At 56.9% G+C, this 57,671-nt stretch carries 39 protein-coding genes and 12 pseudogenes (1 of these 51 only partly in view); 24 read left to right on the top strand and 27 right to left on the bottom strand.

Annotation, left to right across the window (positions count from 1 at the left end):
• From AC3WUT_RS27095 to AC3WUT_RS27085, 3 genes are all read right to left on the bottom strand, one after another.
• On the bottom strand, nt 1-103 hold the start of the coding sequence (locus AC3WUT_RS27095; RefSeq protein WP_492350160.1) for a sensor domain-containing diguanylate cyclase. The gene continues 920 nt to the left of window position 1, outside the view; the window shows 103 of its 1,023 coding nt (coding positions 1-103); it begins with the start codon at nt 101-103; its stop codon lies off the left edge, out of view.
• A 394-nt stretch (nt 104-497) separates the two neighbouring features.
• Nucleotides 498-1,553: a DMT family transporter gene (locus AC3WUT_RS27090; RefSeq protein WP_492350169.1), complete on the bottom strand. Its 1,056-nt coding sequence runs from the start codon at nt 1,551-1,553 to the stop codon at nt 498-500.
• 190 nt (nt 1,554-1,743) lie between these two features.
• Nucleotides 1,744-2,859 (bottom strand): chromate transporter, encoded by a 1,116-nt coding sequence (locus tag AC3WUT_RS27085; RefSeq protein ID WP_492350168.1) that lies wholly within the window; start codon nt 2,857-2,859, stop codon nt 1,744-1,746.
• 472 nt (nt 2,860-3,331) lie between these two features.
• Here AC3WUT_RS27085 and AC3WUT_RS27080 point away from each other — a divergent pair, with 472 nt between their 5' ends.
• From AC3WUT_RS27080 to AC3WUT_RS27065, 4 genes are all read left to right on the top strand, one after another.
• Nucleotides 3,332-4,033 carry a hypothetical protein gene (locus tag AC3WUT_RS27080; RefSeq protein ID WP_492350159.1) on the top strand — a complete coding sequence of 234 codons (702 nt, stop codon included), beginning with the start codon at nt 3,332-3,334 and terminating at the stop codon, nt 4,031-4,033.
• Between the two features lie 10 nt (nt 4,034-4,043).
• Nucleotides 4,044-4,424: a hypothetical protein gene (locus tag AC3WUT_RS27075; protein WP_492350158.1), complete on the top strand. Its 381-nt coding sequence runs from the start codon at nt 4,044-4,046 to the stop codon at nt 4,422-4,424.
• A gap of 824 nt (nt 4,425-5,248) precedes the next feature.
• Nucleotides 5,249-6,430 (top strand): hypothetical protein, encoded by a 1,182-nt coding sequence (locus tag AC3WUT_RS27070; protein ID WP_492350157.1) that lies wholly within the window; start codon nt 5,249-5,251, stop codon nt 6,428-6,430.
• Nucleotides 6,430-7,245 (top strand): GSU2403 family nucleotidyltransferase fold protein, encoded by an 816-nt coding sequence (locus tag AC3WUT_RS27065; protein WP_492350156.1) that lies wholly within the window; start codon nt 6,430-6,432, stop codon nt 7,243-7,245. Before AC3WUT_RS27070 ends, AC3WUT_RS27065 begins: the two co-directional genes overlap by 1 nt.
• Before the next feature lie 254 nt (nt 7,246-7,499).
• Here AC3WUT_RS27065 and AC3WUT_RS27060 read toward each other — a convergent pair whose 3' ends face one another.
• The 4 genes from AC3WUT_RS27060 to AC3WUT_RS27045 form a co-directional block, all read right to left on the bottom strand.
• Nucleotides 7,500-8,180, bottom strand: coding sequence for a hypothetical protein (locus AC3WUT_RS27060; RefSeq protein ID WP_492350155.1), 681 nt, complete (start codon nt 8,178-8,180; stop codon nt 7,500-7,502).
• A gap of 1,086 nt (nt 8,181-9,266) precedes the next feature.
• Nucleotides 9,267-9,920: a hypothetical protein gene (locus tag AC3WUT_RS27055; RefSeq protein WP_492350154.1), complete on the bottom strand. Its 654-nt coding sequence runs from the start codon at nt 9,918-9,920 to the stop codon at nt 9,267-9,269.
• A 1,129-nt stretch (nt 9,921-11,049) separates the two neighbouring features.
• Nucleotides 11,050-11,340: a hypothetical protein gene (locus AC3WUT_RS27050; RefSeq protein WP_492350153.1), complete on the bottom strand. Its 291-nt coding sequence runs from the start codon at nt 11,338-11,340 to the stop codon at nt 11,050-11,052.
• A gap of 63 nt (nt 11,341-11,403) precedes the next feature.
• On the bottom strand, nt 11,404-11,907 hold the full coding sequence (locus AC3WUT_RS27045; RefSeq protein ID WP_492350152.1) for a hypothetical protein: 504 nt from the start codon (nt 11,905-11,907) through the stop codon (nt 11,404-11,406).
• A 65-nt stretch (nt 11,908-11,972) separates the two neighbouring features.
• On the opposite strand from AC3WUT_RS27045, the gene AC3WUT_RS27040 reads away from it, so the two are divergent.
• Complete coding sequence (locus AC3WUT_RS27040) at nt 11,973-12,302, top strand: helix-turn-helix domain-containing protein (RefSeq protein ID WP_492350151.1); 330 nt, start codon at nt 11,973-11,975, stop codon at nt 12,300-12,302.
• A 2,071-nt stretch (nt 12,303-14,373) separates the two neighbouring features.
• Here AC3WUT_RS27040 and AC3WUT_RS27035 read toward each other — a convergent pair.
• From AC3WUT_RS27035 to AC3WUT_RS27025, 3 genes and pseudogenes are all read right to left on the bottom strand, one after another.
• Nucleotides 14,374-14,579, bottom strand: a pseudogene (locus AC3WUT_RS27035) (3-oxoadipate CoA-transferase); the annotation flags it as partial.
• Between the two features lie 547 nt (nt 14,580-15,126).
• Nucleotides 15,127-16,131: a ParB/RepB/Spo0J family partition protein gene (locus tag AC3WUT_RS27030; RefSeq protein WP_492350150.1), complete on the bottom strand. Its 1,005-nt coding sequence runs from the start codon at nt 16,129-16,131 to the stop codon at nt 15,127-15,129.
• Nucleotides 16,132-16,220: 89 nt separating this feature from the next.
• A complete protein-coding gene (locus AC3WUT_RS27025; RefSeq protein WP_492350149.1) occupies nt 16,221-17,435 on the bottom strand; it encodes an AAA family ATPase in 1,215 nt (404 codons plus the stop codon).
• 654 nt (nt 17,436-18,089) lie between these two features.
• On the opposite strand from AC3WUT_RS27025, the gene AC3WUT_RS27020 reads away from it, so the two are divergent.
• A complete protein-coding gene (locus AC3WUT_RS27020; protein ID WP_492350148.1) occupies nt 18,090-19,505 on the top strand; it encodes a replication initiation protein in 1,416 nt (471 codons plus the stop codon).
• Between the two features lie 635 nt (nt 19,506-20,140).
• Here AC3WUT_RS27020 and AC3WUT_RS27015 read toward each other — a convergent pair.
• Nucleotides 20,141-20,461 (bottom strand): hypothetical protein, encoded by a 321-nt coding sequence (locus AC3WUT_RS27015; RefSeq protein WP_492350147.1) that lies wholly within the window; start codon nt 20,459-20,461, stop codon nt 20,141-20,143.
• A complete protein-coding gene (locus AC3WUT_RS27010; protein ID WP_492350146.1) occupies nt 20,458-21,396 on the bottom strand; it encodes an integrase domain-containing protein in 939 nt (312 codons plus the stop codon). Before AC3WUT_RS27010 ends, AC3WUT_RS27015 begins: the two co-directional genes overlap by 4 nt.
• Before the next feature lie 1,487 nt (nt 21,397-22,883).
• On the opposite strand from AC3WUT_RS27010, the gene AC3WUT_RS27005 reads away from it, so the two are divergent.
• The 3 genes from AC3WUT_RS27005 (at nt 22,884) to AC3WUT_RS26995 (ending at nt 25,493) form a co-directional block, all read left to right on the top strand.
• On the top strand, nt 22,884-23,573 hold the full coding sequence (locus AC3WUT_RS27005; RefSeq protein ID WP_492350145.1) for a YkgJ family cysteine cluster protein: 690 nt from the start codon (nt 22,884-22,886) through the stop codon (nt 23,571-23,573).
• Between the two features lie 263 nt (nt 23,574-23,836).
• Nucleotides 23,837-24,130: an H-NS histone family protein gene (locus AC3WUT_RS27000; RefSeq protein WP_492350144.1), complete on the top strand. Its 294-nt coding sequence runs from the start codon at nt 23,837-23,839 to the stop codon at nt 24,128-24,130.
• 325 nt (nt 24,131-24,455) lie between these two features.
• Nucleotides 24,456-25,493, top strand: a complete 1,038-nt coding sequence (locus tag AC3WUT_RS26995) for a site-specific integrase (RefSeq protein WP_492350143.1) — start codon at nt 24,456-24,458, stop codon at nt 25,491-25,493.
• 86 nt (nt 25,494-25,579) lie between these two features.
• Here AC3WUT_RS26995 and AC3WUT_RS26990 read toward each other — a convergent pair whose 3' ends face one another.
• Complete coding sequence (locus tag AC3WUT_RS26990) at nt 25,580-26,059, bottom strand: helix-turn-helix domain-containing protein (protein ID WP_492350142.1); 480 nt, start codon at nt 26,057-26,059, stop codon at nt 25,580-25,582.
• Between the two features lie 128 nt (nt 26,060-26,187).
• Nucleotides 26,188-26,538, bottom strand: a complete 351-nt coding sequence (locus AC3WUT_RS26985; protein WP_492350141.1) for an HU family DNA-binding protein — start codon at nt 26,536-26,538, stop codon at nt 26,188-26,190.
• 211 nt (nt 26,539-26,749) lie between these two features.
• Here AC3WUT_RS26985 and AC3WUT_RS26980 point away from each other — a divergent pair, with 211 nt between their 5' ends.
• Nucleotides 26,750-27,085 (top strand): H-NS histone family protein, encoded by a 336-nt coding sequence (locus tag AC3WUT_RS26980; protein ID WP_492350140.1) that lies wholly within the window; start codon nt 26,750-26,752, stop codon nt 27,083-27,085.
• A 164-nt stretch (nt 27,086-27,249) separates the two neighbouring features.
• On the opposite strand, the gene AC3WUT_RS26975 is transcribed toward AC3WUT_RS26980, so the two are convergent.
• The 3 genes and pseudogenes from AC3WUT_RS26975 to AC3WUT_RS26965 form a co-directional block, all read right to left on the bottom strand.
• Nucleotides 27,250-29,805 (bottom strand): site-specific integrase, encoded by a 2,556-nt coding sequence (locus tag AC3WUT_RS26975; protein WP_492350139.1) that lies wholly within the window; start codon nt 29,803-29,805, stop codon nt 27,250-27,252.
• Nucleotides 29,806-29,998: 193 nt separating this feature from the next.
• Nucleotides 29,999-30,175 (bottom strand): annotated as a pseudogene (locus AC3WUT_RS26970) (IS110 family transposase); the annotation flags it as partial.
• A 518-nt stretch (nt 30,176-30,693) separates the two neighbouring features.
• On the bottom strand, nt 30,694-31,593 hold the full coding sequence (locus AC3WUT_RS26965; protein ID WP_492350138.1) for a LysR family transcriptional regulator: 900 nt from the start codon (nt 31,591-31,593) through the stop codon (nt 30,694-30,696).
• Between the two features lie 127 nt (nt 31,594-31,720).
• On the opposite strand from AC3WUT_RS26965, the gene AC3WUT_RS26960 reads away from it, so the two are divergent.
• Together AC3WUT_RS26960 and AC3WUT_RS26955 are read left to right on the top strand one after the other, a co-directional pair.
• Nucleotides 31,721-32,275 (top strand): GNAT family N-acetyltransferase, encoded by a 555-nt coding sequence (locus AC3WUT_RS26960; RefSeq protein ID WP_492350137.1) that lies wholly within the window; start codon nt 31,721-31,723, stop codon nt 32,273-32,275.
• Complete coding sequence (locus AC3WUT_RS26955; protein WP_492350136.1) at nt 32,272-33,486, top strand: branched-chain amino acid ABC transporter permease; 1,215 nt, start codon at nt 32,272-32,274, stop codon at nt 33,484-33,486. Before AC3WUT_RS26960 ends, AC3WUT_RS26955 begins: the two co-directional genes overlap by 4 nt.
• Nucleotides 33,487-33,676: 190 nt before the next feature.
• On the opposite strand, the pseudogene AC3WUT_RS26950 reads toward AC3WUT_RS26955, so the two are convergent.
• Nucleotides 33,677-34,006, bottom strand: a pseudogene (locus AC3WUT_RS26950) (IS5/IS1182 family transposase); the annotation flags it as partial.
• Between the two features lie 391 nt (nt 34,007-34,397).
• Here AC3WUT_RS26950 and AC3WUT_RS26945 point away from each other — a divergent pair.
• Together AC3WUT_RS26945 and AC3WUT_RS26940 are read left to right on the top strand one after the other, a co-directional pair.
• Nucleotides 34,398-34,766, top strand: a pseudogene (locus AC3WUT_RS26945) (transposase); the annotation flags it as partial.
• A gap of 149 nt (nt 34,767-34,915) precedes the next feature.
• Entirely contained in the window at nt 34,916-39,103 is a 4,188-nt protein-coding gene (locus AC3WUT_RS26940) for an EAL domain-containing protein (protein ID WP_492350135.1), read from the top strand.
• Between the two features lie 11 nt (nt 39,104-39,114).
• Here AC3WUT_RS26940 and AC3WUT_RS26935 read toward each other — a convergent pair.
• Nucleotides 39,115-39,582: pseudogene (locus AC3WUT_RS26935) on the bottom strand (ATP-binding protein); the annotation flags it as partial.
• A gap of 109 nt (nt 39,583-39,691) precedes the next feature.
• On the opposite strand from AC3WUT_RS26935, the pseudogene AC3WUT_RS26930 reads away from it, so the two are divergent.
• Nucleotides 39,692-39,997: pseudogene (locus AC3WUT_RS26930) on the top strand (IS66 family transposase); the annotation flags it as partial.
• A gap of 53 nt (nt 39,998-40,050) precedes the next feature.
• On the opposite strand, the gene AC3WUT_RS26925 reads toward AC3WUT_RS26930, so the two are convergent.
• Nucleotides 40,051-42,765, bottom strand: a complete 2,715-nt coding sequence (locus AC3WUT_RS26925; protein ID WP_492350134.1) for a diguanylate cyclase domain-containing protein — start codon at nt 42,763-42,765, stop codon at nt 40,051-40,053.
• Between the two features lie 469 nt (nt 42,766-43,234).
• On the opposite strand from AC3WUT_RS26925, the pseudogene AC3WUT_RS26920 reads away from it, so the two are divergent.
• A pseudogene (locus tag AC3WUT_RS26920) lies at nt 43,235-43,995 on the top strand (IS5 family transposase).
• 219 nt (nt 43,996-44,214) lie between these two features.
• Here AC3WUT_RS26920 and AC3WUT_RS26915 read toward each other — a convergent pair.
• Nucleotides 44,215-44,515 (bottom strand): annotated as a pseudogene (locus AC3WUT_RS26915) (IS110 family transposase); the annotation flags it as partial.
• Nucleotides 44,516-44,793: 278 nt separating this feature from the next.
• A pseudogene (locus AC3WUT_RS26910) lies at nt 44,794-45,102 on the bottom strand (transposase); the annotation flags it as partial.
• A 14-nt stretch (nt 45,103-45,116) separates the two neighbouring features.
• Here AC3WUT_RS26910 and AC3WUT_RS26905 point away from each other — a divergent pair.
• Nucleotides 45,117-45,452: a S8 family serine peptidase gene (locus AC3WUT_RS26905; protein ID WP_492350133.1), complete on the top strand. Its 336-nt coding sequence runs from the start codon at nt 45,117-45,119 to the stop codon at nt 45,450-45,452.
• Nucleotides 45,453-45,954: 502 nt separating this feature from the next.
• Nucleotides 45,955-46,203, top strand: a pseudogene (locus AC3WUT_RS26900) (hypothetical protein); the annotation flags it as partial.
• Nucleotides 46,204-46,207: 4 nt separating this feature from the next.
• On the opposite strand, the gene AC3WUT_RS26895 reads toward AC3WUT_RS26900, so the two are convergent.
• The 4 genes and pseudogenes from AC3WUT_RS26895 to AC3WUT_RS26880 form a co-directional block, all read right to left on the bottom strand.
• Nucleotides 46,208-46,882 carry a class I SAM-dependent methyltransferase gene (locus AC3WUT_RS26895; RefSeq protein WP_492350132.1) on the bottom strand — a complete coding sequence of 225 codons (675 nt, stop codon included), beginning with the start codon at nt 46,880-46,882 and terminating at the stop codon, nt 46,208-46,210.
• Nucleotides 46,879-47,808 (bottom strand): NAD(P)/FAD-dependent oxidoreductase, encoded by a 930-nt coding sequence (locus tag AC3WUT_RS26890; protein WP_492350131.1) that lies wholly within the window; start codon nt 47,806-47,808, stop codon nt 46,879-46,881. Before AC3WUT_RS26890 ends, AC3WUT_RS26895 begins: the two co-directional genes overlap by 4 nt.
• A gap of 2 nt (nt 47,809-47,810) precedes the next feature.
• Nucleotides 47,811-48,254, bottom strand: a complete 444-nt coding sequence (locus tag AC3WUT_RS26885) for an Rrf2 family transcriptional regulator (protein ID WP_492350130.1) — start codon at nt 48,252-48,254, stop codon at nt 47,811-47,813.
• Nucleotides 48,255-48,634: 380 nt separating this feature from the next.
• Nucleotides 48,635-49,164 (bottom strand): annotated as a pseudogene (locus AC3WUT_RS26880) (transposase); the annotation flags it as partial.
• Nucleotides 49,165-49,334: 170 nt separating this feature from the next.
• Between AC3WUT_RS26880 and AC3WUT_RS26875 the strand changes: the two are divergent.
• Nucleotides 49,335-50,660, top strand: coding sequence for a GDSL-type esterase/lipase family protein (locus AC3WUT_RS26875; RefSeq protein WP_492350129.1), 1,326 nt, complete (start codon nt 49,335-49,337; stop codon nt 50,658-50,660).
• Between the two features lie 115 nt (nt 50,661-50,775).
• Here AC3WUT_RS26875 and AC3WUT_RS26870 read toward each other — a convergent pair whose 3' ends face one another.
• Nucleotides 50,776-51,225, bottom strand: a complete 450-nt coding sequence (locus AC3WUT_RS26870; protein WP_492350128.1) for a MarR family winged helix-turn-helix transcriptional regulator — start codon at nt 51,223-51,225, stop codon at nt 50,776-50,778.
• A gap of 66 nt (nt 51,226-51,291) precedes the next feature.
• Here AC3WUT_RS26870 and AC3WUT_RS26865 point away from each other — a divergent pair, with 66 nt between their 5' ends.
• The 5 genes and pseudogenes from AC3WUT_RS26865 to AC3WUT_RS26845 form a co-directional block, all read left to right on the top strand.
• Nucleotides 51,292-51,663: a VOC family protein gene (locus tag AC3WUT_RS26865; RefSeq protein WP_492350127.1), complete on the top strand. Its 372-nt coding sequence runs from the start codon at nt 51,292-51,294 to the stop codon at nt 51,661-51,663.
• Nucleotides 51,664-51,759: 96 nt separating this feature from the next.
• Nucleotides 51,760-52,653 carry an SDR family oxidoreductase gene (locus tag AC3WUT_RS26860; protein ID WP_492350126.1) on the top strand — a complete coding sequence of 298 codons (894 nt, stop codon included), beginning with the start codon at nt 51,760-51,762 and terminating at the stop codon, nt 52,651-52,653.
• 150 nt (nt 52,654-52,803) lie between these two features.
• Nucleotides 52,804-53,490 (top strand): annotated as a pseudogene (locus AC3WUT_RS26855) (IS3 family transposase); the annotation flags it as partial.
• Nucleotides 53,477-54,394, top strand: coding sequence for an IS110 family RNA-guided transposase (locus tag AC3WUT_RS26850; protein ID WP_492350167.1), 918 nt, complete (start codon nt 53,477-53,479; stop codon nt 54,392-54,394). The pseudogene AC3WUT_RS26855 and the gene AC3WUT_RS26850, both read left to right, overlap by 14 nt.
• 700 nt (nt 54,395-55,094) lie before the next feature.
• A partial coding sequence (locus AC3WUT_RS26845) for a DUF4347 domain-containing protein (protein ID WP_492350125.1) occupies nt 55,095-57,671 on the top strand: 2,577 nt, incomplete at its 3' end.

The following is a 57,671-nucleotide window of genomic DNA, read 5'->3' as shown; positions in this document are numbered from 1 at the left end:
ACCCACTGATGGTCTGCAACATCTCCAACAAGGGGCGCGTCAATTCCTCCAGGGATCTGGCAGATGTGACAGAGGCGACAAGCCGATCGAGAAAATCATCCATGCCGAATTATTGGCATGCCATTCCAGAAAATCTAGCAACCCACCGCAAACTGGGACCCGTCGTACGGGTTAGGCGAACGTGCCTGGGCAGGCCCCGAGATCGCAGGGTAACGAGCCACGTGCACGAGGCCTTGGTCCGTGCCTGCTACGATGACTGAGATCAGCCAATTCTGTTGAAAAACTCCCTACCTCCGTCTTGAGCGATGTTTTCGGGGGTGCCTGACCCCTTCCCGCATGTGAGATCGTCGATCCTAGGGCGATCTGAGAGGTCCATTTTTTTGCCAACGTAGGGCGCTCGGGAACTTCCGAGTTTTTCAACAGAATAAGCCAGAAGCGGTCGCTCAACGCGTTTGCAGGTAGCAGACATAGAGCAAGGCCGAACGCACGCACTCACATCAGTGACTGTGTGAATGGTGGGCATCCGGCACGTGCGCATGGCTGTGCCGCGTCGGCTCATGTCGGTGCAGGTGGCTGTGCGACCCCGTGGGCATGACCTCATGGGTGTGGTGATGGTGCCCATCGTTGTGCGCGTGCGCGTGCTCGTGCGACAGGGCTTCATGGTCATGTTCATGGTGATGTGATTCCATCAAGTGAACGGCCACCCCCAACAGCATCAGTACCCCTCCCAGCAACATGCCCCAACCGCCCGAGCGATCTCCCAACAGAAACGCGAGCGCGGCACCAATGAACGGAGCAAAGGCAAACACCGACCCCGTGCGAGCCGCCCCAAAGGCACGTTGTGCAAGCAGGTAGAAGCGCAAGCTCAAGCCATAGCCACTGCCTCCCACCGCCAGCAAACCTAGGATCGAAGCTGTTGATGGCAGTGGCTCTCCCATCAGTACCGCCAAAGCAAGCGTTGTGGCAGTGCCAAGCACTGACTTCGCCAGCACGAATTGCCCGGGATCGCGCTCAGCCAGCGCTCTTGACAAGGTGTTGTCCAGCCCCCATGCCGCCGTGGCGCCCATGACCGCCATCAACCCCCAGAACTTGCTATGGCCGCTATGCCCCTGATCCAGCACCAGCACAATCCCTCCTGCCAACAACAGGGCCACCGCAGTGGCAACTCGGCGATCCATGGTTTCCCGGTAGAGCCACCAAGCCAGCAGCGCCGTGAACAACGCCTCCAACGTCAACATCAGGGACGCCCCGGTGCCGCTCGTATGTTGTAGACCCCAGGCCAAGGCCACCGGCCCCACCGCAGCCCCCAAGAGCGCCATTGCAAGCAGGCGAGGCAGATCCGAAGGCAACAGGCGGGCCTCTCGCTCCGTCGGCTGACGCGAGAAAGCGCCGACCAGGGCGGCTCCTACGTAGAGCAGTGCAGCCGTTGTGAAGGGACCGATGCCCAGGCCCAGCCTCTGCACCAATGGGGTACTGATACCGAACAGGGTTGCGGCCAGCAGAGCCAGCATGCCGCCTTTGAGCGCAGGCATAGATTGCATTGGAGTCGTCATCGAGCACCGATTCTGCTCTGTCGTCACCCCGCTGGAGGCCAGTTGTGTGTTTCGCCTTGCGCACCTCTTGAGCCGTCAGGACTTGAAGGTGCGGTGGTGAAGTTTCGGACTGCACGATCCCGATGCCAAATGTCAGCAAGGCACACGCAAGCCAACTTGGCAAGCAATGTGTAGACGAAGCGACGCCCACTCAGGCTCCGTGCATCAGCGGGTAGACCGCCAGCCCGATCAAAGCCGCAGCCACAACGATCAACGGTTCTGGGAGCTTTTTGAATTTCCACAGGACGGCAGCCGTGGTCAGTGCCAGCAGTGCGGTCACCCAATCGGTGATGGAACGTTCCCCGATCACAATCACAGCCCCGGTGATGGCACCGATGGCCGCTGCAGTGACCCCATCCACAAAGGCAATGATGGCGGGCAGCTTGCCGTACTTCTTGAAATAGGGGGCAGGAAGCACCGTGAACAGGTAGCAGGGCAAGAAGGTGGCGAGAGCCGCCACAACGGCCCCCCAGAATCCAGAGACCAGATAGCCGATGAAGCCCGTGGTGATGACCACCGGACCCGGCGTGATCATGGCCACCGCCACCGCATCCACGAATTGGCGGTCGGTCAGCCAGTGGTAGTCCTGGACAACACCGCTGTAGAGAAAGGGAACGATGGCCAGACCGCTGCCAAACACGAAGCTGCCCGCATAGGCGAAGTAACCGCCCACCTGAGCCAGCTTGTGCCAGTCCAAAGCTTCAAGGGTGAAGAAGGCCGCAATGGGCGCGGCGATGGCCTGAAGGCCCCCGCGTCGTGCCCAAGGGGGAGGCGCACGCCAAAACCAGACCAACACACCCGCGCCCAGAAACAGCCAAACCACTTCAGACTTGGTGACCACCGTGACGCTGGCACTGATCAGAAAGATGGCCCACAAGAGTTTGTCGCGCCCGATGTTCTTGGTGGTGAGCTTGTAGGCGCTCATAGCAATGATGCCGATCACAGAGGCCCCCACGCCATAGAACACCGCCTGCATCCAGCCGATGCCACCAAATGCACTGTAGGCAGCCCCCAATGCCACGACCATCAGGAATGACGGCAGCACGAAGGCGAGTCCAACCAATGTCGCACCTGCGATTCGGAAGTGCACATAGCCCAGGTAGATGGCCAACTGCGCCGCCAGAGGTCCCGGCATCAATTGGGCCAGAGCCATGCCTTCTTTGTAGTCGCTCTCGGAGATCCAGTGCCGCTTCTCGACCAGATCCCGGTACATGTAACCGACTAGGGCCACGGGGCCACCGAAGCCCCAGGAGCCCAGGGCCAGCATGTAACGCACCAGTTCCCAGAGCGTATAGACCGGCCCCGATGTGGCGGGCGGCGGCGCCGAAGAAAGAGAAGATGTCAAGTCGAACTCCCATCTGGGTAAAGAGACCCATGAACAGGAGCAGCACTTGGGGCCAGAACAGCCCTTGGTGGCGGGGAGACCGCTCAAGTCCCCGCTGGTTGGATTTTAGGGCCATTCTGAGCAGACATGTCGCCCAACAAATCAACTCTAAAGAGTCGATTTCGAACCAGGGGACTGTCTGCAAGGCGGATTGTGATTTGTCGTCAATGGCAGCCCCAGGCACTTCGAGGCGTCATAGCAGCCTCACGCCAGCGCGTCTGTACCAAGCTCGATGCGGCTCAACGGATACACGGCGCACCGGCTGATTTGCTACTTTTTGTGTCGGGCGTCAGCACGCCGCGAGAGGTATTCGTTGAGTTCACTACCGCCCGCTTGGGCGTTTTTGGAAAGCACGATGCCTCTTCATTCTTGCCCTCCACAGTGCCCAGTGCGCCGCTCCCAGTTGGCCGCCGTGCTCTCGCCTGCAGCGCTGGCCCTGGCATCCCTTCTATACCAGCCGCTGGCCTGTAACGCCGCGCCGTTCGCCCTGTCTGGCAGCGGCCACTTCAAGCCACCAACAGCGGAGCAACTGGCGGCCTTGCCAGCCAACCTGCCATTCACCCGCTCCGACCTTGCCTCGGGCACCTGGTCGTTCCAGGCACGCTACGAAGACAGCGTGCCCGACTCCGATCCGGACGCCTACGTCGGACGCTATACGGGCGCGGTGCAGGCGTTTCGCCTGGTGGTCGGTAGCACAGCCATTGATCTGCCAGTGAGCCAGAGTGAGACCGTCGTCAGCGACGGCGGCCAAGGCTTCACCCAGCGTGAGTCCATCCGCCTGGAGGTCAAGGCCCCGGTCGCCGCTGGGCTGCTGCGCGTGGCCTGGGTGCAACTCAACCAGCAGCCAGCCGGCACTGACCTGCGGGGCACCACTGGCGTCCTGCGCAGCGATGCGATGCCGGCCGCCGCCGCTATGGCCCAGTTGACTGTTGCCAACGCGGCTGACCGATTCCTAGAACTGCGCATCGATCAGCCTGGCGCCACCAACGCAGCGCCGCTGTTCTACCTGAGCACCTCGCAGCCCAGCGTCACCTCCAGCCCGATCACTGCGCCCTGAGGAGCCCCAGATGCAGCACTCCCACACCCCCCTGTCCCGCCGTTGGCTGGCGCGCGGCGCGTTAGCCCTGGTGATTACGGCCGGACTCGTCGGCTGCGGTGGCGGCGCCGATGTCGTCGTTTCAGGCGGACCGCCTCCTGTGGATCCGCTGAACCTGGCCCTGACCCGAGTGGGTCCGCTATCGATCCAGGTGGACTGGAGCGACCATCCCGGGGTGGCCAGCTTCGATGTGCTCCGCGACGGCTACCGGCTGGCCACCGTGAATGCAACCTCCCTGATCGACAACTCGGTCTATGTCAACCAAACCTATTGCTACCAGGTGATGGGCTACGATCTACGAGGCTATCTGATCGCTGCCACCGATGCCGGATGCATCACAGTGGTGCCGTGAACAGAGTCGATTTTGAACCAGGGGACTGTCTGCAAGGCGGATTGTGATTAAGGGGCTATCCACACGGTCCGTTCCGCACTGGAGGGCAAGAGCCGGATGCACGAGGTCTTGTCGGTGACCCGATCAATAAGCCATCGGACAGGGTCCACCCGGGCTCACGCCAGTGCGATGCCACAGACTGGCGCCTCACTGCCCAATCGCCCACAGCACTGCTCGGCGAGGAAGCAATGGCAACCCATAGGTCGATTCACCGTTCCGTTGCGACTTGAACGCCCGAATCGGGATTGCACAAAATTTAAGCATCCCACACTAGGCAAGCTGCGACGGCCTTTTTGTGGAATCGCATCAGCTTTGTCCACCGCTTCTGTGGACAACTCCCGAACCAAGCTTGGTCATGCCCCATCCAAGCCAATGCGAGGAACTCCTGGCGGCAACCTGTGGCAGATTTGAATCGGACTCACTGGCGGATTTCATCGGAATACGCAGAAAACCATGGCTGTCTGATCTTCGAACGCAACGGCATTACGCCCCGAGGACGAAGCACGGCTCTCCCCTTTTGGCCATGACCACATCAACCTGCTCGGCAGGTACTCCTTCGTCGTACCAGAAGAAGTAGCGCGGGGAGTTGAGTCAATTGAGAGATCCAAGTGAAATCTAGCCGTCCGGTGACGCGGAAGGTCTGGAAATCCTTAAGTCGGTTCCCCGTTCCATTGCTACTCGAACCCCAGGAGCACCTCTCAAGTATCACGCGCGTGTTGCACATCACGCGCGCGATTGATATCATGCGCACGGTATGAATCACGCGCGTGTTATACGCAGACGCCATGCAGAATTTGAACAATGCCCGTGCAGGTGAAGCCTCGGACCGAGCCATCCGGAATGCCACGTTGAGCTACGGTCTTGTTGAGGATGCGGACATGCAAGGGGGCCTACCTGGCGGTCCGGACTTCGTGTTCAACGATGGTCGGGGGATACGGTATGTGGCGGAGGCCAAAGTCGTAAGGGATGGCCGCACCGATCGGGTGATCGCCCAGCTGAGCGTGGCCATCATTCAGGCCAGCCACTATGCCAAGACCATTCCGAACGCAGAGCCCCTGGCAATCGTCTATGTGTCCAATCTGGTCCCCTCAACAATCCGCCAAGTCAGGGATTTCGCAGACCGGTATACGGATCAAGCCAATGTGGCCATCGTGACAAGCGAAGGGGCTAGCCTGGTGAAGCTCCAAGGCACGTGGAAGCAAAACGGCATGCGGGATAGGGTGTCGGACGAAGCAAATGAACGGCACTTCCTCGGTCGAGGACAGACGACCGCGGTACCTTTCAACCCATTCTCCGACCTCAACCAGTGGATGCTGAAGGTGCTCCTTGCACCAGAAATCAGCGCTGAGCTGCTCACAGCGCCTCGGGAACCCATTTACTCAGGGGCCGATCTTGCACGCGCTGCAGGAGCGTCCCCTATGAGTGCGAACCGTCTCTTGCAATACCTCAAAAGGGAGCGGTACCTGGTGAACGGTCGCACCGGCATTACGCTGGGAAGGCGGGAGGAGTTTTTCAGCCTGTGGCGATCTGCGTCTATGGCCTCGCCTGCCGAATACAGCATGCGCTTTCTCCCTCGCGTCGCCATGAAAGAACAGCTCGCGATCTTGCTGAACGCGCTGGGCGACAATGCCTGCTTGGGGCTCTTTTCTGCGGCCGATCACCTGGGCATGGGGCATGTGAGTGGAGTGCCCCCGTACATCTACGTGCACAGGCTTCCGCTACTGGAAGCGCAGCGCCCCGAATGGAAGTTGACAGACGTGTGCAAGGCTGGTCAAGCCCCAGACTTCTTTGTCCGACGGGCCATGGCGCCCATCTCCACTTTCCGAGGCGCTGTGCAGCGCAACGGTCAGCGGTGCACGGATGTGATTCAGGTGTGGCTTGATGTGATTAACCACCCGACACGGGGTGTGGAGCAAGCCGATCACATTTACCGAACGGTTCTCCAACCGATGGTGGAGGCGCACTGATGAACGACCTCGAAGCATTCGCCAAGCTCGTCCAGGCGCTTGATCGGTGGCGCAGCCAAATGATTTTCATTGGCGGATGGGCTCACCGGCTGCATACCCTGCATCCGCATGCCCTCAAGCAGGCCTTCGAGCCTGTGTTCACGCGCGATACCGATCTGGCTTTCGACAACCGTGCACCACTGGAAGGCAACATCAAGGAAGCGCTAGAGGCCCATGGCTTCCATGAGGAGTTCTCCGGCACTTCCAAGCCCCCTGCCGCCCATTACACCCTTGGTAACGAGGAAAGCGGGTTCTACGCCGAGTTTTTAACCCCTCTTGTGGGAAGCCCGCTCAAGCGCAACGGAGAGCCTGACGCGACTGCCGCAGTGGCCGGAATCTCCGCTCACAAGATCGCGCATCTGGGCGTGCTGCTGGAGGATCCCTGGATCGTGACGGTAGGCCCAGAGGTCGGTGTGCCTCTCGACAGGCCCGTGGACCTGAAGGTGGCCAATCCTCTGTGCTTCATGGTCCAGAAGTTCCTCATCCTGAACGACCGCGCCAGGAAAAAACGACAGCAGGATCTTCTGTACGTGCATGACACCTTACTGCTCTTTGGGGACATGCTGCCCCAGCTCAAGGCCACGTGGTCCAACATCGTGAAACCGCGACTAACCGCGCGCGCGGTATCCACCGTAGAACGCGAGGTCCAACAGGCATACTCACAGGTCACCCCAGACATCCTGGCTGCAACCGCAATCCCACAGGACCGAGACCTGGATCCCGACGAGTTTCTGGCCACCTGTAAGCTGTCATTTCAGAGCATTCTGGGGAGCTGAGCCCCCTGTTGCCCTCATCAAAGGAGAAATCACAATGAACTTGAGTCAGGAGCAGATTCCTTCCTGCAGGCCATCTACATTGGGACCTACAGCTGCTCGATCCTGGTGGTGCTCGTGGGGGCACAACTCATGGTCAATGAGCGGGTGAGGCAGGGGTTCGAGCACCTCGGTGACCTGACGGGGGTTTTCAACCGCAGAGCGATCGTGCGACGGATAGGGCAGGAACATCAACGCTAGCTGGATGACGGTCAGGTCTACGCCTTGATGCTCCTAGATCTGGACTTCTTCAAGCGCATCAACGACATGCACAGTCGCATCTTCTTTTCTTTGCCATCGAGGAACTTGGCCAACCCCAATTCGGAGGGCAAGCGCCAGGAATCGCCGAGCCGCACTGGCAGGAACGAAAACGAATGCATGAGCATGAGCTGACGCGCATGCGCAACGGTTTGCCATGGTTCGACAGTCATCGGCGACGTGACCATCAAGTTCCCAACTGATCCCTCAACACCAGTCATCAGTGCCTCCTCCAAACCGATGCACAACTCGATCGCAGCCGTTGTCGCGTGCCTGGCGTAGGCCCCGGTGTGCATCGCGTCATTGCGCGCGGCCAACACGATGCCGAAGAGCGCGCGAAACGACTTGAACCTTGAGGGCAGCGCTTGCGGCAGTGCCGTCAAAACGAGCGCCCAACGTGCGTAATCGAAGATCTTCTCGCGGTAATGGCCCAATGCTGCCTGTTTGCCGTGGACCCGAAGCCCCAGCGCCTCAAGCGCAAAACAGATCTCCCCAAACCCTTCGGCATCTGCAAGGGCCGCGTAGCGCGCCGCGCGCAACCGGTCGCGGTAGTGGAGACGCTCAGGAATATACGAGAAGTCGATCCCTGGAAGCCGCTGGGATAGGACATCCGCCCTCCCCCACCTGGGCCTCAATCGCACGCCTGGGTCTCAACGATCAAGCTGCGCGCGCAGATCCTGAGCCACGGCCGCCAGGTTGCGCAATGCCTGCGCCCCCAATTTAGCCCGCCCGCGCTCCGTATGAAAAAGCCCCCGGCCCAGCACCACGAAGCGCCCCCTCCCACCCCAGACGGCCCCGCAGAAAGTCCTGCTCGGCGACATGGCGGTGCTCCTGTCGGACCGGACCCGATACTGCGCGTAGCGCTCAGGACTCGCCCCCCAGGATGGCCAAGTCGATGTCTACCATCTGGCGTTCGTCATCCACCGCCGGCACCAGCCGAGATGTTTCAAGAATGTGTTGCATCGACCGCCTGAATCCGCCACCGTACTGAGTCCTCCTACCAGGGCACGTATGCCAATCAAGCTCCGGAAGCGTGCAAGACGAACGCATCAGCCGGGATACAAGTCCAGGCCCACCTGGGCGCCAGACCTGCACACAATCGAACAGTTCAGATCGAGGGTCAGCACTTGTTCGACGGTTCTCCGTGTCGTTGAGTCTTATCCCGATTTCGGTGAAGATGACTTTACGACTACGGCACTTGCACGCCTCACACCAGCCCAACATTGGGCGGCACGGGCGCGTGCGCGCCGCGAATTCATCGCCATGTCGTTCGACCTAGCAGCCCAAACCGACAAGGAGGCACTCGCAAGTGCTCGCGCCATGGCATCGAACATGCGCAGCGGACCACCGTTGCAACATGCTCCCGCCCGATGAGTGACCTTCTTGTGGAACGCCGCAAATTCGTTATTGGGCCATTCGACGCAAGATTCTGGAGACTCGCGAGTCTAAGAGAGTCATAAATTCAGTCGGACTGAACATGACAGTGAGCATCTATTGCGGGGCGTCTGCTGAACCAGTCTGGCTGTGCCAGTAGCATGCGCAGCGTTCGTAACGAGTCTGGGACGTGTTTTTGCGCCCCTAGGACTGCACCGCGGCGCGTAGCCCTCGGGTAAGGCAGATTTCTGGACGGGTGCGGCGTTTTTTTACTCCACCCGGGGGAGGAGCACTCCAACCGCTGCGCCATCAGGAACCCATAAGCGGCAATGCTCAAGGTCGCGTGGAAACAGTCAAGAGACGGTAGTCGACTCATGACGTTGATCTTTCAACCAATCATCCCGGTCATAGACGAAGTCTGTAAACTCCTTGTTCAGCGTGGTTTGCCGAAGAATGAGTCTGCGCGCCAGGTGCGCCACTTCAGCCAATTCCTGTTCATTGCGAACTTCAAGGGGGGCCACAAGAGTCACACCCATGGCCCAGGCGAGGCGCTCCCATTTCCAAGAAGGTCGCACCTCCTGATCGATCCCATTTTTCTTCAACTGCGTCTCGATCTGCTGGAGTTTGTCGTAATGAAGACGCTGTTCCTCCGAGGGTGAACGGCTGGTGTAACTGCTCACCTTTTTGCGCTTGCCGGACTTGCCGACATGCTTGTAATTTGTAGTGCCACCTTCGAAGAGCCAGTCATCCCGGGGGCCGTCACCTGCCTCTTCCCAGGCCATGGATTTGATACGGGCCATATAGAGATCCCGTGGATGACGCCACCAAACTATGAATCTCCGTCCATTGACAATGAAGCCCACATCGTCCCAATACGACAGGCTCTCAGGCGTCATGTTCCGATAGGCGTGCGGGATGTATAGGCCGCCCTCTGACAAACGCCACGGGTGGTTGCGGTGGTACTCGCGCATGCGCCGTCCCAGCGATTCATAGTGTGGATTCTTCATGCGTGTAACAGGTTCTCAAAGTAGTTGTTGACTAGGGTACCGCACAAGGCCTGCGCACCCGTGAAAGGCATGGGCAGCGACAGTGGTCGACCCGTCTCTGAGGCCATGGGCCACGCCAACCGCCTCATCTTTGGTTTGACCGAAGGTCAGCATTGATGGCGTCTTCGCAACATGCGACCGCAAGCACCAAGTCTGAGCCAGACCGTACCGCGACTTGGTTCCCTCGGCCATCTCGTGCAATAGCCAGCTGACCAGTGCTTCGAATTTGATGCTTGAACTCAAAATCCCCTGCACCCGTCACCCAATGAAGGGCAGGTGATTCCGGCCATAGAAGCGCGCGATTTCTTTACTTCATACATCTGTAAATCCGCCTGATTGATCGCATCGATCGGGCTAATGCTCCCAGGCTCAGGCCCGGGAGGATGCGAAGATCCAAGCAGAGTTCACAGACAACGTCTTGCCCCTGATTTATGGAGGCGGGACTCCAGCGTTCGAGCAGGCATTCGGTGACTTTGAGAAGGTAGCGCTCACCCTGCTGGACACACTGCGGTAAATGGCTTACCCACTTCGCTCTGCCCCTACATAGTCAACCGAGCCTCTCGCAGGGCGTCCTGCCATTGCCTGATTTCCGCGGCGTTTTGCGGTGCACGACCGCGATACCAGGTTGCCAGCGGCACCTCCTCATTCCGGCTTTCCAAGCCGATGCCAGAAGCCCGTCAAGGTCCTTGCGCTGGCTTTTGTGGCTTACGTCCAGGCGCCTAAAAACCTGCTCGAGGTCGTTGGCAAGGCTGGTGTGAGCCGCCCAAAGAGACACGGTGGTAGCACCGCATCGCAACGGGAGCCAGCGGCACCCGTGTCCAGATTGGACCAGGGGCGTAGGCAGCACGGCCACGAACATGCTGCGAGCTTTCCCGGTAGCAGACACGGCCGACAGTCCGTTCCACCGGAAGCAGTCAGCCATAACAACGCCATGATCAGCTTCCATGAGAGAACCAGCCCCTACAAGAGGCTTATCGGGTGTCTCTCCGAGGAGCCATCGCAACTGAAGCTGGCATGCGCACACACCGAAGCATGTCCGCAATCACAATCGAGCGGATGGAGCGCCGCAGACGGAGTTCCGCGGCCACTGTCACCTGGTTGGGGCGCCCTGTGCGGCGCTGGGGTCACGCATGGCGCTCTCCAGCTTTGCAATGAGCTCGTCGGCCGCATCTGCGAGTTTGCCCACCTCGCGCGTAGCCGAGGACTTGGGGAGCCCCAGATCCAAGCCGATGGCGATCAGCTTTTCGTAGGTCACCTCGGAGAAGAAATTCGCTCCGACAATCGGTGAGGCCAGCTTCTCATTGGGCCACACCGTGTCCTGATTGCTGTAAAGCCGCGTGTGATACACCGCAGTGCACAGGAGGTCATAGAAAGGCGCCATGAATCGCCCCGGGGCGATTCAGTTGTGCTTACGCGCAAGCCTAGCCTCAAGCCGCTTGATACATCAAAAGCGCCAGACTTTGTCGTCTGGCCACGGTGCCTGTGGGACGTAGTGCATCGTGCTGATCATTGGCGAAATCAGGATGGCGGACATGCGTTGCTGATCTTCGTAATACATGTTGTGCCGAATGCCCCCGTAGCAGCGGCCACCGACCAACTCATAAATACACGGCCGTTGTTCAGGCGGTCCTTTGCCATCCGCGATGCTGACGCTCGACAATTGATCCAGCTGCCATTCGCCGGTTTGGTTCAGACTTCCGGGGGAGAGAAGGTAGGCCTCAACAATCCGCAAAGGTTGATCTACCGCACCATCCATAAAGGCTATGAGGCGGTTCGCGCCACTCACAAAATACGTCACGTTGGGACGGTCAGGCTGTATCTCTGCTACGAGGATGAACTTTGGTTGAGCGTCATCGAACCTAACGTACGGTTTCGTCTCTTGGAGCGAAATTAGGTTTTCGGGGAAGAGGGGGCTGTTGGACAGCGACGGGAGGAAGGGAAAAGACATCGAGGCTTATAAATGAACACTATAGATTGTAGTCCCATAGTGTTCATTAGTCGCTAATCACATGGGTGAATCAAGCCCGCTTCGAGTCCACTAACGATCTTCCCAATGCACTGAAGAGAGTGAGGAAGGCGCTCGGCCTTACCCAAGAAGATTTTGGGATCCTGTCCAGTCGAACCTACTTGAGTTCCCTGGAAAGAGGATTGAAAAGTCCGACGTTGGGCAAACTTGAGCAGATTTGCGAAACGATGGGGCTTCATCCTTTGACCTTGCTGGCCTTGGCATATGCACCTTCAATAGAAGGGGGTCTGCAGATGCTACTCACCCACGTGCAGGGTGAAGTTGCTCGAATTCAGCAGTCAGAAGCTCAGGCTTGCGGACGTGGTGGGCGTGAGTGACGCCAGTGTCTCCGCGGTCGTGGCAAAGTGATGCATCAACGAATGTCAACTGTCTTAGGTTTGGTTTCAGGCCAGCTTGGCTGCAAGGTTCGATTGCGAAGAGTGGCAACCGACTTCCGTCGATGAAATTCACACACCGCGCATTCGTGCCTGCGAGTTTCACTATTGATTTGCCGTTGCCCATACCTTTGGCCACACGCGTGACGTACTAGTGAGCACCCTCTGTCGAGAGGTCCCTGAACGGTCGCGTTTGTATCTGCTGATGATGGTCTATGCGGGCGGGACCCTTGCGTTCAAGCAGGCTTTCGGTGACTTTGAGAAGGTGGCGCTCACCCAGCTGAACACACTGCGCCAAATGGCTTACCCATAGCGCCCTGCCCCTACATGGACACCCAAGCCGCTCGCAAGGCCTTCTGCGATTGCCTGATTTCCGCGATGTTTGCGGTGCATGGCTGCCAGGCTACCAGCGGGCCGCCCTCCTCCCTAGCTATACAGGCTTACGCCAGAAGACCCTGATGGGATCTGACCTTGCCTTTGAGTTTGACGATGCCCTCCAGTCTCAAAACTTGTTCCAGCTCGTTTGCAAAGCTGGTATAGGGCGCCCAAGCACCGGGGCAAATTCAAGACGTTAAGCAAGCAAGACAAGACACGTCTCAAACGAAGACAACAGGCCTTGACGCACGCGATTTGTCTTCCGCGCGTTGGCTTTTCGTTTTTAAGCGCCCCGCCCGCTCCGGGCGCGATCTCCGCCCCACCCGGAGCTCCCCCCCCTGAAGTGCGAAGCACTCAAGATAGAAAAGGCCTTTGGGAATTTTGAAGCCCTGAATGTCGAGGTCATGTAAGTTAAATTTACCCACTCCAGAAGATTTTTCAATTTCCGCTTTGTTACGACCTCAGTTAGTCTTGTGCAAAAGCCGTGGTCGAAAGATCGCGGAGTTTGCCGTGCACGAAGGCAAGGTCCACGCTCTGGTCTGCGAAGGGATGCGCCGCGTCACGTTATTGCCCCTCCCGGTCAGTGGGCGTAATCTGTAACGTATGCCTGAACAACGTCCAGTCTTCTTCGGTAGATCAACCTCTCAAATGACCTCTCTAGCTCGCGAAGCGATGGAGGACGCCGTGGCGGATTTGGCCAAGGCAGGAATCGCCGTATGCGGCTTGCACCAGGGTCGCATCCAGCATCTCCTCCCATCTGATCCTCTAATCCAAGCGGTTATCAATCGAAGTGAACAACGAAATCAACAAACCTCAGGTTCAATCTGAATTTGTGCGACGTGGCATCTTGGCCATCCATCGAACCGTAGCTTGTGGCGACGGGATCCCGGCTGATGAAGTCATTGCAAGATTGGAATGGAAACTCGCACAAGCACTGAAAGATGCTGCAGGCGACGTACCAAGTCATGTTCGACCGCAAGGCCGAATATGACTAGCAAGATCTCTTCGATCAAATACCCCCTGACGTACCTTGTGCCCGTGGAGGGCATGCTCTGTCGTCACCCCAAAAGGAAACACTTCTCATGCAGACATTCGTATCGCCATGACCCTCCGCCTTGACCCGAAAGGGACATAGGCGTAGCCTTTCTGGCATGCAAAGCTCCAAACCAGTCATCCTTGGTATGTGCCTCAGCCGTTTTGCCGCCCGCGCAAAGCAAGCCGGGGAAAGAGTAGTCGCTGCCAACTTGCATGCCGGCATTCCCGCCACAGGGCTTACCAATGGTCGTCTGCAAACCATCACTCCCGATGACTCTCGCGCCGTGAACCTCATTGCCAAAGCCCGCACTGTCGAAACAGCGTGAAATAGTCGCGAACAAACCCACCTTCACCGTCTTTGCAGGCCCTAACGGGTCAGGCAAAGCCACGCGCGTAGAAGACTTCTCCCATGAGCCCGACTTGGGTATGGTGGTGAATGCCGATGCGATCGAGGTCGAGGCCTACCGCCACCAGCTAATCGAACAGCGCCAGTTTACTGACACTTTCATGTCTGATCAGATGCGCTAGAGCAGATTATTTCGGCCCCCTCGGCCACGTTTTCGCGATTCACTTGATGTTTGCGTCCACAAGCGCCCCGAAAATCAACGGCCGCAATCAAGCTGGTGTCGCCGGTGCTCCAGTTCGCCAGATCGCCTGTCGCAGATACCTGGAAGGTGCCGAGCACGTAAATACCGAGGTAGCCGCTGTAAGTCATCGCAAACCATCGGCATGGTGAAAATAGGCACCTCCCTGCAGCCGGGTCAAAGGAAGCGTGCCAACATTGATCTGATGGAGTTCTTCTGCCCAGGCTTACTGGAGCGAGCCCCCTCTTTTAGAGAACATCGGGAGAGCTTAGCAAGCCACCTTGCTAAGCTCGAATTGAACCCTATCGAATCGAATTCAGAGACCACTCCCCTGCTGGCCAGTACGTTAGTCCCGACGAACCCCATTAGGGACCATGCTCTGGTCGAGACAGTCAGAGGAAGGATCAGAATATTCCTGTCACAGGCTGACCTACCAATGCGGCAGCAACGTCATTTAGCCCGTGTACCGACCCACTAGCTCAGACATACATTTGGAACCCGCTTGGCATCCACATCCGCACCACATGAGGCAGTTCAAGCCCGACTGAGTCATTCATACATGACAACCACGGCATGCTTCTACGGGCAGACGCTCATTCATCAACGAGCTGAGGATCTCGCGAAGCGTTTGGTTAAGCCGACACATAACAAAAGAGGCCTTCGAACGAATCGAAGGCCTCTTTTGCTGTGCTGTTGTACGCACCTTCGCATAACCCAAACCCAACCGCCGATACCGATGCTTCAACACATCAACAGTGGGCATCAGAATTGGATCATTTCTCCAAGAAGGCTTGTATTACCTTCAACAAGCCTATGCGCATCTCATCGCTGAACGGCATATCTAGTCGAATATGAGTACCCCCCCGTGAATCTGTAGTCATCACCCCTGCAGGCTTACCAGAAACAGAAATCTCGAGATCCTTAACCTCGTTTGTCGCTACTGTCCTACCCTGCCCTTCTCCAAGGAGTTCCGCCAGAATCTCTTTGGGCGACATTTCGGCGGATCGACCGCGCAATGCCTCTGCTCTGGCAATTACTCCTTCTGGATCTTTCTGCTGTACTTCGCTCAGTGGCTTAGCCCATCTGTATTGCAGATCCAACGGGGATGCAAAAGCATTCACAACGGACAAGGGAAGTCTCGCCAAGGAAAGTGCCTTACCGACGTCGCCAAGGTCTCGCCCGATAGCCACAGCTAACTGGCGATTTGACGAATAGAGGCCTTGGTCGAGTGCTCGGGCATACATCATTCCCTGCTCCCAAGCGGAGAGATTCTTGCGGCTTCTATTCTCTCGCTCCATCTGAACAAACAATGTTTGTGCATCTATTGACTCAACGATAGCCAAAACTGGCAAACCCAGTTCCAGGCAGGCACGATGACGTCGATGCCCAAAAATAATCTCGAACTCTGCCGCACCCGCATCAAGGGGGTTGGACGGTCCAACCCCCTCCCCCACCGCCAGAGGACGGACTTTGATCGGCTGAATATTTCCACCCGCGTTTTGAAGCTCCGCTTTCAGCTCAGCAAACTCGGACCCACTGAAATTACTCTCGTGACGATTAGCCCAAGCAGATGGAACAATACGTTTGGGATCAATCAGCCTCGCGACCTGCCCACCCTCAAACTCAGCCAAACGCTCTTTGAGTGATTCGACCTCTTTGATTGCGCTCGATTGCTCTCGCATGAAGCCAAGCATCTGACCTGGTGCTGTTTTAGTTCTCACAGAGCCAGTCAAAGCATTAGCTATTGGCTGGGAAGCTGGCGGGGTTGGACGGTCCAACCCCTGCTCCGTAGCCACAGGGGGCCGAGGCACCAGTTGCCCTTTAGGAACTCCAATCGCAATTGCCTTTTGAAGTAACTTCTTGCCCATTACTTAGCTCCCTTCTTTGTTTTCTTAGTGGGCAGAACACCAACTTGTTTGCGCCAAACTGAGTGAATAGATGCTTCGACATAGCTCACGAACAAGTCATAAGCATCGCGCGCACGCTTAAACGTCTTTGCAGCACCGTCGTAACGATTGACATCGTAGACAGTGCCGAACTCGATACTCGTCGTATCAACGACCGTCGTCTTAGGAATCTCGACTGGTAGAACCTTTTCCGCATAGGTGGATTGAATCCACTGACGAACAATGGCTGAGTTAGCGTCTGTGGTGACTCGAGACAGAAGGATAGAGATGAAATCAAAGTCCTTCGTCAGACCACGCTTTGTAATCAGTTCATTACTCAGATCGGAAAACAGAGACCAAAACTGCGCAGCTGATGCGAAGTCCAAAGCGTTTGGCGGCAGGGGCATCACAATGCCGTTTGATGCCATGAATGCATTGATGGTCGTATAGGAGAGGGAAGGGGGGGTGTCGATGATGATCACATCGTATTCGTTGCGAACATCATCAATTCCGTAGTGAAGCACATTCCAGAACTCGAACCCATCTTCATTGGTTTGACGTGCAGGAAGGGCAAATTCGGCGCCAAACAACGCAGGGGCAGCCGCAACAAGATCAATACCGTCCCAGTAGGTTGATCGGATGGCATAACGAATTGATGTTTCACTTCCCATCGCGAGAGGCAGAATGGTCTGATCTTCTTCAACTTCTGTATCAGGCAAGATCCCGAATAGCGTAGTCAATGAACCTTGAGGATCTGTATCAATCACCAATACTCGATGACCACGCAAGGATAGCCCCTGGGCGAGCGTCATGGCAGTGGTGGTCTTCCCAACTCCGCCTTTGAAGTTACCTACTGAAATAGTGACAGCTTCAGCACCATCTGGACGAAGACGATCTTGGTGATACGCTTTAATCCAAGTTCTGGATTCTGCGAGTGTGAATTCCCTACGATTGCCTGACTCATTCAAGGTTCCTGTTGGGAGATCCCCTCGACCCAGGCGATGAGCAAATGAGCCCTTTTCGATCCCCAGTAGAGTTGTCAATTGCGATAGGTTGAAGTTGGGTGCAGACTTTCGCGCAGTTGGTGCCAACATTGCCGTCCGGATCATCTCCATCATCTCAACGGCTTTGTTTGCTTGATCTGCGATCTGCCCAAGAGAGATGGCAGGTGAGAGGTTAAGCAGTTTGTCAGTCATTACAACGGTACTCCTTCATGACAGCAAGTCTATCTGAGGCTTAACGCTTTTCTGCTGGTTTTTTGAAATTTCGTCAAATCTAAGAGGCTTTCATTGATCTGATGGCTGAAAGTCAGCCGTTCCAGAGCGATGACTTGTAGGTTTCGATCAATACCTGCGTTTGGAATTTTTCAATTCCTTTAAATCCTTTAATACCTTTAGGTTGTGTTTTTTTGTTTAAAAACAAAGGGTTAGGTCAATTTGCGTGAGTGAAAACAGGAGCATTCGGAAACTTTTCGGGATTGAGTGGATGGGGATCAGGAGTTCTCGGAGAGCAAGCAGGTTTAAGCGTGAGTCTTAACGGGAAAGAGGGGGTTGCCGACCAAGGAGTGGTGTGACTTGCGCTTGAGCGCTGTCGCAGGCGCCTATAGGTGAGGGTTTACAGGATGTCTCCACCAGCGGAGGCTCTCGAGGAGTCGAAAAGGGCTGTACGCTGGCGTTTCAAGAGGAATAGGCCTCAGGTAGGGCGGGTGTATTCAGGTGACGTGAGGGTTTTCGGGAGATTGAAACCCGTGGTTGAATCGCACATGTGAGAGTTTTCGGGAGATTGGCGCTCTTCAGAAGATCCTCGATCTGACGTGAAACATGGCTTCACGTCAGTTGTATGATCGACGCATGAGTGATCTTGTTAGCGATTCAAATCCCGAAGGGCAGGGAACGTCTGTTCGGAAGAGGAGAACTGCAACCAAGGTGGTTGTCCAAACTGCGCCGATCAATCCGTTCTCAGCCGACGAGTTGCGAAAGCCGGTTAACACGCTGGCTATCGTTCCACAGGCAAAAAAGATCACGCCTCTGTTTCGCAAGGCCTACAACGTCATGCTCTTTCTTGCACAGGAGCAGGGCATTGAGAAAGAGTTCTACAGAGCCCCACTTTCTGAAGTGCTTAGTGGCCTTGATTTCGACTCGCACGACACTGCGTTGGTCAAGAAGCACTTTCGCGCAATGGCGACCACTGCGGTGGAGTGGCAGTCGCCAACGACAGGGGAGGGGGCCAATTGGGCGATTTCAGGCTTGATTGGTCATGCGGAGCTCAAAACGGAGCGAGGTCAGACCTGGTTGGAGTGGTCTTACTCAGTCAAGTTGAAGCATGAGCTATTGGAGCCTCGAGTTTTTGCACGCCTTTCGATCGAGATCATCTCCCAATTGAGAAGCCACGCTGCAATTGCACTGTATGAGATTTGCGGTCGATATCGAGACATCGGCCGGACGTCGCGGCAACACTGGAGTTGGTGGCGACCTGTGTTGTCTGGGAAGCCAGAAACTGAAAAGCAAAAAGAACTCGAGTACCGCTTTTTTAAGCGAGATGTGCTCAAGCCGGCCATTGCTGAATTGAACGCGATCAGCGACTTGGAAGTCGAATTGCAGGAGTTCAAACAAGGGCGATACACGTCAGACCTGCAGTTCTTGATCAAGAAAAAACGGCAAACCGCATTGCCGCTGTCGACACCGCCTAAGCCGGTCGACATGTCCCTAATCGTTATTGCTGTCCGACTAGGTGTCGATGAGAACAAGGCTGAGCAACTGCTGCTGGAGTACGGACCGGAAGTATTGAAAGAAGCATTGCTGGGGTTGGAGAGGCGCCTTGCAACTGCGTACCCAGAGCCACTGAGAGATCCCACCCGCTATCTGAAAGCTCTGATGCCTGCTGAGAGCACGAAGGCAGATAAGAGGGCGCAAGAAGAAGCAGACGTTCAATCTGCTGCAGAAGTCGCTCAGAAGGACTTGCCAATCCAACGTCAAATTGCTTGGTCAGATGAGTGGCTAAGAGCTCGAAAGCAAGAAGTGGTTGCCCAGATCGATGCGTTATCGGAAGATGCTCAAACTGAGCTGGTCAGTTCGTTGCTGTCTGACATGGACTCGCGCAATGTTCATCCATCTCTCAAGAAGCGTCTGCAGATGAGCGGTTGGAAGCATCCAATGGTCCAGCATGAAATGGTTCGTTTTTATGCGCAGGCTGCGATCGGTGACGGATGGGACAAACCTACAGCCGAACAGTTGTTGGAAATTGCTGCGAAATCGCAGTCGAAATGACCTCGGGGAATTTGGTCACTTCAAGATTCAATCGGTGCCAACACCTGCATGTGGTGCAGACAGTGGAGAACCACGAGGTCTTGTTGCCTTGGAATATCGAGCTCGGCTTGGCATCGGCTTGCCTGCAAAAGGCTATTTATGCAAAGCGGGCAAGGACGTGGTGAATTGACCGCTGACACTCAGACTGCTGTCGCAGGCGCCACACTGAGACCATTGAGAGTCATAGGGGAGTTGAATATGCGGCTGCCATTTCTGAGCGCAACGACCTTTGTAACTTTGCCTCCCACTGAATTATCATGGCGGCACATGATTGCTGAGTCCGCTTCACATGGACCTCCCGGTATCTCGTGACGGCAACCATCGCGCCCATCCGTAACGGATAGGACCACTCCCCGATCAACGGCGATATCCATGTAGTCGTAAATGCGCCTACGAGGTACTCCGCCAGGCGCCATAGACAGAGCAATTTAAAAAATTGCCCGGTGATGGCACTGGTTTTTTGATTTAGGACTCAGTTTTTCGGAATCAGTCTTCGTAGAAATACTTGAACTCCCTCTTGGGATCCCAAGTATTAACCACTTTCTGCACCGATCTAAGATCAATCTTTGACAAGATTGAGTTTCAGCTACGTCTTATTAAATATCTTTCTCCTCACGTATTTTTTCACTTTTGAAGGGTTGAGGTGGCTCATCGGCTCTGCCTGCCAACTGCCACAACTCTCGGATTGCGAGCCAATGAGAGTAGAGTGTCGAGTCTGCCAGGCTTCCAGCCGCTCTTAATGATCGCCAATAGCGGATGACTTGCTTTTTTCCTACCTGTCCAATTTCGTATATTCCTTCGGATTCAACATGGGCTGCAAAAGCTAACATTCGTGACACTTGCTGGCGGCGATTTGTCTTTCCTCCTTTTCTGGAATAGGTGTGAGCAAGTTGTTGAACTTGGATGCGTAATTTCATAATGCTTTTCCTAAGTACTCGTTCGTAATATCTACTCGTCTGTGACCCAATTCGTTGCTGATCTCTATTCGAGCTGCTTTATCCACGTTAGGACTAATAGCTTTTCCACCAGCGCATGGTGCATCATGCCCAGTTAACTCGAAATATCTTTGGCATGCAAAGGCGCTTCGAAGATCATGTAAGCCACCCCCTGTATTCATCTTGACAAGTTCTCGCGCTCTGCGCAAAGGACCTTCTCGCCATGTTTGCCAGTTTTGATCGGGATCCATCACTGATTTAAATTTTCCTTGAAGGTTGGCGGCTGACCGAAGGGTATTAATTTGATCGGACAATCGAATGCTTACATTCCGTTTGCGTCCACCTTTTGTTCCATCACATATTGTGATGATGCTTCTCCTTTCCGCTTCTTTGAGTGCTGCGCGTGCATCTAGTAACGATGCTTCTTTACTTCTTAGACCAAGATGGCGTGCCAAATTCAAAATAGCTAGAAGACGCTCTCCTTCTTGAGTTGACACTGCTTGGCAGGCTTGGTTGTAGAGATTAATATCAAGTGCACCTGGCTGGGTATCTCTTATGAATGATCTCTCTTTAATGCCGCAATCCTTGGTTGGACTAATGACTTTCCATGCTCCACCGGTCGCTATCGACATGACTGAATTTACGGCTGATATGTAGTTGTGTGCTGTAGCCGTTGACAGGTCTCCATATTCAACCCTGTAACCCAGTTCTTCACCATATTGACGAACCAATTCTGAGGTTAAGTTTTCCATTTTTAAAACATTGTGTTTCTTTGCCCAGTCAACAAGCAAGCGCCATCTTTCTCCATTTGTGGCAGATGTTAACAATGAAATTTCTCCTTTTCCTGCAAGGCGATTCAGGGCGACTTGGCCTGCTTTGCTCATGTCACGTTGGCCAAGTCCGTAGTTTCTGCTCATGTGATTTCCTTTCTCATGTTCATTCCAGATAGCCAACAATGACTATCTGGAATAGGCATGGCCCATTCCAACTAGCAGCCTCCATCAACAGGTTTAGAGGTGTGCGCGAGCACACCTATGAATGGCGGCTAATTACCCCCAAAACCAATATTTACGGTGAGTTTTGGATCACGAGTTACCTACTCGGAGGAGGTGGGGGTGTTTGACGCTATGAAATAGCGCTTGAGATCGATCTTTAAGAGTGAACCCGCGGCCTGGAGGTGCTGGTTAGGCGCGCCTCCCAGCCTATTGCTGGGGGCAGCCTCGTGCGCGGCTTTGGGTTCACTGGCGAGTGTGGTTCACGCGAAATCACGCGAGCGTGATGCTCCGAAATCCAAGCTGGGCTTGGCTTTCAGTGCATTTTGATGTCCCGTCTCTGTGTCAGAACAGCGCGGGGACGATGACAGGCTCCTGGATCATCTGGAATGAGCACAAATCCTCAGCCGGCCTCGTGGCCGAATGTGTTGAACAACACACTGCCGCGGCAGCTCGGGTGCAGATGAAAAGGGAGCTTTGAAGTAGGTGCCGATGCGGCAGCCAGGACGTACCATGAGGAGGTACGACAATGACAGGCACAGATCTACGACCTGCGCAGGGTCAGCATAGCGAAAGCTACGGCGACCATTTGAACGCGGCACTTTGCCAGCGTTGATGCGGTTGTTCAGCGAATCAACCACTTTTTAAAGCCCTGAGGGCTGACAGTGGATCGAGTCCACCGTTGAACCGGCCGAAACCGTGATTAAATGCTAATTGTTTTAGACGCTTAGCTGGCGTCAACAACTCGAACATTACGTACCGAGTGTCGGTGTTTGTGATTGTGCCAGATTGTTGAGTCTTTGCCAATCAGATTCTTCTAGTCATGCATTCACTTGTACAGAGTCTAGGTTGGTGGTCCTGCCAAGATGATCCTCCTTCTCTCAGACTCTCTCTGCCGAGGATCCATCAAGTCGGCTGTTTGCTCATTGTGTCCGGGAGGTCTGCGAAGAGGCTTACCTGTGTTTCAAATTGTTAGTCATTTGAGCGAAACAACGCGAGCTGATTGGACTCTCTTCTCAATGTTCGGGAAAGGCATAATTTTTTCTGAGTCGCAGCTCGAGGCGTTTCTCGGTACATTTCCTTGCTCGCACGGACTCATTGGAGCACATCGGTTCATCAGCTTGCATCGTAAAATTGAGCATGCCTAGCGAGGCATCCGCTAAGTTCGAGGAGCTGTTCAGTTCAGCACGTGCAGAACTTGGCGAAAAACATCCGCTGGAATAGATGAAAAATATTGACTGTTGAGTCTGCAGAGAGTCTCTGGCCTTGTGTCGGTACCATGCTGGTTTGGGTGCCGCAGGCTGGTCGCTGAAAAATCGCATGTCTTCCATCAACAATCCCGCCTGACTTGTGCGTCTGTCCCAGATGCCGCAGAAAAAATTTCAAGTGACTTCTCGCTTAAGAGGTACCCAATGACCAGTGTTGAACATCGATCTGATGTTGTCGACATAGCCAATTCGTTGAGGCTGACGTCTTTAGATTTGCCGAGTCATCTTGAGAGAGTGAGTGAGCGCTGGCGTGGACTCGAGGAGCGGATCGACATAAAGCTCAAACAACTGGCTGCATTTGATCGCAAGTCAGAAGAACGCTTGATCGATCAAGCTGCAAAGGCGAATACCGCGAATAGACGTGTCTATTGGCTCAGGAGGGCTGCTGATATGGCCACCAACGAAGCCTCCAAGCATGCTGCGTGCAAGAAAGGCTGTAGCCATTGTTGCAGGATTTCTGTTGTGTTAAGCCAAGCTGAAGCTCAAGTGATTGCAAAGGAAACTGGATACCCACTCAATGCCAAGGCAGGGCGATTTAGCGCTGACGAGACGACTGACATCGATGTTGCAAAAGCCATGGTATCAGCGGAGCAATTTGGGAAGCCTTGTGTCTTTTTGTGTGACGAGAGGTGCTCGATCTATGAACATAGACCTCTGGTTTGCCGCTGGCAGATCAATTTGGACGACGACGATTTGTTGTGTCACTTGATCCCCGGAGAGCCGCCGAAGGTCCCATATTTAGATATGGCCGCCCATGAATACAGTGCTGTGATGATCATGGGGCCATATCAGCGCTATGACGACATTCGAGCTTGGTTCGCCCAAGTAGTTTGAGAAATCAATTTAAAATTCTCACTCTGAGTGGAGATTTTGCATGTGGTGATGAAGCCATTGTCCATCAATGCATTACACTTGGTTCATCTCAGTGTTGATCACACAGATGATCGGCGGATTGTGTGTCAACAAATTACGTCAGATTGGCACCGGGCAATCAACGTAGATAGGTTACAGATCTTAATTTGTCGAAACACAATACTGTTCGATCTGTTTTTAGCAATTCCCCATCGTTTCATTCCTCTTCAGTCAAAGAAAGTCCTATGTCCAGCTATAAAGATCTCATAGCCCAGCGCGATGCTCTGGAAGCCAAAATTCAAGAAGCCCGCAAGGTAGAAGTTGCGGCTGCAGTTGCCCAGGTCCGTCAGTTGGTGGCCGACTTTGGTTTGACCTCTGACGACGTGTTTCAGACTCAACGTCCTCGCAGCAGCGCCTCCAAGGGTGGCACTGTGGCGCCGAAATATCGTGACCCTGCGACGGGCGCTACCTGGACTGGCCGTGGTAAGCCCCCCACTTGGATTAAGGACTTGGATCGCGAGCAATTCCTGATCAAATGATCGACCTTTGACGGAGGTGATCTCATCATTTGGCGTGATCCATCTTCTAAGGGGTGAGTTAGAGACCATTCCTACTTTTGGCAGTTCAAGAAGCCCAGCCTTTCGCTGGGTTTTTTCTTGTCCGGCGATTGCTGATAGTTGCGTGATTGGAGTAGACCCATACAGGTGCCTCGGCTCATAATCAAGGCGGGTGCTGTTGATGCGGTCGATCGGAGTGGGAAATCGACCAAAGTTTGCAAAGTATTGATTTATATTACAAGACCTCTAGGGACTCTCCTTCAATATTGGTTATCAATCCCTGGAGGGAAGTTCTCGGGGGTGATTCATGACTAAACATGCTGCTGTGTTGCCGTTGCCAGGGGATACGGTGCTTATCGATCTCTGGCTTGAGCACAGTTCCGCCTCTGACCGTGATCCCATTGGTTTGAAAGGGGAGCCGTCGTATCGATACTTCTGGAGCACGTGGCTTCATTACCTTAAAACTGGCGGCAACGGTGCGCAACAAGAGCCGATTGCTTGGCACGAAGTGACGAATGTCGATGTGGTGAGGTTTCTCCAGTCTGGCCCCACGTCAAGAAAAGCAGGCGGTAATGTCAGCGATATCACCAGGCGCCGCTACTGGCGGCTGCTGGAGCGCATCTACGATTACGCGAAGCACCAGGGCTGGATAGCCAGCAACCCGGCCAAAGCCTTGGAGGAGGTGGACCAACCTCCCAAAGAGGACCACAAGGGCGCCATCATGACGCCGGCAGTCTGGGCCCATCTGCAGCGGGTTTTGGAAAAGCCGCAATCCAATGATCCGGTAGATTTGAGAAACCATGCACTGTTGCTGTGCTTGACAGAGCTTGCTTTGACTCCGATGGAGGCGCGGCAACTGAGTGTGTCCTCGATCCTGTTCGACCAGGTTGCTGGCCGACAGCGCATGGCTGCATTGCAACTCGATGGACCCGGGCCAAACCAACGCCGTCGCATGGTGCTCCCCGACAATGCCGTCCGCGCGATCGAGGCTTGGATAGCTGTTCGTGACTTGGTGGCCAGCGGTCCAGATGTACCGACGCTCTTCTGCACCAACCATGGCGCCAAGAACGGCGCAAAAGGGGAGATGACGTCGGTCATGCTGTTCTACGTGGTGGGGGAGGCTCTCAAGCGCGCGGCCGAGTTAGCCAAGCAGCCGCCACCTCCACGGCTCGGTCCGCAGATCGTGCGCAACACGCGCTTGGTCATGTGGCTCAACGAATGCGTCCCCGCAAGCCAGGTGGCCATTTGGGCGGGGCTGAAAAACGTGAAGGGCCTTTACCACCTCCGAGAGCACCTGAATCCTGAGGTGCGCATCACGGTGAAGAATGTTCGTGATGATGAGTAGAGTTATTTATATTACGTGACCGAGTGGGCCGATGCTTCAGACACTGTTTGGCCAGCAAGATCGGACCATGGGGTGAATCAGGGCGGTCACGCCGGCTCTTCGACGCTGGCATTTGCCAGTTGTGCACGTGCTTCTCGAACGCCCATCTTGAGCACCGCCTGCAGGCGCTCCAGTTGCGCCGCGCGTGGAGTGACCTTGCCGGTTTCCCATTTGTAGACGCTCAGGCTGGAGGCGCCGATGAGTGCGGCCATCTGCTTTTGAGTGAAGCCCAGTGCTTCACGTTTGGCGATCAAGGTCTCGTGGCTGAATGTGGCTGTCGCTGTCTTGGCAGTCTCGGCAGGAGGGCGCGGCTTTGGAGCTTTGGCTTCAGAGCCAGAAAGTAACTTTTCGATGGCCTTGGCCATGCTGCGAAGTTGCGCCGCCTGCGTCTTATTGCCCCGCTTCAGCGCAGCGATTTCTGATCGATAGGCCGTCACTGTTTTGCGCAGGCTGGCCACATCGTCTTTGACTTCCTTGCGCGCAATGCGAGCGACCTCTGAACGAAACGATTCCGAAAACGCGGTCATGGTGTGATTCCATGCGTTGGCAAGACCTGGAACTTGCCTGAAAAAATAAAGCCGCCCAAGGCGATGAGCCCGGGGCGGCGAGGTGGGGGAGGGGAGTGGTCCACCCAACCGGTAACTGGGTTACCGGATTATTTGGCGCTGGCCTTCTCAGCTTTGCGCTTCGCGGCCTTCGGATCGACCGCCGCCTTGAACTTGGCACCGGCCACGAACTTGGGCAAGGTGGTGGCCGGGATCTTGATGGCTTCACCAGTCGACGGGTTCTTGCCCTTGCGCGCAGCTCGCTTGGCCGACTTGAAAGTGCCGAAGCCCACGAGCTGAACGGCATCGCCTTTCTTCACGGCCGTTTGGATGGTCTCGATCAGGGTGTCGAGCACGGCATTGGCGGCGGCCTTGGTCAAGGCATTCTTGGTGGCCAGGATTTCAACGAGTTCTGCGCGGTTCATGATGTTGGATTGGGCGCTTGCATGTGCAAGCTCCATGTTGAACAAGCCCCGGGTTATAGCTTATTCGGGGCTGTTCCTGGTTACGTTTGACCCAGTAACTTGTGTAAATGGAGCCAGGATTGGAGGGGTATTCAACTGTTGGTGAGAACTTTGTTGGGTCCGACGCTGATCACAGGTGAGGGTTTTGTTGTGCCTGAGTTCGGCCTCTTCAAGGGGCATTGAGTCGCTTGCCTAAAATAGGCGCCCTATGTTCAAAGAACTCCGTGCTCTCGACGAGCAGATCTCACAGCTCCAGTCTCGCCGCGAGGAGTTGTTCAAAACCCAGAGAGCTGAAGCGATCCGCGTCGTGCGTACTTTGGTGGATCAGTTCCAGCTTACACCGTCGCAGGTCACCTTGAGTTCTCTCAGCCGCAGTCTGGCGCCCGTGAAGTTGAAGCGGCCGACCACCTTTTACGATCCAAATCGAGGATTGGCCTGGGATGGATCACTGAGCGGCAAGGGAAGAAAACCCGACTGGATCAAGGCCGCGGTGGAGGATGGGACGATTGAGTTTTTCCGGGTGAACATCCAGCGAGCGTCATGAATCGAGTCGTTAGGCCGTCACAAGGCTGATCCGTTCGTTGCTAGCCAGGCCTCGCACGTTTGGATGCAACGCGCATGTTCCATTCTCGGAAATCGCCCTGAGCTCGCTTCGGATTTAGGGTTCGGCGCATGCTCCATCAGGGTTGAACTCTCATGGAGGCGTCGCTAGACGCTGCCGCGGAGCTTTTTGACGCCCTTCATCCTGGCCTCCAAATCCGCCTTCACGTAGATGGCCGTCGTTGAGATGGACTTATGCCCAAGCACCGCCTGGACCAGGGCCAGATCTCGTTCTGTTTCTTTGAGCAGATGATGCGCGAAGGTGTGACGGAGCCAGTGCGTTGACGCTCGCTTGAACGTCGCCATGTCGTCGGTCACGCTCTCTTGGGCGGTGTCTGAGCACTGCTTGAAGAACCCCTTCAGGATCTGATAGACCGACTGAACGGACAGGCCTCCAGTTTTGTTCACGGTGTATTGGGGAGATCGATGATCGAACTCATCCCATTTGCTGTTCGCGATGGGCGCCTGGTCGTCTAGCCTCTTGTCGTGAACCAGGATCCACTTGTCATCGAGCACGCCGAGCAGCGGCTGCTTCTTGTCGGTGACGGCCTTGAATTTCTGAAGTTTCTTGCCATTGGCCATCAGCTCTTTGCGATCCTGCAGGTGATCTCGCAGTGCGTCCAGAACAGACTCGTGAAGTGGCACGAAACGTTGACGGTTGCCCTTGCCGATCACCTCGATGCACATGTTGTCCGTGAGATTCCCGTCGATCCGCACCCGCTGAATGTCACCCCAGGTGGCATTGCAGGCCTCTTCGCGTCTCAGGCCTCCCAACTCCAGAAGTAGCAAGATCGCTCGCAGACGCCGTTTGGCTGGGTTGTCAGGTAGCTTCTCAAACGTGCGCGCAATGACGTCCATGTCTTGGTCGGTGAAAGAGCGCTTCACGTCCATCGACAATTCGTCGGTTCGCTTTCCAATGAGCTTGCGAGCTGGGTTCAGCGTCGTGTATTGCGACTCCATCCAGTGGCTGTACATGGCGCTCACTGCTGCAAAAGTCACGCGCAAGCTCGCGCCACTGAGGGGGCCTTTCAAAGGTCTCCAGGTGTTGGCTTTGCGCTCTCGATCAGTCATTGGATCTTGAAGCCAATGCGCAGGAGGGTCGCACAGGAACTCCCTGAAGTCCTGCATATCCAGCTCGTTCAAGGAGGAGAGCGCAAGGCCTCGTTCGTGCACTGCCCACAGAATCAGTCGTTCGATCGCGCGGCGGTAGGCGGTCTGGGTATGCGCGGACTTCTCCCTGATCAGACGAAACCAGGCCTGGACCGCCTCTTGATCGTTATGAGCCGCCAAGCTGTTCTCGGTGGGGCTGCGAAATTTTCCGTTGGAGCCGTTGAGAGCCGGAGGCCAATCCATGGACATGAGCGGTGCCAGCACAGCCCCAGTGTTGGCGACATTGACCAATGATCGTGCGGACGAGCGGGGCGGCGCTTTCTCTTTGGCCTGTATTGGTTTCAGGCCCTGCCGAGGTTCAATCTCCCAGCGCTTGAGCCACTGCAAGAGATTTCGCCCTCGGGCCAATCCATACCCTGGAACTTTGTCGACCCAGCGCTCCCCCTGAAGAGACATCCAGTCCACCAGGTCACCGAGGCTGATGACGCCGGCCTCACGCAAGGCTTGGCGCTGCGTTTCATTGAGCCGCACCCACTGATCAACATGGTGCTCTCTGGCGGGGCGACTTCCCAAGCGGTCATCGAGCCAGTTGATTGCCTTGAGTTGAATCTCGATTCGAGCTGCAAGTGACTTCGTCGCCAAAGCACCGGGAGACTCGATTGGCTGGTCGGCTGTTGAGACAGCGTCAAGCGCTGAGGTTGATGCAGTCCGGGTAGGGGAGAAGGGGGCCTGAGCTGGACTCTGGCAAATGATCAGGGAGTCGGCTTGTGCGTTCTGCGCAGATGCGGTTGGTGGCGCGACAAGCTCGGTTTGAGTTTTGAGGTACTCCTCCTCGTACAACTCCAGCAATTCCGCTTCGCTGTACATGTCCTCGTCGAACTGGGCTGCGAACTCCTCCAATGTGGGAAGGTTGAGTTTTCTGGTGGCCGCAGGAAATTGAGCAGTGGCTGTTGACGCTGCCATCTTTGTCGCGGAGTCAAGGTCGATTGGCGTTATGCCAGCTGTCTCAGGGGACTGGACCGGGGTCGAGGACGAAGTGGTCGCGATCCGACTCGTTGAATGGCCGGGTGTAGTCGCTGAAGCCGCTGCAACCGCGTGAGCAGCATCAGCGACCTGGTCAGAAGAAGTGATGCCACCGAGCACCACGGTTTGATGGTTGAGAAGGTCTCGAACCATACGCCGGGCGAGCATGTTCTCTGGCAATGCCTGAGCCCCGGCCTCCACGCGACACAACAAGTCGCTGTAGATTTTTAGCAACGCGGGGCGTTCGGGCACCCGGCCTGGCCAGAGTAGGTACTGACGAGCCGCGGCAGCAATGTCCACCCCTTGGGCCACCGCACGCAGCACGGCAAACTCGTCGGCCGTCACGTGTGCATGCACGACTCGGGTGGCTGATCCTGGTGGTCGACCACGGCGGCGCTTGGGCTTGTCTGCTTGGTTGGATTCCAGTGGTTCTTCATCGATCAAGACCGGGGGAAAAATGCGCGTGACCATACCTTGCTGAGGCAATCCAGCCGTTTCAGCCTCATGTAGCATTACTTGAGAATCGCTCATTGCGTTCGGGGATCCAGGGGCACTTCATATGTGTCGTCGCAGGTTGGGGGCGCATCGATTGTTGATCTTCAGTCCCGATTCTCTATGGTGTTGGTGCCGATGCAATCTTGACCTGATCACGATTGCACTGGCGCCAACACTGGGGCGCCACCAGCCGAATGGTATGACCTATCCCCTGGAGCTTGCGCGCTCAGTCGTGGGCACTGCCGCAAGCCTCCATCCCGACCAAGCAAGGCGGAAGGTTCACGAAGAATGACGCTACCTTGTCGCGGCGAGGCTGCTTCTTCACCAGCACCTTGCCGTGCTGGTCGATTCCGTGGACCTGGAACACGTTCTTCGCCAGGTCGATGCCAACAGCCGACAGCTTCATGGTGGACGCCCCTCTCGGTTCAAGTGGTTGATCAACGTCTCCACTTTGACACGTCGATGCCGTTACGGGTGGGGGCGTTTATCCCATTGCATACGAAGAACTGGCGCGTCGTGCATGGATCGGCGAGGATGCAGGCCAATGACGCACCTGCTTAAAGGAAGAAAGATGCGAGGAGCCGATAGCTACAACGAGGCCTTGTTCAGCACAGTCAAGCTCGACGAGTTCGTGCCGGTAACTTGCCTGTACCGCAGGTATTTCAACGGCCTGTTAGCGGTTGAACGGGTCGGAATACTCATTCGGTCCTCGCCGTTGATGAATCCCTTCATGCGCCACCTCACTCCGTACGGGTGATCAGATTTTACGAAGACCACGGGCGTTTCCACACAGCCTCGGCCCGTTGGGGTCTTTGCAGTTGTTCCAAAACTGACCACGCAATGGTTCTTTTGTATGAACCGTGTGATGGAGATGATGATCTCAACCCGGAACAGAGCTACGCCACAGCCCCTATTGGCATCACTTTACTGAACGTTCGTCGAAGATAGCTGTGCATCCAAGTGATCGACAAATACACGCACTTTGGGAGACAAATGCCGACTGGAAGGCCACAGCGCTTTGAACTGGCCACCGCCCCCGACTTGATCGGGGAGCACACTTTGAAGCCGGCCATCGGCAAGTGCCTCTCTGACCAGAAAATCCGGCATGCACGCTATGCCCAGGCCACGTACGGCAGCTCCGAAAATTGCCTCCACGTTGTTGCAGGCCAGCACGGTGCGCAGACGGGCCTCCGTAAAGTCTGTGGCCTGCAACAAAGGCCACTCCAGCAACTTTCCCGAATCTGGGTGACGAAAGCGAATCACGGCATGCCGCTCCAGGTCACGTGCCACCATTGGTGTGCCATGACGCTCCAAATACCCGCGCGACGCGCACAACAGCAGTCGAAATACGTTGAGTGGCCGGGACACAAGTCGGGAGTCGGGCAGATCACCGCTGCGGATCGCGACATCGACGCCCTCATCGATCAGATCCACGGTACGGTCGCTGAAGTTGATATCGAGCTCCACCTCCGGATAGCGAGCCAGAAAGTCCTCAATCACAGGCAATAGAAAGTGGTGTCCAACGATGGGTGCGCTCACGCGCAGTTTGCCGCGGGGCGCATCCCTTGCATGCGAGAGCATCGCTTGCGCATCGTCAAGATCATCAAGGATGCGGCGGCAGCGCTCGTGAAATAGCCGTCCCTCGTCGGTTAGCTGGATGCGACGCGTACTGCGCTGCATCAGTCGCACGCCGATCTGTTTCTCGAGCCGAGCCACGCCTTTGCCAACTGCTGACGCCGATATTTCAAGAGCGCGACCTGCAGCGACGAAGCTCCCGAGCTCCGCCGTCTTCACAAAGGCCAGCAGGCCACTGAGTTTGTCCATCAACGTACGTTTTCCTTATTACGGATATTCCTTCCGTTATGAATGGAGGAAATGCATATTTTCGATTGATTCGATCCACTCTAACATTTGCAGATCACTACCCAACCTCTGTAAGTGTCAGAAGCGCATGCCACGCCCTCTATTCGTCCTTGTTGATCCTGGCGTCCACTGGGATGCACTCATGAGCCTCCATAGTGAGTACATGTCCTGGGTCCATCGCGAAATAGAGCGATGCCTAGGAGATTCTGCGCATGGCAAGGCCGGCTTGTTGTGCCCTAAGGACAGCACCGGTGTGATTCATCAGATTTGCGCTGACCAAGCAGCGAGGGGGGTGTTCTATCTGATCATGTTGGATGAAAATGTCGCCGGAATGTGTGGCTTGCGTTCTTCCCACGGCGACATTGCTGAGGTCAAACGTATTTATGTTCGCCCTCAATACCGGGGCAAGCACTTGGCGCAGCAGGCCCTGAGGCGCCTCATTGAGGACGCAAGAGGCCTGGGATTTGGCGGAGTCTGTCTCGACACAGCCCCGTTCATGACAAAGGCGCACCGCTTATACGAATCCCATGGATTTGCAGACTGCCCAGCATACGAAGGCACAGAGGTCCCTCCTGAGTTTCGCGCTGGCTGGCGCTTCATGTACCGCTCCGTAATGGATACACCTGCAGGCTGGCGGTCATGAGAGATCGCCAACGACGTCAGATTGGTTCCTCGTCCATCCATATCGGTTTCAAAGCGGACGGAAAAACGCAGGCTGCCGGCGACGAAGCCAGTGTCTCAACGTGCGCACGATCCATCCAAACACAAGCGCGCCAGAAGCATGAGCATCGGGATGCTTGGCCTGTTCAATGGACAGGCGCAACGACACTCCTGCTGCTTCCTCTGGTCTTGCAATACTTTGGTCACCACTGGGTCCGCATTGCCGACACCTGTCTTCTGTACATGATGTTGGCTCTGGGAATGAATATCGTGGTGGGTTTCGCCGGACTGTTGGATCTCGGCTATGTGGCCTTTTATGCGCTGGGCTCCTACACGTTCGCCCTGTTGGCGTCACCGCATCTGACTGAAAACTTTGCCTGGATCGCAGCCGTGTTCCCAGAAGGGCTGCATATGCCATGGTGGATTACCGTTCCGTTGAGTGCCATTCTTGCCGCATGCTTGGGTGTGTTGCTAGGAGTCCCCACACTCAAACTGCGTGGCGATTACCTGGCCATCGTCACCTTGGGTTTCGGGGAGATCGTGCGACTCCTGGTTGTCAATATGGTCCATCCGGTCAACATCACGAACGGGGCCAAAGGAGTCGGTCCCATCGATTCAATCCGCATCTTCGGTCTGGATCTGGGTAGGCCGCTGTCCTTCGCAGGCTGCCAAGTCGCTTCGGTCACCCTGTACTACTACCTGTTCTTGGTACTGGCAACGCTGACGGCAGTCATCTGTTACCGCGTGGAGGATTCACGTGTAGGCAGAGCCTGGAAGGCCATTCGCGACGATGAAGTTGCCGCCGAGGCCATGGGGGTCAACACCCGAAACATGAAGCTGCTCGCCTTTGGGATGGGGGCCGGTTTTGGAGGCATCGCGGGGACCATGTTTGGTACGTTCCAGGGGTTCATATCCCCCGAAGCCTTCAGCCTGCAGGAGTCGGTCATGATCGTTGCCATGGTGATGTTCGGCGGCATCGGTCATATCCCTGGTGTGATTTTGGGGGCCGTTCTACTGACGGCGCTGCCGGAGGTGCTTCGTTATGTCACCGGCCCCCTTCAAACCATGACAGATGGACGACTGGATGCAGGCATTCTTCGCCCCTTGTTCATCGCGATGACCATGATCGTCACCATGCTTTTGCGTCCGCACGGCTTATGGCCCTCGCCTCAATATGGCAAGGCACTGCAATGAGAAAGCAGCAGATTTTTTATGCCTATAAGCAATTTGCCAGATAGCATCTAGAAAATAAGGACTTGAGCCCAGTCCAGCTTTCTCGCTGCTAACTTGTGATGGATGAAGCTTGCAAATCATGAAATAAAAATGCGTGCATTTGTTAAGAGTGGCTAACACGACCGGTCCACGAACCGAGAACAGATGATGGCTCACCCCAGCGCTGTACGACCTCTTCGTCGCTTTCGTTGAAGGCATGCTTGAGGTACAGCAGAGCCACCATCAGCCGGGTGGGCAAAAGTGGGCGACCTGCCGCAGCCACACCCGAGCCCACCACTGAGACGCTGGGGCCGAACAAAACCATGTCCTCGATGCGCTTGCCGGCGCGCACCTGGCGTGCAAACCGGTGAGCCAAAGAGGCCTCCAACTCTTGCCAGGGCATGCGGTTGGCAAGCACCGCCAACGGGTGGCGCAGATCAATCATCTGGTCAAGGCGGTTGCGGAAGAAGTCAGCGGTCATGGTTGATCGGGCCTCAGGCAAAACTCCCAGGAATTGGGCTGTGGTGAATATTAAATTGGGAGTTCTGGGCTGAGGCAATGGCCTGCGGGGCCAATGTTCATGCGGGTTGCTGGGGTTTGGCAGGGACGACTAATTAAAGAGCTGTATTTATTTATATTTGGAATGATATTGGTCTTTATTGCCCTCTTTCATATAAATTTGGATAAATTAAGGCGACCAATATCATTCTGTCATTTTCAAATTTGTTCAAATTAAGAACGGCTAACGCTACTCACTCCTGAAGGCCTGCGGAGCAGTTATGCTCTGCGCCCCCATGGCCCGACGTCCCGTAAGCAAAGAACTGCGGCAGCAGCTACAGCCCCTGATCACCGCCTGTGTTCCATCCAATAAGGGAGGCCCTCGCAAGCGCACTGTCAGCGGGACCAATCGGCACGACTCAATGCTGTTCGAGCCATGCATTGACGTCATCCCAGCGCTGAGAGGATTGCCGGGTCACCCACGCCAACGCCCCAGAAAACTGCATGCGGACAAGGGCTACGACTACCGTCGTTGCCGGGCCTATTTGAAGGCCAAAGGCATCTTGTGCAGGATTGCCCGTCGAGGCGTTGAAAGCAGTCAACGGCTGGGAAAACACCCCTGGGTTGACGAACGCACGCACGCCTGGTTTGGCGGGTTTGGAAAACTGAGGATCCGATTCGAAAGACGGCTCGATATCCATCAAGCCTTGCTCACGTTGGCCGCAGCCATCATCTGTTCTCGGTTCGTGGACCGGTCGTGTTAGCCAGTCTAAAGCGCAGCTGATCACGATTGCACTGGCACCAACAAACGTGTGGGTCTATGCTCTGATCCTACGTCGGATTGAAGCCGAAGTGGATAGGGAGTGGTATGGATGGGTTGGGCTTATCTGAAGCGACTGGAGCGGCGTTGCCCGTGGATTACCAAAGGCTGTTTGATGGCGCTCCTGGGCTTTACCTTGTTCTGGACACCGATCTGCGGATCGTCGCGGTCAATCAGGCCTACGCGCAGGCCACCAAGATGCAGCGGGAAGTGATTCTTGGCAGGGGAATCTTCGACGTCTTTCCTGACAACCCGGATGATCCGGCCACCGAGGGCGTGCGCAATCTGCGTGCTTCACTCGTCCGGGTGCTACAGACCGCACAGGCCGACGCGATGCCGGTGCAAAAATACGATATCCGCCGCCCGGAGTCGGAAGGCGGCGGGTTCGAGACTCGCTATTGGAGTCCCCTGAATACCCCGGTCGTGAATGAGCAGGGGCTTCTGATCCACATCATCCACCGGGTCGAGGATGTGACCGAACTGCTGCAACTGAAACAACGGCTAGCAGACGGCGTGCAGACGGTGGAGCCGGTGGCTGGGGCATTGGCTCAGGAGGCCGACATCATTGCCCGCACCCGCGAGGCGGCCGATCCCAATGCCCAACTTAAGACCTCCAATGCAGTTCTGGATCGTCTGTACCGACAGACTCGAGAGCTGGACGATCTCAAGACCCGTTTTTTTGCGCATGTCAGCCATGAGCTGCGAACTCCTCTCACCTTGATCCTGGGGCCACTTGGCAGATTGCTGGCTTCCCCAAGGCTCAACGACTCAGAGCGCCAAGCGCTGCTCATGATGCAGAGAAATGCACGGTTCCTGCACCGTCAGGTCGACGATTTGCTGGACATCGCGAAGCTGGATGCCGGCCGATTGGGACTGCAATACAGTGAATTGGACTTAGCGTCACTGGCCCGCAGGTTGGCTGCAAACTTCGACACCCTGGCTGAGGACCATCGAATCCGTCTCCGACTGGACTTGCCCGCCACGCTTTGGGGCCAGTTTGACGGGGACAAATGCGAACGGATTCTGTTGAATCTTCTGTCGAATGCTTTCAAGTTCACCCCGGACAGAGGGACCGTGAGCTTGGCTTTGTGTCAGGAGGACGGCGTAGCGGTATGCCGGGTGGGCGACAGTGGACCAGGAATTCCGCCAACGCATCAAGAGGCCGTGTTCGAACGCTTCCACCAACTCGACGGAAGCCCGGTACGCGGCTCCGGAGGCAGTGGACTCGGTCTGGCCATCGTCAAGGAATTCACCTTGTTGCATGAGGGCTCGGTCACGTTGAGACAGGCCTCAGAAGGGGGGGCCTGTTTCCAGGTTCGGATTCCCCTGAAGGCGCCCCAGGGTGTCACCGTCGAGCCGGCGCGCCCTGAACCGGTCCAGGCGCCCGTGCCGGAGTACTCTCCTGTTGCACGGGCCGACGGCAGAGAAGGGGCCAAGGCCAGTGATCGTGACAGACGCCCCTTGGTCCTGGTGGTGGAAGATAACCAGGACATGAGCGCCTTCATCGCTGCGGTACTGAGCGCTTCCTGTCGGGTGGTTCAAGCCGGAGACGGTGTCGCAGGACTGCAGATGGCGCTGGAGCGGCTGCCAGATTTGATCCTTTCCGACGTGATGATGCCGGGCATGGACGGTGAACAACTGGTCCATGCCTTGCGCGAACACCCTGAACTTGACGACTCTCCGATTGTCATGCTGACCGCCAAGGCAGATGATCGCCTGCGTTCGAATCTGCTGCAGCAGGGTGTCCAGGATTTTGTTCAGAAGCCTTTTTCGGTGGACGAGCTGCTGGCTCGCATCGGTGGCTTGCTCAAGGAACGACGCCGGGTGGGGCGGCGTCTGCACAGCCTGGAGGAGCGCTTCAGGGCCACCTTCGAACAAGCGGCTGTGGGCCTGGCCCATGTCGCACCCCATGGCCATTGGCTGCGGGTCAATCAGAAGTTGTGCGACATCGTCGGCTACCCGCGCGATGAGTTGTTGAGGCTTAGCTTCCAGGACATCACCCATCCCGAAGATCTTGATCGCGATGTAGCCGAGGCCGGGCGTGTGCTGGCGGGTGAGTTGAGCCATTACTCGCTGGAGAAGCGCTATCTGCGCAAGGACGGTCAGGTGGTCTGGATCCAGCTCACGGTGTCCCTGGTCCGAGACATTGAAGGGCAGCCTGAGCACTTCATCTCAGTGATCCAGGACATCGATGCCCGCAAGGCGGCGGAGCGGGCCTTGACGCACAGCGAAGAACGCTTTCGCCACATCGCCGACACCATCCCGCAGATATTCTGGCTGGCAGAGGGGGATTCGGGCCAACTGAGTTATGTCAGTCCGGCCTGCGAAAGAATCTGGCGCCAGACGCCCGCATCGCTCTGTCTGGACGCCGAGTCCTACCTGTCTTCTGTGCATCCGGAGGATCGGGCGCAAGTTCAGAAGACCAAGCGCCATGCCGTCAGGGCACAGCTAGATTTTGCGCTGGAATACAGGATGCAATTCCCCGATGGATCCGTGCGTTGGGTTCAAGAAAGCGGTCGACCCGCTGTTGGGGAAAATGGTCTCAGGCTATTTGTGGGCATGGCCCAGGATGTGACCGAACGCCACTTCAACGAAGCCCGGCTGCGCCAGGCCGCCACGGTGTTCGAGTCGGCGCGTGAAGGTGTGATCGTCACCGACGCCCACTGCGCCATCCTGGCCGTGAACCAGGCCTTTTCAGAGATCACGGGATTTTCCGAGGAGCAAGTGCTGGGAGAGAACCCACGCCTGTTGCGCTCGGACCGGCACGGCCCCGAGTTCTTCCAGGGGATGTGGGCCAGCCTGAAGGAGAGCAACCACTGGCAGGGCGAGATATGGAATCGCCGCAGCGGCGGCGAGTTGTATCCCGCCTGGATTACCATTTCCCGGGTACTGGATGCCAGGCAGCAACCGAGCCACTACGTCGGCATGCTGACGGACATCAGCCAACTTCGACGCAACGAGGAGCAGTTGGCCCGTTTGGCCCACTACGACGCCCTGACCAAACTGCCCAATCGACTCCTGCTGCTGTCACGTCTGGAACACAGCCTTGATCACGCGCGCAGAGCAGGACATGGGGTTGCAGTACTGATCATCAATCTTGACCGACTCAACACGGTGAACGACAGCCTGGGTCATCAGGCAGGTGATCAGTTGATTCAGGCGGCTGCGCAGCGATTGCATGCGGTTGTCCGGGAGTCCGACACCCTCGGCCGACTGGGCGGGGACGAGTTTCTGCTGATTCTTGAAACCCTTCCGACGCCGACTATCGCGGCCCAGATTGCGCAGACAATCCTGGAGGCCCTGAGTGCGCCCTTTGAGATGGCGGATGGACAGCGGGTCTATCTGAGCGCAAGCCTGGGTATCGGCCTGTATCCCGACAATGGCGAGACCGCGGCAGAACTGCTGCGAGACACCGATACCGCGCTGCAACAGGCCAAGGTTCAGGGCGGCAATCAGTTCTGCTTCAGTACCACGGCCATGAACACGGACGCGCGTGCCCGGCTTGACATGGACAGCGCGCTGCGAAAAGCCATCGAGCGTCACGAGTTGCAGCTCCATTTCCAACCTCAGATCGAGTTGAAGAGCGGGCGCATTGTCGGTGCCGAGGCCTTGATCCGGTGGCGCCGTTCGAATGGCAAGATGGTGATGCCTTTGCAATTCATCCCTTTGGCGGAATCGACGGGACTCATCGTTCCTATCGGTGCCTGGGTGATGGACGAAGCCTGCCGTCAACTGAAGCACTGGATCGACCTGGGCTGGCAATTTGGCCGGGTCGCGGTCAATGTCTCTGCCCGACAATTCCGTTCGGGGGATCTGACCGAAGTGGTGAGCGCGACCTTGGGTCTGCACGGCATTGCGCCCGGACACCTGGAACTGGAGTTGACGGAGAGCATGCTGATGGACGACCCGGAGCGTACCATTGGCACATTGCACCAGCTCAAGAACCTGGGAGTGCAACTGTCGCTTGATGATTTCGGCACCGGCTATTCAAGCTTCTCCTACCTGAGTCGATTTCCCATCGATACGCTCAAGATCGATCAGTCTTTTGTCAGACCCATTGCCACAGATCGCGAGTCCGCCCTGATCGCTGCGGCCATCCTGGACCTGGCCCATCGTTTGAAGCTCAAGGTCATCGCCGAGGGCGTCGAGACTCGGGAGCAACTTGACTATCTACGCGACAACCAATGCGACGAAATGCAGGGTTACTGGTTTTCCAGGCCAGTGCCTGCCGCTGACTTTGAAACCATGCTGCTGCATCACGGGTTGCTTTCTCCGTCTTGAGAAGAATGGATGGCCCATTCATTGAAGCTCAGTTTGGTGGTGATCACGACGCTGGTGCGTTCGTAGAGTTTGGACAACAGGTGGAACAGAAGTGCCCCACCAAAGGCACTGAAGGGCAGGTAGCCCAGCTCATCCAGAATCACCAGGTCGGCATACGCCAGCCGGTGAGCGAGCTGTCCAGCCTTGCCTTGAGCTTTCTCGTCCTCCAATGCGTTGACCAACTCCACCGTTGAGAAGAACCGCACCCTGCGGTGGTGATGTTCAATCGCTTGCACGCCCAGGGCTGTGGCAATGTGGGTATTACCCGTGCCCGGTCCGCCCACGAGCACCACGTTGTTGGCATCCTCCAGGAACTCACAGCGGTGCAACTGCCGAACCAAGGCTTCATTGACCTCGCTGTGGCTGAAGTTGAAGCCCGTCAGGTCTCGATAGGCTGGGAACCTTGCCACCTTGAGCTGATAGGCCACCGAGCGTACCTCGTCGTCCCTGCCAAACCCCAGCAACCCGCATGAACATTGGCCCCGCAGGCCATTGCCTCAGCCCAGAACTCCCAATTTAATATTCACCACAGCCCAATTCCTGGGAGTTTTGCCTGAGGCCCGATCAACCATGACCGCTGACTTCTTCCGCAACCGCCTTGACCAGATGATTGATCTGCGCCACCCGTTGGCGGTGCTTGCCAACCGCATGCCCTGGCAAGAGTTGGAGGCCTCTTTGGCTCACCGGTTTGCACGCCAGGTGCGCGCCGGCAGGCGTCCTGTTAATCGCTGCATGGCTGGTGCTGGCCTGCTGGTCCATGTGCTGATGAGCATGTATGCCGATCACACGCCGCTGTATTGCCTGTTGCAGATCTACGCCCGCCAGGGTGCCGATCTGGAGCGTTCAGTCCGAGCGTGAAACTTGGTGTTAGCGGACGGGAAGAGCAGAGCGATACTCTGAGGCCGCGTTCAGTCGGCTGCGGAGGGCGCAGGTACCTCGTCAGTCCTGACTGGGTTGCTGGCCGTGGGTAAGGGCAGCGCCTTCACACAAATCCGTCCCCGACCACTCGCCTTGGCTTCATACATGGCCTGGTCTGCCTTGCGCAGAAGCATGTCTGCCGTGTTGCCGTGGTCTGGAAAGAAGGACACACCAATGCTGGCCCCTACCCGCACCTCGACGCCGCTGTCCAGCACAAAGGTGCGGCGCACGCAGGCCAACACGCGGTTCAAGACCTGCTCATGATCCGGCTTGGCCGCCAGGGGGTTCAGAATCAGTACGAATTCATCGCCACCGGTACGGCATACCGTGTCCGCCGGCCGAAGTTCTTGTTCAAGCCTTCGGCCTATCTCCCGCAGCAGTAAATCACCGGCCTCGTGGCCGTGTTGGTCATTCACGGCCTTGAACCCATCTAGGTCGAGAAAACACACGCCAATGACTAACCCATTTCTGCGCGCGTTCGCAATTGCGATCTCCAATCGATCCGTCATCATTCTTCGGTTGGGCAGGCCCGTCAGGCCATCGTGATAGGCCAGGGCCTCAATCTTCTCGAACAGTAGATGGGCTTGGGTGACATCTTCCAGCAACCATAGCGACTCGCCATCCTTGCCCGCCAGATAGCTGCCGAACACCTTGATCCAGAGCACTTGCCCGTTCTTGCTGCGCATCTGGATTTCGGTGCGGTAGCGGCCATGATCTTCCAACTTGGCGTAGGCCTGTTCGCCGACCCGGACATAGGCGGCCTCATCGACATACAGTGCGCGTATCGGCTGCCCCACCAGCTCGCTCTGATCGAAATCGAAGATCCGAGTCATCCCCCGATTCATCCAGATCACCTTTCGGTCCACCAGCTTTACGATCCCGATCAGGTCGTTGTCAAGCATGGCTTGCTGTTCATTGACTAGGCCATCAAGCTGCTGCTTCAGGTAGTACATGCTGGTGATGTCATGCATCACCGTGCGGATCTGCCAGCGAGGCTCCAGCCCCTCGGCTATGGCGGTTGCACTGAGGCTGACCCGGCGTCGGGGCGCGCCAAGTGCAAGCTGCAAGTTCACTTCGATGTCTTGGGCGCGGCCATCGGTCTTGACCCTGTCCAGCAGGCCCGCCAAGGCCTGCTGGTCTGCGCCATCCAGGAAGTCGGCCAAAGACCGGCGGCCGATAAGATCTTCGGGCGCTTGTTGCAGCCAGCGCTGACCTGTGGCATTAACCTGTAAAAAAACACCTTGTTCATCCATCACGTGATAAGCACAAGGCGCGTTGTCCCAGAGGTCTTGGGCGCGGTCGTTGGAGGCCTTGAGTTGGGCTTGCAGTTCGTTGCGGTGTGTCATGTCCCGTGCCGAACAGAATACCAGAGCCTGTCCATCGATTGTCACTTTGGAGGCGTAGATCTCAACGCAGATCTGTTGTCCGTCGGCCCGCCGGTAGAGGGTTTCGCGACGCAGGCTCGGCCGCCGATCAAGCACCTTGCCCCAGACCATCACGTGCCTCGAGCTAAAGCCCGGCAGCCAGGTTGACACCGAACGCCCGATCAACTGCCCGCGTCGATAGCCCAACAATGTCAAAAAAGTGTCCCCCACCTCCACCAGGGTGCCCTTCGAATCCAGAACATGGGTGCCGTCGCTGGCAGTCCGCAGCAGCGCCTGGATGCGTTGCCCCTGGCGCGCTAGGGCCTGGGCATGGGTGGATTCGCGGTCCCAGGCGCGATAGATCAGCCAGGCACACCAGGCGATCACGCCAATTGCCAACACTGCCAATACTGTCACCTGCAGCACCTGAAGATGCCAAAGGCGCAGATAGCCCGCCGTGGCCACTCCAGCAATGACTGTCAGCGGCTGTTGGGGCACGCTCAGGTAGACGTTGTTGCGCTCGATTTGGTCGATGGCGGTGTGGGCGGTGAATTCGCCCGAAGCTGTCTGGCGAGCCAATGCACGAAGAAAATCGTCGGACAGTCGTAAGCTCCCGATCGGCTCTGGCGCATCATCGTCCGGCTCGAAGGTCTCGCGGGCAAGCAGCCGCATCGAGGGGGTGTAGCGCAGGCTAATGGCGCCTTGTGGCCCCAGTGCAACCGAATCCATCAATGATTGAAAATGGGCGGTGGCCAGCAGGCCATAGACCGCCCCTTCACCACCGCCGTCGCCATCCTCAGCAGACACCCTGCGTCGACCCAACAGAAGCACCCAGGTGTTCTTGGGCGCTGCCAGTTGAACCAGGGACAGCACCGTCAGCTTCGTCGAGCGAGACGCCTGCAATGCATCAAAAATCTCATGCTCCAGCGCGGGCAAGTCAGGAATCTCCTCCAGTGCAGCTAGGCCGATTCGCTGACCAGCTGAGTCAAGAATCCCAACAGCCAGCAGACCCTGTTCCCGGTCCAGCGTGTCATGAATCTGGCGCAACGGCACTAACTTCCCCCTCAGAGGGGCTGCATGCCGTGGTTGGGCCAACTCGGCACGGGCCAGGACGCTGTCCAGGCGCAGTAAATCCAGCGCAATCGCCTTCTGCAGACTCTGCGCAGTACTGCGGGCGATTCCAAACGCCTGCGCCTTCAAGCTGGCCTGACTTGTGTAAAGCCAGAACATAGATAGTGCCACCAGACAAACCCCCAGGATACCGATGCCAACCCAGGTGCGGCGGATCAACAGAGCGCGCAGGTGCGGGCTCGCTGTTTCATACTGAGGAATTTGAAACATACTAGTGCTAGGTCAAGTTTGACTTGAACCGAATTTATCATAAATACCATTTTAAATGGTATTGTTTACCCGAAAATAGGGGATTGACATGGTATGGGCAGCTTGAAATAGGCCGAAAAAGCGCAAAACGCATTCCAGGGCGGATCTGGGTGTTCCACTGAGCTGCTGAATCCTTCAGCAGGAAGATTCGAGGTGATCACCATGGACATGACTGGCAGAAGCCCCGTTTCGCCTCAGCACCCATGAGCGGCGGAGGCGTTGCTGTCCAACGCCACTGCTTTGTGAATGCTCTCCATGTCACCTTTCCGCTCTGTTCCATGCCGATGTCATGGGCAGCTATATTCAGCTTGAAAGGTTCGAGCAGGCTCGGTAGGCCGTTGCTCAAGGAACGCAACAGTTGACCGAGTCGGAGGACTAGGGCGTGTTAACACTAATTCCCAAGACGTATGGAATCGGTGAAACTCGCCACATGGAGATAACGCCCGAACAATTTGCGCGCATCGAACACTGCCTACCCACTCAGCGTGGCAATGTGAGCATGACAAACCTTCAGGTCGTCAACGCGATGCTTTACGTCGCCGAGCATGGCTGCAAATGGCGGGGCCTACCCAAGAGATTTGGTAATTGGCACACCATCTACACGCGCATGCGCCGCTGGGAAAAGGTGGGCGTGCTGGACAAGATGTTTGAAGAGCTGCAACGCCAGCAGGTGGTGCGTATCCGCATTGAAGCGGTCTCACTTGATTCGACCAGCATCAAGGTCCACCCCGACGGGACCGGCGCACTAAAAAAAGCGGTCCTCAGTCCATCGGCAAATCTCGGGGCGGATGGAACACCAAGATTCATCTGGTTGCCGCGGATGCGCGAACGGTCGTAACTTTCAGCCTGTCGCCAGGACAAGCGCATGATGCGCCCGAGGGGCGGCGCCTTCTGCAAAGCCTGGGGCCGACAAACCGTCCCATTCACTTGCTCATGGACCGCGCATACGAAGGCAACGAGACGTGGCAGTTGGCTCTTGACTTGGGGTTCATCCCGGTTGTGCCTCCTACCAGGACACGGCTTGACCCCTGAGAATACGACAAAGCCATGTACAAGCGCCGCAACGAAGTCGAGCGCTTATTCCGCCGCCTTAAAGGCTACCGACGAGTCTTTTCCCGATTTGAGAAACTCGATGCGATGTTCATGGGCTTCCTCAACTTCGTACTGGTTGCCGATGGTCTGAGTGGTTAGTGTTAACAGGCCCTAGGCCATCCGTTACGTGCGTGCAACTCCAATGTGCCTGCGGCCTGCAGATGGTGACTGATGGTGAGTTCCGTCGTGCCTGGTTGCACGTTGAGCGATGAACGTGAAATCCGAGGCACCTCACTTCATCCAGCGGGCTTCCTTTCGGGCCTCACGCAGGTAGTGTTGGTTGGATTCCGAGCAAAGCCATTGTTGGGCTGCCACTCAGATGGCCTGGGCATCACGTGCATCGGTCTTGTCGCGCAGTACAAAGGGGCGGACATGTTTGGCTGGTAGCAGCTTCACTTCATGCCCCAATGCCTGCAGCGTTCTTGCTCAATGGTGGGCGCCGCCACGGGCTTCCAACGCGACGAGCGACCGCTGACAATTGGCAAAGAATGTAGGCACCCGATCACGCCTGAGTTTGTGTCGTTCGACCACGCCTGTCGCTGGCGTCTACGATGTGGAGCTGGAACACGTTCTTGGCAATATCCATTCCGATCACAGGCAGAACTGGGGAAGATTGCATGGTGGGGCCTCCGGTTTTCAAGTGGTTGCGACGAACTTCCACTTTGGCACTTTGATGCTGTTACCGCGAGGCCCTGCCTGAATCTGGTCATAGGCCTACGCGTTCATTAGCGGTGTAGGTGGAGACGTCCATGCCATCTGCACAAATATGAGTTGAACGCGGCAGTGGGCGGGTCATAAGGATTGCCGCTGGTTTACAGCCCATCTAACTCCGTCGATTTGCCCACTGCCGGCGCGAATCGGCGCCGCCCATGCCGATTTGGCGTGTAGCAGACGCGCTCATGCCGCAACTCTCATGAGTTTGCGCTTTGCCATCCACAGATTGGCCAACGCAAGCAGCGTGTGCAACTGCGCCGTGTTCTTGGCCAGCCCGCGGTAGTGCACTTTCACGTGCCTATACTGGTGCTTGACGACCCTGAACGGGTGCTCCACCTTGGCTCGGATGCGTGACTTGATGCGCTCGATTTCGTCGATGTGGCGTTGCCTGGGGTCATTCTTGTCCAGCGCCCGGCGCTGGCCTGGGCGCGTGGCCACGTTCCAATTCACGCCGGCCTTGGCATCAGGGTGCTTTTGCGCGCCCTGGTAGCCTTTCCACCAATCTTGTGCATGACCCCGGCCAAGCATGGAACGCGATCACGGTGGGCGCTTGCACCGACAAGATCGACACAGAAGGACATGCGTCCTTGAATCCAGTCGCTGAAGCCGGTGGCCTCAGTCCCTTCACAACGACAACTAGAACGTGGGATCGAGCATGGCCGTTGAACCCCGAAGTGGTGCTGGAAGGTGGCAATGCGGCCAAGGATGATCTTGGCGCGGTTGACATGGCCAGCCTGAACGTGCTGACGACCCACAACCAGCCGCTGAATCGCTTGTTCACCACCAGCAACGCCACCGGCGCAGCGTCGGCTTTGTGTGCGGGAATGAGGGCGCCCCAGTGAATCCCTCTGATTCCAACTGGCTACTGGGTGAACGGCAACGACATCGTGGATCGCTGCACCAGGATGTCTGGAAAGGCACGGCTGCTGAATTAGCCAGCCGTGGCTTCGTCGCCGTCTATCCTTCGGCAGGGTGGTGGCGGACGCGGCCTGTGCTGGAACGCTATGGCCTGCCAGCACGGTATAGCCTTCTAGTGTCCATTCAGACGCAGCAGATGAACGTTGATCTTTACGCTGCTGTCGCCCAGAAAATCCCTGCCGCGAATGCCGTCGTCGTTCGTAACGAGCGTCCCGGCGCGCCGCCGTCGGGCTCGCGGGCTGCGCCCCACGCTTTGTGCCGAATCGCAGCCATCCGGCTTTGATCCCTTGTTTATCCCATTCCACGTAATCGGAGTGCCGTTCGCGCCCGGTGCCGTTTGGCACCGGCGATTGGCCGCAGCATGTAGCTCGTTATCCCTCGGTGCTTCCAAGCCCGTACGTCAGTCCTGAGCGCATGTCTGCGACTGGTCGGGTAACAGCGCGCAGCGCTCTCTACATGGCGGCAATCGTGGTGATGCGGCACAACCGAACCTGCTATGAGCAGCTGGTAGCAGCAGGCAAGCCCAAAAAGGTCGCCATCGTGGCTTGCATGCGCAAGCTACTGATCATTCTGAATGCCATGGTAAGAACCGGCAGGCCATGGAAAGAAAAGGCGGCAACTGCCCAGGACGATGCGGAGGCTGACATCGTGCCACCACGCGGCCAGTTGGCCTGATCCCTCATGGTCTGCGGGCGACCCAGCCCTTGAAGGTGAATGCGCAATAGAAAAGTTCGATATGAGTGAATCCGGCCTCGCGAAGCAGATCGGCATCCTGCTGGGGTGAAAGTACGGGTAGCCGCTCCTTGATCGCAGCGATGCTGCCTTCGGCCTGTGCGATAGGCACGCCGGATGCAGCCGCGAACGCCGCATTGCGCGCGAGCCATCTGTCCCTGACGGGATCCTCGCTGGGAAAGCTATGATGTGCAACGACAAGGGGGCCACCGGGTTTGAGCCGCAAGTGGATTTCCTTCAAGGTTCCGAGGCGTTCGACCGGCGGCAGAAAGTGAAGCGTCAGAAGACAGGTCGCGCCATCGAAAGGCCCGATGGGCGCACTGTCGATATAGCCTTCGTGCAGGCGCACAAGAGGCGTCATAGGCCCGAGGGTCGTGCGGGCCAGGTCGAGCATCTCGGCAGAAGGGTCCACGCCGTCGAAGTGCCAGGCGGACTGCATCTCGGCGAAGGCCTTCAGCTCGAGCCCGCCGCCGGCGCCGAGCACCAGGATGCGTGCGTCAGCTGGCGCACGTTCGGCCAGCAGTACACCCGCCATCCTGTGCAAGTCCCGAAGGCCGGGCACTATCCTCGCGGTTCTCTCTGCATAGCTCGATACGGCCGCCGGGTCGGAAAACGGGGTCATCGGCAGCCGCCTTCCGTTTGCACGGGTGCGATGGTTTCGGGCCAAAGCAACGAACGGTGGACCTGGGTGCCTGCCATGGCGCCGCTGCCCACGGCCAGCGACACGGATTGAGGCGCCCGCGCTACATCGCCGCAGGGAAATATCCCAGTGACTGAAGTCTTGTTCTCGGAATCGGTGCGCACCTGAACTCCCATGGGCGTCTCTTCCAGCACGCTGCCTACCACTTCGGCCAGAGAACTGGAGGGAGATGTGCGCGTCGCGGTGAACAGACCCGCAAAGCGCAGCAACCGCCCGTCGGCCATCACCACGTCTGCCGTTCCTTCGATCCTGCCAATGGGCGCTTCCTCGATCGTCACGGCCCGTCGCTCCAGCGCGGACCTGGCTTCCTGACTCAGTTCCACAGCGCCGTTGACCAGCAAGGTCGCATCGCCCCAATCAGTCAGCAGTTCAGCCTGGTGGATGGACATCGGGCCGGTGGCGACGATGCCTATGCGACCCTGGCCGAGCTCGTAGCCATGGCAGTACGGGCAATGGAAGACCGCCTCGCCCCAGCGCACTGCGAGGCCTTCGACGGCAGGTAGCTGGTCGGCCACGCCGGTGGCCACCAGGATGCGGCGGCCTTGGTGCGATACGCAATCGGACGTCGTGACATTGAATTCATCCACCTGCCCTGTGATGGCATCGATCCGGCCTTCAAGCCACGTCAGCGTCGGATAGGCTTCGACCTGGTGGCGCGCGCTCGCCGCTATTTCGCCGGAGGCAACACCATCCTGGCCGAGAAACCCGAGGGAATGGCTGGCGAAGCGGTTGCGCCGCTCGCCCGCATCGATCACGAGCACGGACCTGCGCGCCCGCACCAGTTGCATGGCCGCGGCTATTCCCGCGTAGCTTCCGTCGATGACGATGACGATGACGTCGTGGTGCATGCTCAACTCCTTTTGCGTCGTGCAGCCGCGTGCCGTCGCGAAAAGTCCGCGGCCAGATCGGCGAGGGTAATTTCGGAGAACCGCTTCAGGAGCAGCGCCTCGGCCTCGGCAAACGTGCCCTCGAGCGCGGCATTTACCGATTGCTCGACCAGGCACTCCGGTGTCTCATTGCGGTTGCCAACGGCAAACACGGCCGGCTCACCCAACGCCTCGTGCAACTGGCGCAGGGTGACCGAGCCCAAGTCGGCATGGATGCGCCATCCGCCCGCGTGGCCGCGATCGGACGTAACGATGCCCGCTTCGCGCAGATACCCCATGGTGCGCCGGACGACGACGGGGTTGGTGCCCAGGCATTGGGCCAAGGTCTCGGAGGTGACCGGTCCATCCTGCTCGGCCATGTGCAGCAGCGCATGCAGCACGGAAGACAGGCGGCTATCTCGTTTCATGTAACTAATGATGTTTCATTTAAAGCGATGCGTCAAGACAGATTTGACCTGCGGATGAGGTCCCAACGCAAGCCATCGTGGGCGGGCGGTGCGAACTTTCGGATGGCGTGTTATACGATTTGGGGCTCATCTACATGGAGGTCAGTTAGGGAACGTCTTATATGGGCGCCTCCCGGATTGCAAGAACTCGTGTGTGTGACGATTCAGGAGGCAGGGCTGCAGTCTTATATCCGGCCTGTTGTGCAAGCTGGTAAGCCTGCTGGCCCTGATGGTTTTCGCTGACGAGGTTCCCATCTGCACACCGAGCTCCTTGCTCTTGTTCCCTAGCCGTAGCACCGGTGATTCGACTCGAAGATCTCAGTAATGGACTGCCGGACCTAGAGGTATTTGTCGCCCACCGCTGTACGGGCCCGGTGGTAGAAGTACGAGCTACGGGCCAGCCCTACCTGCGCGAGGAGCTCTGGGAGGCCGTATTGCTCTCTCAGGGCGTCAATCAGCAGTGCCTTCTCCCTGTTGCTGAGGAGCTGCAGATTGACGCCCAGGCCTTTTTTTAACAGTTCATGGACCTTATTCAAGAGGTCCTCAATTGCCGGACCTCGCGGCGCAATGCAGCTACTTGCAGCTCGAGTTCGTCGCGCTCTCGTTGCTGCGGGGATTGATGGGTGTGTTTCATTGAAGCAGGGGCCTCACGCCCCAGAAGCTGATTCTTCCAGTTGTACAACGTCGGCCTGCTCACACCAAGCTTCTGGGCAACCACCTGCGCACTTCCCTCGCGAGTGCACGGTTCAAGGACCGCCAGCTTCTTCAGTTCCGGCGGCCGAGGTGCGCTGACTGCCCTGCCGACAACGGGCTGCCGGGAGTCGAGGGCCAGTTCGTTAATCCAGGAACGAAGCAAATCGCGGCTCGGATAGCAACATCAGCGCAGCCACTTGACAGCGTCGGTGCCGATGCAATCCGTGCTCGCTCCGATGACTCCATACAAACGTTCGTCTTCGGGTTAGTCCTCGTTTGATATCAGTGCGCTGATATTAATATCAGTGTGCTGATACAAATCGTGCTAGACAAACAATGGAGAAATGTATGTTCCAAACGGAAAGCAATACTCAAATTAGAGGTGAGCGCCAGCGCGGCCACAGTCCAATAACGTCCTGGTCGACTTTGTGGATGGTCACCTTGGCCTTGGTCGGTACCACGCTGCTATCAGCTTGCGGCGGCAGCAGCAGCAGCAGCGGTAGTTGGCTCACATCCTGGGCTGCGTCGCACAACCGTCCTGAGACACCAGCGAACCTTTCAGACAGTACGGTGAGAATGATTGTGCGTCCGACGGCAGCAGGCAATGCAGTGCGCGTGCGCATTGAAAACTCCGTGGGCACTGCGCCGGTCACTTTCTCTGCGGCCTATGTCGGAGTGGCTGGTATTGGTGCAACGGTCGACGGCATCAACGTACGAATGACCTTCAATGGCAATGCCTCGCTCACTCTGGCACCTGGTGCGCAGGCTTGGAGCGATGCCGTCAATCTGCCTGTAAATGCCTTCCAGCGCTTGGCCATCAGCCTGCATGCGAGCTCAGCAACCGATGCGAGTGCACACACGTTGGGCCTGACCAACAACTTCATTGCACAGGGCAACTTGGCTAATTCAGTGGAGGGGAAAGGCTTCAGTCCCGTGAATCCAGTATTGACGGGAACAGCCATCGCCGCCTACCCAGTCTACTGGGTGGGCGCCGTTGACGTCATGTCAACAATGCGTGGAACGATCGTCACGCTAGGCGATTCAATCACGGACGGCTTTTGTAGCACAACGACCAACGGTGGAACTTTGACTGGAGGCGTCGCAGTGATGGATCAATATCAACGCTGGACCGACATTCTGGCCAATCGCCTCGCGGCCCTACCCGAAGATCAGCGAAAAGCCGTTGCTAACGCGGGCATATTGGGAAATCGTGTTGTGTTAGCTGGAGGTTTCGGACCGTCGGCGTTAGACCGTTTGGACCGAGACGTGCTGGCGCTTTCGGGCGTCAGTCACGTAATTTTCTTTGAAGGCACCAACGACATCGTAGGTGGAGCTTCTTCGGCAACACTGATTGCTGGGTCACAGCAAGTATTGGACAGCCTCCGAGCACGTGGTCTGAAAGTGATTGCAGGGACGATCATCCCCCGTGGTGCCCCAACTGGAGGTCTTACGGCGGAACAGGAAAAAGTGCGGCTTGAGGTGAATGCCTGGATTCGTACTCCTGGCCGCTTTGACGGCGTGATTGATTTTGATGGGCTGATGGTCGGTGGAGGAAAGTCCACGACAGGTGCTGAGACCATCAAGCCTGAGTTCAACTGTGACAACGTGCATCCCAACGCAGCGGGATATGCCGCGATGGGCAATGCAATCAATTTGGACCTGTTCAAGAATTGAGAACTTGGATTGACGGGCCAAGTCCATCTTGAAAGTGGGCAGCAAGAAGCAGGTGTTCGAGCCTACCCAGCTGGTCGAAGATTCATGCTTCTTGGGCCACCCCTTGATTCCTCTATCAACGGAGCGCCTCTGCGAGTCGTCGTAGCAGCGCTGCGACTGCCTTTGAGTCGATCGGGGCAGAAGCGCTCTGTAGACGGGTCTCAGCGTCTGCCACGATCCCACCAGCTGCTTCCAGTACGTCACGTCCCAATGCCGTTAGCTCCGTCATTTGAACCCGTCCATGTTCAGGATGTGCAGTCCGCGAGATGAAACCTGCACGCTCAAGAGCAACGAGGATGCCCTGCATCGTTTGTGGCGTCACAAACGCGCGGCGCGCAAGCACAGCGTTCGACGCCCCGGCCTCCTTCTTGAGTAGTGTAAGAGCCGCATATTGAGGCGTGGTTAGGCCGATCTCTCGCAGTCCTGCATCGAGCCGAGCGCGAAGGGCCTGTTGGGCCAACTTCAACGCAAAGCCGATCGTCGCATACGGATCGCTCATTTCAGGGGAGACTTTTGATCTAGACATGTCAGTGTCCTTATATTAGTATCAGTGCATTGATATGCTACTTTATTTAACCAAAGGAACCCTGCAATGTCTCATCTCATCGGACCCGATTTCATCGGCATACAAACCAAAGATCTCGAAGCCGCGCGGACTTTCTATGCAGAAGTCCTTGGACTGGCAGTCGCCGCCTTTAGCCCTCCCGGCGCGGTCGTCTTCGACACAAAGCCAATTCCATTCGCTATTCGAACGCCCATTGCGGAGCTAAAAGGGACAGGTGGGCTCGGAGAGGGGATCGCAATCTGGTTCGGTTGCGACGACGCTGATGCGCTACATGAACATCTTGTCGAGCACGGGACAGAAATTGTCTTCGCACCAAAAGACGGGCCGTTCGGCCGCTACTTTGCGTTCCGTGACCCCTTTGGTTACACGATTACGCCTCATACGGTTGTGAGGTCTTGAGTGCTGCACATCAGAAGAGACCGTCGCAAGATTTCATCTTCAGAGATCACCACATTCGCGCTCAGTGATCTTCATTCCAACCCCTAAGGAAAAGCCATGGCGAGTTCCAATCAATCTCAACTTTTCGTCACAGGCGCAACTGGGCAGCTCGGGCGCCTAGTGATCCATGAACTGCTGAAGCGGGCTCCCGCACAAAGTATCGTGGCGGGCGTCCGATCGCCGGATCACGAGGTCGCCAAGCAGTTTGTTGTCCAGGGTATCGAAATCCGCGTCGCGGACTATGCGCAGCCCGACACGCTTGTCGCAGCGTTTCATGGGATAGACCGGCTGCTGCTGATCTCGTCCAGTGCGGACGATGGACGCTGCGCTCAGCACGAGAATGTCATCAACGCGGCCAAAGCTGCGAGAGTAGGGCTGCTGGCCTATACAAGCCTGCTTCACGCCGATACGTCTGCACTCGGCTTCGGTGACGACCATCGCCGGACCGAAGCGATCCTTGAGGCGTCAGGCGTTCCCTATGTCCTGCTTCGACACGGGTGGTACATGGAGAACCACATGCACCTCATTCCACCGGCGCTTCAGTACGGTGCAGTGCTCGGCTGCGCAGGCGAAGGACGTTTCTCGACTGCAACACGTGCTGACTTCGCCGAGGCCGCCGCCGTCGTGTTGACGTCTGCAGGCCAGGTCGGCCGCATCTATGAGCTGGCCGGTGACGAGAGCTATACCCTGGCCGACTTCGCTGGGGCGATCTCGGCCGCCGCCGGCAAACCCGTCGCCTACAGGGACATGCCCGAGGCCGCTTACAAACGCATGCTCATCGACATGAAGCTACCCGAACCCGTCGCCGAACTCATCGCGGACGCGGATACGGGTGCGTCGAGGGGGGCACTGGAAGACGGAGGCCGGCAGTTGAGTGCGCTGATCGGACGCCCTACCACCGCGTGGCGCCTGGTCGTTGAGCGGGCATCAAGTTCAGGTAACGTGCAATGACTTGCTGGATCGGTGTCGCGAGTCGCGACCGTGTGAAGGTGGCCATTGAAAGAGGCTTTGCCCAGGCCGGTCTCGGCAAGATGGCGCCGGTAAAACGCCTGAAGCGCTGCGACCTCCTCCTCTACTACTCCCCACGGGAAGGACTACCGCCGGGTGCACGTGATGCTTCGTCGCGAGGGCCACAGGGACAACGTCAAACGGGTCTACCGCTTGTACAGGGAAGAAGGTCTGTCGCTGCGCCTGAAAAGGCCGCGGCGCAACAAAGCGGCCAAGTTACGCCAGCCTAAGCAGTTGGCCCACGCCATGAATGAAATCTGGAGCATGGACTTCGTGGCCGATGCGTTGTTTGACGGCCGAAAGCTGCGCATGCTGACGGTCGTAGATCTGTTCACCAGGGAGTGCCTGGCCATCGAGGTTGGCCAGAGCTTGAAGGGGGAAGAGGTCGTGCGAACGCTCAGCGACGTCTGTGTCCAACGTGGCATACCAGGCACGATCAAGACAGACAACGGAAGCGAGTTCATCTCCAAGGTGATGGACAAATGGGCCTACGAGCGCGGCGTTGAGTTGGACTTCAGCCGGCCAGGCAAACCGACAGACAACGCGGCAGTGGAGAGCTTCAATGGTCGACTGCGGCAGGAGTGCCTGAACGCGAGTTGGTTCTTGTCATTGGCGGATGCACAGACCAAAATCGAAGCGTGGCGCAGGTACTACAACGAGAGTCGTCCCCACTCTGCGCTGGAGTGGGCCACACCCGCTGAATTCGCCCGCCGTTGCTGCCTGCAGGCAGCAACTGCGATGTCAGAGAGGCCGGAAGTTTCTACTTCTGAGCGGTACTGAAACTGGGACAGGGTCAGCACTGGTCGTGATGGAGGCTTGTGGCGGAGCTCACGAGTGGGCTCGCTCGCTGCAGCGATTCGGGCATGAGGTGCGGCTCATCTCCCCGCGTAAAGTTCGCCCCTTTGTCCAACGTAACAAAACGGACGCGGCCGACGCGCAGGCCATTTGGACCGCATGCCAACAACCAGGCATGCGTTTTGTACTCGTGAAAACCGAGGCCCAACAGGTCGTCTTGTCGCTGCATCGCATTCGGGTGCAGCTCATGAAGTCGCGCATCATGCAAACCAACGAACTGAGGGGAATCCTGTACGAGTTCGGCATCGTCCTGCCTGAAGGGCATATGCAACTACTCCTGGCGCTGCCAGACACGTTGAACGAAGCAAGGCAGCGTTTGCCGGCCATGCTGATGGACAGTTTGGATGAGCAGGTGCGACGCATCAAACAAAATACTGAGGACATTGATAGGATCGAACGCAGGCTTGCGCAGCAATTGCGCGAATCCCCTTCGTTCCAGGCCATCGCGCAGATTCCACGCGTGGGGCTACTTACCGCAACGGCGGTCGTGGCCAGCATGGGCGACCCGCAAGCGTTCAAAGATGCCAGGGAGTTCTCTGCCTGGGTTGGCCTTGTGCCTCGGCAAACCGGGACTGGGGGCCGCATCAGGCAGCTGGGTATCAGCAAGCGAGGCGATGCCTACCTGAGGACACTGCTGATGCATGCCGCACGGTCAGTGGCACTCAAATGCAAGGAAGGCAGCACGTGGCCATGGCTGACGGAAATGCTCAAGCGCCGGCCACACAACGTGGTGGTCGCCGCAGTTGCCAACAAACTGGCACGCACCATCTGGGCTGTGCTCATCAAGGGCCAGTCCTGGAACCCCAATGCATGGCAGGGCACCGTATGACGGGGCTTTGATCGGAAATTCGAAAACTACTGTTTGAGGAGAGCAAGCGACGTCAAGTGTGTGATGGGACAGACAGGTTGGACCGTGATGGGGATACTCCGATAAGAACCGAGAGCTTCAAGCTCGAGTGTTAGATGGGAACCTCATCAGCGAATGCCATCAGGGCCAGCAGGCACCGCCTGCACAACAGGCCGGATATGAGACTGCAGCCCTGCCTCCCGATCCCTTACGCATCCAAGTCACTTGTAATCCGGGCGGTGTCCATATAAGCCAGTCTTAGCAGTTGCTCTGCTCGGCAGCGTCAACCGCTCCTCAGCTTGGGATGGACCCATTGCGCGCAGCCGCACGCCACAGTTATCACGCATCACTTGTTCGTTGCTGCGTTGGACTTGGAGAATGACCACTAGCACCTGTCAAGCGTCTTTCCTCGCCTCGCTGGACTTCCTTGTCTCTGTAGGCTGAAGTAGGTCAAGTTGACCCATGGGTTGCCCTAACGCGCCATAGTCTGCCTGTTTGCTTTTCGGACCTTAGTCAGAAAATCACCTAAAAAAATTTTTAGAGCGCATTCTCTAATTAACCCTACTATTTTTTGTTCTAGCTAAAAAATGGAAGTCAAGCGATCTTCTTTGTTTAAAGAATAGAATGTAAAGATAAAGCCGCTCCACGCGGCACTCACATGCCCAGTTGGAGGGACCATTCCGTGGTGATACTGCGAAAATATTTTCTTTTGTTGGTGTCGCTTGCGGCCTTGTTTCTTTGTGTGGTAGCACTCCCTTCTGCGGCCTCTGCCAGACCCCAGCAGATCGCTTTCATCGAAAACAATCTGACCGATTTTCAGACACTGGTTGCCGGTGCAAAGCAGCGTGGGATGGAAACAGTGGTTCTGGACAGTCGAAAAGATGGACTGGCCCAGATGGCCGAGTACCTAGCCCAGAAAGAACCAGGCAGCGTGGCCGCTGTACACCTGCTGAGCCATGGCAGCAGCGGGTCGATCAATTTGGGGACGCTAACGCTCGATGGCAAAAACCTGAACCAGCACACCGACACGCTGGCCAGTATTGGCCATGCGCTGACTGCGGATGGCGATTTGCTTGTTTACGGCTGCAACGTGGCTGAGGGTTCGGTGGGGGCGGCGTTTATCGGAGAACTCGCGCAGGCGACCGGTGCCGATGTGGCTGCTTCGGAAAACCTGACGGGCAGTGCGGCGCTAGGCGGGGATTGGGCATTGGAGCGCCAGATCGGTGTTGTCGAAAATTCGACCCTACTGAGTGCGTTGGAGCTTTCACGGTATGACAGTGTGCTCGGCCCCAATTTCAGCAATGCCACCGGTGTCTATGCACGCCCAGGTCAGGTCGGGACTGTCTGGTCCGAAAATCGTGGGACCAACCTGTTTTTGACCGGTGCTTTTGCAAGCGGCATCTCACGTGGTGTCGTTGAGTACAGCACAGACAGCGGAGGCACCTGGACCGCACTCTCTGGCAGCAATGGCTATACCGGACCGAGCAATTGCCTTTACCGCTACCGCGATACCAATGCGGGAGACTCCACTACCACGCCTAATGGGCATATCGGTTGGCACAGTGGTGCAGGAAATACCACAACGAATTTTTTCGTCAACATGGATCTGGCTCCCACAGACATCAAGTCGGATGCCACTTTTGTTCTTTCTGACTCCACTCAGGGCAACGCAATTGCCACACTAAAGCCCACGGATACAGGCTACACCACGGGCGGCTTTTGGACCATTGACAGTCAATCTGTTTCCAATTTGGTCACCTTGTCTCAGACCCCTAGCTCTGCGAACACGGCAACTCTCAGCATCGGCAGTGGCACCTTGCCAGCCATCGGACAGACGTTCACGGTCACGGCGCGTTTCAACGACTATTTTCAAACCGACAGCAGTGGTAACCCGCTCAATGGGCAGGGGTATTCCAAGGTTTTGACTTTTACCGTTGTTGATGAAAACACCACGATAGCCGGGTTCAGCGGCGACGTTGCCATCAATACCACCACGGCTGGCGCACAGGATATGCCGGCTATCGCTAAGTTGAGCACTGGGAACTACGTGGTCGTCTGGCATTCGGCCGGTCAGGGAGACACCACCGGCAGCACCGGCAGCATCATGGGCCGCATCTTCGACCAATACGGCACGGCCCAAGGCAGCGAATTTCAAATCAGCCCGCAAGACACCATCGACCAAATCAACCCCAGCGTCACGGCGCTGGCCAACGGTCGCTTCGTCGTCGCTTACCAAACAGCCACGGCACAAAGCAACACGGGCGACGTGGTGTTCCGTATCGTTGAGGCGAATGGAGCGCTTGGTAGCGAAATCACGGCCAACACCACCACCTTTCACGAGCAGCGTGATGCCGTTCTTGCGACCTTGTCTAACGACAACTTTGTCGTTGTGTGGAATTCGTCAGGCAGCGATGACACCGGACTGAGGGCTTATCGGCGTTTTGATTCAACGGGCACCGCCATCGATACCACCGAGCAGCCTTTGAGCTCAAATGACTACGCACAGTCTGCCACGTCCGGGATCGGCGTTGCGGCGCTGGCAAGTGGCGGATTTGTGTCTACATGGGCCGATACTGGCGGGAGCGGCTACGTGAAGATGAATATCTTCAATGGCACGGCTCTTTCTGGTTCCGTCAATGTGAACTCCAGTGCAGATTATTCACCGTCGGCCTCCGTTGCTGCGCTCACCGGTGGTGGATTTGTGGTCGCTTATGCCGACGTTTATGTCGATGCCTCGACACCGCAGTACGTCAAGTTTTCGCGCTACGACAATAGCGGCAATCGACAAGGCTCCGAATCGACCGTTGCGGTCATAACGGCCGCAGATTTCTATACTCCGGTGGTCACGGTTACCCATCTGGCTAACGGTGGATTTGCCGTCGGTTGGACATCCGACGTCGGAGACTACAGTTACGGGTCTAGTGGTGTCTTCGCACGCCGTTACGATGCCAGCGGGACCGCGGCCGACGCATCACCGCTACAGATCAATGCTCACCGTCGTGGCGGGCAATCCCACCTTGCCCTGGCAGAGCAAGGAAGTGGCGGGATCATTGGTGTGTGGACGGATGACCAATCGAACGGCGCAGGCAACGCCGGTATTGAGGGTCGATTTGCAAGCATTGCCACCCCAGCCCCCACCGTCACGGCGATCAGCCCGACCAGCGGCACTACGGCTGGCGGTACCAGTGTGACGATCACCGGCACCAACTTCACGGGTGCCACGGCCGTCACGATCGGCGGCGCGGCCGCGACGGGTGTT

The sequence above is a fragment of the Curvibacter sp. EU05-FHT14A10 genome, from assembly GCF_058791075.1.
Note: the sequence above shows the minus strand (reverse complement) of the source record. Positions and strands in the feature narration are given on the sequence as shown.

What these genes read in the sequence shown, in the direction of transcription:
- AC3WUT_RS27075 (WP_492350158.1), top strand. Translation starts at nt 4,044, where the DNA reads ATGCAGCACTCCCACACCCCCCTGTCCCGCCGTTGGCTGGCGCGCGGC.
- AC3WUT_RS26865 (WP_492350127.1), top strand. Translation starts at nt 51,292, where the DNA reads ATGTCTCATCTCATCGGACCCGATTTCATCGGCATACAAACCAAAGAT.
- AC3WUT_RS26985 (WP_492350141.1), bottom strand. Translation starts at nt 26,538, where the DNA reads ATGGAGCTTGCACATGCAAGCGCCCAATCCAACATCATGAACCGCGCA.
- AC3WUT_RS27050 (WP_492350153.1), bottom strand. Translation starts at nt 11,340, where the DNA reads ATGGCGCCTTTCTATGACCTCCTGTGCACTGCGGTGTATCACACGCGG.
- AC3WUT_RS26885 (WP_492350130.1), bottom strand. Translation starts at nt 48,254, where the DNA reads ATGAAACGAGATAGCCGCCTGTCTTCCGTGCTGCATGCGCTGCTGCAC.
- AC3WUT_RS26870 (WP_492350128.1), bottom strand. Translation starts at nt 51,225, where the DNA reads ATGTCTAGATCAAAAGTCTCCCCTGAAATGAGCGATCCGTATGCGACG.
- AC3WUT_RS26980 (WP_492350140.1), top strand. Translation starts at nt 26,750, where the DNA reads ATGTTCAAAGAACTCCGTGCTCTCGACGAGCAGATCTCACAGCTCCAG.
- AC3WUT_RS27070 (WP_492350157.1), top strand. Translation starts at nt 5,249, where the DNA reads ATGCAGAATTTGAACAATGCCCGTGCAGGTGAAGCCTCGGACCGAGCC.
- AC3WUT_RS27045 (WP_492350152.1), bottom strand. Translation starts at nt 11,907, where the DNA reads ATGTCTTTTCCCTTCCTCCCGTCGCTGTCCAACAGCCCCCTCTTCCCC.
- AC3WUT_RS26860 (WP_492350126.1), top strand. Translation starts at nt 51,760, where the DNA reads ATGGCGAGTTCCAATCAATCTCAACTTTTCGTCACAGGCGCAACTGGG.
- AC3WUT_RS26925 (WP_492350134.1), bottom strand. Translation starts at nt 42,765, where the DNA reads ATGTTTCAAATTCCTCAGTATGAAACAGCGAGCCCGCACCTGCGCGCT.
- AC3WUT_RS27090 (WP_492350169.1), bottom strand. Translation starts at nt 1,553, where the DNA reads ATGACGACTCCAATGCAATCTATGCCTGCGCTCAAAGGCGGCATGCTG.
- AC3WUT_RS27055 (WP_492350154.1), bottom strand. Translation starts at nt 9,920, where the DNA reads ATGAAGAATCCACACTATGAATCGCTGGGACGGCGCATGCGCGAGTAC.
- AC3WUT_RS27065 (WP_492350156.1), top strand. Translation starts at nt 6,430, where the DNA reads ATGAACGACCTCGAAGCATTCGCCAAGCTCGTCCAGGCGCTTGATCGG.
- AC3WUT_RS27080 (WP_492350159.1), top strand. Translation starts at nt 3,332, where the DNA reads ATGCCTCTTCATTCTTGCCCTCCACAGTGCCCAGTGCGCCGCTCCCAG.
- AC3WUT_RS26955 (WP_492350136.1), top strand. Translation starts at nt 32,272, where the DNA reads ATGAGAGATCGCCAACGACGTCAGATTGGTTCCTCGTCCATCCATATC.
- AC3WUT_RS27015 (WP_492350147.1), bottom strand. Translation starts at nt 20,461, where the DNA reads ATGAAATTACGCATCCAAGTTCAACAACTTGCTCACACCTATTCCAGA.
- AC3WUT_RS27085 (WP_492350168.1), bottom strand. Translation starts at nt 2,859, where the DNA reads ATGCTGGCCCTGGGCTCCTGGGGCTTCGGTGGCCCCGTGGCCCTAGTC.
- AC3WUT_RS26990 (WP_492350142.1), bottom strand. Translation starts at nt 26,059, where the DNA reads ATGACCGCGTTTTCGGAATCGTTTCGTTCAGAGGTCGCTCGCATTGCG.
- AC3WUT_RS27010 (WP_492350146.1), bottom strand. Translation starts at nt 21,396, where the DNA reads ATGAGCAGAAACTACGGACTTGGCCAACGTGACATGAGCAAAGCAGGC.
- AC3WUT_RS26965 (WP_492350138.1), bottom strand. Translation starts at nt 31,593, where the DNA reads ATGGACAAACTCAGTGGCCTGCTGGCCTTTGTGAAGACGGCGGAGCTC.
- AC3WUT_RS27005 (WP_492350145.1), top strand. Translation starts at nt 22,884, where the DNA reads ATGACCAGTGTTGAACATCGATCTGATGTTGTCGACATAGCCAATTCG.
- AC3WUT_RS26895 (WP_492350132.1), bottom strand. Translation starts at nt 46,882, where the DNA reads ATGACCCCGTTTTCCGACCCGGCGGCCGTATCGAGCTATGCAGAGAGA.
- AC3WUT_RS27000 (WP_492350144.1), top strand. Translation starts at nt 23,837, where the DNA reads ATGTCCAGCTATAAAGATCTCATAGCCCAGCGCGATGCTCTGGAAGCC.
- AC3WUT_RS26995 (WP_492350143.1), top strand. Translation starts at nt 24,456, where the DNA reads ATGACTAAACATGCTGCTGTGTTGCCGTTGCCAGGGGATACGGTGCTT.
- AC3WUT_RS26890 (WP_492350131.1), bottom strand. Translation starts at nt 47,808, where the DNA reads ATGCACCACGACGTCATCGTCATCGTCATCGACGGAAGCTACGCGGGA.
- AC3WUT_RS27025 (WP_492350149.1), bottom strand. Translation starts at nt 17,435, where the DNA reads ATGACTGACAAACTGCTTAACCTCTCACCTGCCATCTCTCTTGGGCAG.
- AC3WUT_RS26960 (WP_492350137.1), top strand. Translation starts at nt 31,721, where the DNA reads ATGCCACGCCCTCTATTCGTCCTTGTTGATCCTGGCGTCCACTGGGAT.
- AC3WUT_RS26875 (WP_492350129.1), top strand. Translation starts at nt 49,335, where the DNA reads ATGTTCCAAACGGAAAGCAATACTCAAATTAGAGGTGAGCGCCAGCGC.
- AC3WUT_RS27020 (WP_492350148.1), top strand. Translation starts at nt 18,090, where the DNA reads ATGAGTGATCTTGTTAGCGATTCAAATCCCGAAGGGCAGGGAACGTCT.
- AC3WUT_RS26975 (WP_492350139.1), bottom strand. Translation starts at nt 29,805, where the DNA reads ATGAGCGATTCTCAAGTAATGCTACATGAGGCTGAAACGGCTGGATTG.